The sequence below is a fragment of the Haloarcula laminariae genome, assembly GCF_025457605.1.
GTDB classification, from domain to species: domain Archaea; phylum Halobacteriota; class Halobacteria; order Halobacteriales; family Haloarculaceae; genus Haloarcula; species Haloarcula laminariae.
In genome coordinates, this window is the sequence record NZ_JAMZFY010000001.1 from 1,155,231 (window position 1) to 1,212,901 (window position 57,671).

The 57,671-nt window shown below is 56.2% G+C and carries 47 protein-coding genes and 1 pseudogene (2 of these 48 cut by a window edge); 28 read left to right on the top strand and 20 right to left on the bottom strand.

The annotated features are described in order from the left end of the window. Positions 1 to 154 carry the 5' end (the start) of a hypothetical protein gene (locus NJQ98_RS06095; RefSeq protein ID WP_262176993.1) on the bottom strand. It extends 1,295 nt beyond the left edge of the window, so 154 of the gene's 1,449 nt are visible here — the first part of the coding sequence; the start codon lies at positions 152 to 154; its stop codon lies off the left edge, out of view. A gap of 81 nt (positions 155 to 235) precedes the next feature. Between NJQ98_RS06095 and NJQ98_RS06100 the strand changes: the two genes are divergently transcribed. The 3 genes from NJQ98_RS06100 to NJQ98_RS06110 all read left to right on the top strand — a co-directional run bounded on the left by NJQ98_RS06100 (position 236) and on the right by NJQ98_RS06110 (position 3,778). Continuing rightward, positions 236 to 406 (top strand): hypothetical protein, encoded by a 171-nt coding sequence (locus tag NJQ98_RS06100; protein WP_262176995.1) that lies wholly within the window; start codon positions 236 to 238, stop codon positions 404 to 406. Positions 407 to 872: 466 nt separating this feature from the next. Beyond that, the gene (locus NJQ98_RS06105; RefSeq protein WP_262176997.1) at positions 873 to 1,853 is read left to right on the top strand and encodes a hypothetical protein; all 981 of its coding nucleotides are present in this window, start codon (positions 873 to 875) and stop codon (positions 1,851 to 1,853) included. After that, the gene (locus NJQ98_RS06110; protein ID WP_262176998.1) at positions 1,850 to 3,778 is read left to right on the top strand and encodes a hypothetical protein; all 1,929 of its coding nucleotides are present in this window, start codon (positions 1,850 to 1,852) and stop codon (positions 3,776 to 3,778) included. The genes NJQ98_RS06105 and NJQ98_RS06110 overlap by 4 nt, the downstream gene beginning before the upstream one ends. Positions 3,779 to 3,820: 42 nt before the next feature. Here the strand turns inward: NJQ98_RS06110 and NJQ98_RS06115 are convergent, their stop codons facing one another. From NJQ98_RS06115 to NJQ98_RS06130, 4 genes are all read right to left on the bottom strand, one after another. Continuing rightward, the gene (locus NJQ98_RS06115; RefSeq protein ID WP_262176999.1) at positions 3,821 to 4,600 is read right to left on the bottom strand and encodes a hypothetical protein; all 780 of its coding nucleotides are present in this window, start codon (positions 4,598 to 4,600) and stop codon (positions 3,821 to 3,823) included. Between the two features lie 26 nt (positions 4,601 to 4,626). After that, on the bottom strand, positions 4,627 to 8,010 hold the full coding sequence (locus NJQ98_RS06120) for a helicase-related protein (protein ID WP_262177002.1): 3,384 nt from the start codon (positions 8,008 to 8,010) through the stop codon (positions 4,627 to 4,629). Continuing rightward, complete coding sequence (locus tag NJQ98_RS06125; RefSeq protein ID WP_262177003.1) at positions 8,007 to 11,429, bottom strand: BREX-1 system adenine-specific DNA-methyltransferase PglX; 3,423 nt, start codon at positions 11,427 to 11,429, stop codon at positions 8,007 to 8,009. The genes NJQ98_RS06120 and NJQ98_RS06125 overlap by 4 nt, the downstream gene beginning before the upstream one ends. 528 nt (positions 11,430 to 11,957) lie before the next feature. Then, positions 11,958 to 12,188 carry a transcriptional regulator gene (locus NJQ98_RS06130; RefSeq protein WP_262177004.1) on the bottom strand — a complete coding sequence of 77 codons (231 nt, stop codon included), beginning with the start codon at positions 12,186 to 12,188 and terminating at the stop codon, positions 11,958 to 11,960. A gap of 196 nt (positions 12,189 to 12,384) precedes the next feature. Between NJQ98_RS06130 and NJQ98_RS06135 the strand changes: the two genes are divergently transcribed. The 7 genes from NJQ98_RS06135 (at position 12,385) to NJQ98_RS06165 (ending at position 19,528) form a co-directional block, all read left to right on the top strand. After that, positions 12,385 to 12,771, top strand: a complete 387-nt coding sequence (locus tag NJQ98_RS06135) for a DUF8112 family protein (protein WP_262177006.1) — start codon at positions 12,385 to 12,387, stop codon at positions 12,769 to 12,771. After that, positions 12,768 to 13,688, top strand: coding sequence for a hypothetical protein (locus NJQ98_RS06140; RefSeq protein ID WP_262177008.1), 921 nt, complete (start codon positions 12,768 to 12,770; stop codon positions 13,686 to 13,688). The genes NJQ98_RS06135 and NJQ98_RS06140 overlap by 4 nt, the downstream gene beginning before the upstream one ends. A gap of 82 nt (positions 13,689 to 13,770) precedes the next feature. Further along, positions 13,771 to 14,463, top strand: coding sequence for a DUF8168 family protein (locus NJQ98_RS06145; RefSeq protein ID WP_489146078.1), 693 nt, complete (start codon positions 13,771 to 13,773; stop codon positions 14,461 to 14,463). Between the two features lie 85 nt (positions 14,464 to 14,548). Continuing rightward, positions 14,549 to 15,472, top strand: coding sequence for a hypothetical protein (locus NJQ98_RS06150; protein ID WP_262177014.1), 924 nt, complete (start codon positions 14,549 to 14,551; stop codon positions 15,470 to 15,472). Then, positions 15,472 to 16,155, top strand: coding sequence for a 3'-5' exonuclease family protein (locus NJQ98_RS06155; RefSeq protein WP_262177018.1), 684 nt, complete (start codon positions 15,472 to 15,474; stop codon positions 16,153 to 16,155). Before NJQ98_RS06150 ends, NJQ98_RS06155 begins: the two co-directional genes overlap by 1 nt. A gap of 182 nt (positions 16,156 to 16,337) precedes the next feature. Beyond that, the gene (locus NJQ98_RS06160; protein WP_262177021.1) at positions 16,338 to 17,300 is read left to right on the top strand and encodes an HNH endonuclease; all 963 of its coding nucleotides are present in this window, start codon (positions 16,338 to 16,340) and stop codon (positions 17,298 to 17,300) included. A 491-nt stretch (positions 17,301 to 17,791) separates the two neighbouring features. Continuing rightward, positions 17,792 to 19,528 (top strand): hypothetical protein, encoded by a 1,737-nt coding sequence (locus tag NJQ98_RS06165; protein ID WP_262177024.1) that lies wholly within the window; start codon positions 17,792 to 17,794, stop codon positions 19,526 to 19,528. Positions 19,529 to 20,105: 577 nt separating this feature from the next. Here the strand turns inward: NJQ98_RS06165 and NJQ98_RS06170 are convergent. Next, a pseudogene (locus tag NJQ98_RS06170) lies at positions 20,106 to 20,739 on the bottom strand (transposase domain-containing protein). A gap of 101 nt (positions 20,740 to 20,840) precedes the next feature. On the opposite strand from NJQ98_RS06170, the gene rdfA reads away from it, so the two are divergent. The 3 genes from rdfA (at position 20,841) to NJQ98_RS06185 (ending at position 24,972) form a co-directional block, all read left to right on the top strand. Further along, positions 20,841 to 21,485, top strand: coding sequence for a rod-determining factor RdfA (rdfA, locus tag NJQ98_RS06175; protein ID WP_262177026.1), 645 nt, complete (start codon positions 20,841 to 20,843; stop codon positions 21,483 to 21,485). 105 nt (positions 21,486 to 21,590) lie between these two features. Beyond that, positions 21,591 to 23,438, top strand: a complete 1,848-nt coding sequence (locus tag NJQ98_RS06180; protein ID WP_262177030.1) for an archaea-specific SMC-related protein — start codon at positions 21,591 to 21,593, stop codon at positions 23,436 to 23,438. A 610-nt stretch (positions 23,439 to 24,048) separates the two neighbouring features. Continuing rightward, complete coding sequence (locus tag NJQ98_RS06185) at positions 24,049 to 24,972, top strand: D-2-hydroxyacid dehydrogenase (protein ID WP_262177034.1); 924 nt, start codon at positions 24,049 to 24,051, stop codon at positions 24,970 to 24,972. A 235-nt stretch (positions 24,973 to 25,207) separates the two neighbouring features. Here NJQ98_RS06185 and NJQ98_RS06190 read toward each other — a convergent pair whose 3' ends face one another. From NJQ98_RS06190 to NJQ98_RS06225, 8 genes are all read right to left on the bottom strand, one after another. Next, on the bottom strand, positions 25,208 to 26,770 hold the full coding sequence (locus tag NJQ98_RS06190; RefSeq protein ID WP_262177035.1) for an N-acyl-D-amino-acid deacylase family protein: 1,563 nt from the start codon (positions 26,768 to 26,770) through the stop codon (positions 25,208 to 25,210). A gap of 168 nt (positions 26,771 to 26,938) precedes the next feature. After that, the gene (locus tag NJQ98_RS06195) at positions 26,939 to 28,309 is read right to left on the bottom strand and encodes a dihydroorotase (RefSeq protein ID WP_262177036.1); all 1,371 of its coding nucleotides are present in this window, start codon (positions 28,307 to 28,309) and stop codon (positions 26,939 to 26,941) included. 56 nt (positions 28,310 to 28,365) lie between these two features. Continuing rightward, positions 28,366 to 29,595 (bottom strand): Zn-dependent hydrolase, encoded by a 1,230-nt coding sequence (locus NJQ98_RS06200; protein WP_262177038.1) that lies wholly within the window; start codon positions 29,593 to 29,595, stop codon positions 28,366 to 28,368. 358 nt (positions 29,596 to 29,953) lie between these two features. Then, positions 29,954 to 30,676, bottom strand: a complete 723-nt coding sequence (locus NJQ98_RS06205; protein ID WP_262177039.1) for an ABC transporter ATP-binding protein — start codon at positions 30,674 to 30,676, stop codon at positions 29,954 to 29,956. Between the two features lie 5 nt (positions 30,677 to 30,681). After that, positions 30,682 to 31,446 carry an ABC transporter ATP-binding protein gene (locus NJQ98_RS06210; protein WP_262177041.1) on the bottom strand — a complete coding sequence of 255 codons (765 nt, stop codon included), beginning with the start codon at positions 31,444 to 31,446 and terminating at the stop codon, positions 30,682 to 30,684. Continuing rightward, positions 31,439 to 32,491, bottom strand: a complete 1,053-nt coding sequence (locus NJQ98_RS06215) for a branched-chain amino acid ABC transporter permease (RefSeq protein ID WP_262177044.1) — start codon at positions 32,489 to 32,491, stop codon at positions 31,439 to 31,441. Before NJQ98_RS06215 ends, NJQ98_RS06210 begins: the two co-directional genes overlap by 8 nt. Continuing rightward, positions 32,488 to 33,363 (bottom strand): branched-chain amino acid ABC transporter permease, encoded by an 876-nt coding sequence (locus NJQ98_RS06220; RefSeq protein ID WP_262177048.1) that lies wholly within the window; start codon positions 33,361 to 33,363, stop codon positions 32,488 to 32,490. The genes NJQ98_RS06215 and NJQ98_RS06220 overlap by 4 nt, the downstream gene beginning before the upstream one ends. A 5-nt stretch (positions 33,364 to 33,368) precedes the next feature. Beyond that, positions 33,369 to 34,673, bottom strand: coding sequence for an ABC transporter substrate-binding protein (locus tag NJQ98_RS06225; RefSeq protein ID WP_262177051.1), 1,305 nt, complete (start codon positions 34,671 to 34,673; stop codon positions 33,369 to 33,371). A 277-nt stretch (positions 34,674 to 34,950) separates the two neighbouring features. On the opposite strand from NJQ98_RS06225, the gene NJQ98_RS06230 reads away from it, so the two are divergent. Continuing rightward, entirely contained in the window at positions 34,951 to 36,228 is a 1,278-nt protein-coding gene (locus NJQ98_RS06230; RefSeq protein ID WP_262177055.1) for an amidohydrolase family protein, read from the top strand. Between the two features lie 87 nt (positions 36,229 to 36,315). Next, complete coding sequence (locus NJQ98_RS06235; RefSeq protein ID WP_262177060.1) at positions 36,316 to 37,110, top strand: IclR family transcriptional regulator; 795 nt, start codon at positions 36,316 to 36,318, stop codon at positions 37,108 to 37,110. 281 nt (positions 37,111 to 37,391) lie between these two features. On the opposite strand, the gene NJQ98_RS06240 is transcribed toward NJQ98_RS06235, so the two are convergent. Both NJQ98_RS06240 and NJQ98_RS06245 read right to left on the bottom strand, forming a co-directional pair. Continuing rightward, positions 37,392 to 38,114: a fumarylacetoacetate hydrolase family protein gene (locus NJQ98_RS06240; RefSeq protein WP_262177062.1), complete on the bottom strand. Its 723-nt coding sequence runs from the start codon at positions 38,112 to 38,114 to the stop codon at positions 37,392 to 37,394. A gap of 159 nt (positions 38,115 to 38,273) precedes the next feature. Continuing rightward, positions 38,274 to 38,657 carry a RidA family protein gene (locus NJQ98_RS06245; RefSeq protein ID WP_262177065.1) on the bottom strand — a complete coding sequence of 128 codons (384 nt, stop codon included), beginning with the start codon at positions 38,655 to 38,657 and terminating at the stop codon, positions 38,274 to 38,276. 1,531 nt (positions 38,658 to 40,188) lie between these two features. On the opposite strand from NJQ98_RS06245, the gene NJQ98_RS06250 reads away from it, so the two are divergent. The 5 genes from NJQ98_RS06250 (at position 40,189) to NJQ98_RS06270 (ending at position 44,562) form a co-directional block, all read left to right on the top strand. Further along, a complete protein-coding gene (locus NJQ98_RS06250) occupies positions 40,189 to 41,337 on the top strand; it encodes an outer membrane protein assembly factor BamB family protein (protein ID WP_262177067.1) in 1,149 nt (382 codons plus the stop codon). A gap of 481 nt (positions 41,338 to 41,818) precedes the next feature. Further along, positions 41,819 to 42,400, top strand: coding sequence for a DUF7998 family protein (locus tag NJQ98_RS06255; protein WP_262177071.1), 582 nt, complete (start codon positions 41,819 to 41,821; stop codon positions 42,398 to 42,400). A gap of 179 nt (positions 42,401 to 42,579) precedes the next feature. Further along, positions 42,580 to 42,897: a DUF8134 family protein gene (locus NJQ98_RS19205; protein WP_489146073.1), complete on the top strand. Its 318-nt coding sequence runs from the start codon at positions 42,580 to 42,582 to the stop codon at positions 42,895 to 42,897. 283 nt (positions 42,898 to 43,180) lie between these two features. Then, positions 43,181 to 43,690, top strand: a complete 510-nt coding sequence (locus tag NJQ98_RS06265) for a hemerythrin domain-containing protein (RefSeq protein WP_262177076.1) — start codon at positions 43,181 to 43,183, stop codon at positions 43,688 to 43,690. Between the two features lie 95 nt (positions 43,691 to 43,785). Beyond that, on the top strand, positions 43,786 to 44,562 hold the full coding sequence (locus NJQ98_RS06270) for a sulfurtransferase (RefSeq protein ID WP_262177078.1): 777 nt from the start codon (positions 43,786 to 43,788) through the stop codon (positions 44,560 to 44,562). A gap of 193 nt (positions 44,563 to 44,755) precedes the next feature. On the opposite strand, the gene NJQ98_RS06275 is transcribed toward NJQ98_RS06270, so the two are convergent. Next, positions 44,756 to 45,502 carry a hypothetical protein gene (locus tag NJQ98_RS06275; RefSeq protein ID WP_262177081.1) on the bottom strand — a complete coding sequence of 249 codons (747 nt, stop codon included), beginning with the start codon at positions 45,500 to 45,502 and terminating at the stop codon, positions 44,756 to 44,758. 266 nt (positions 45,503 to 45,768) lie between these two features. Here NJQ98_RS06275 and NJQ98_RS06280 point away from each other — a divergent pair, with 266 nt between their 5' ends. Beyond that, entirely contained in the window at positions 45,769 to 46,236 is a 468-nt protein-coding gene (locus NJQ98_RS06280; protein ID WP_262177085.1) for a metal-dependent transcriptional regulator, read from the top strand. 319 nt (positions 46,237 to 46,555) lie between these two features. Here NJQ98_RS06280 and NJQ98_RS06285 read toward each other — a convergent pair whose 3' ends face one another. Further along, positions 46,556 to 48,772: a hypothetical protein gene (locus NJQ98_RS06285; RefSeq protein WP_262177087.1), complete on the bottom strand. Its 2,217-nt coding sequence runs from the start codon at positions 48,770 to 48,772 to the stop codon at positions 46,556 to 46,558. Positions 48,773 to 48,887: 115 nt separating this feature from the next. Here NJQ98_RS06285 and NJQ98_RS06290 point away from each other — a divergent pair, with 115 nt between their 5' ends. The 6 genes from NJQ98_RS06290 to NJQ98_RS06315 all read left to right on the top strand — a co-directional run bounded on the left by NJQ98_RS06290 (position 48,888) and on the right by NJQ98_RS06315 (position 55,441). After that, complete coding sequence (locus NJQ98_RS06290; RefSeq protein ID WP_262177090.1) at positions 48,888 to 49,265, top strand: response regulator transcription factor; 378 nt, start codon at positions 48,888 to 48,890, stop codon at positions 49,263 to 49,265. Positions 49,266 to 49,274: 9 nt separating this feature from the next. Further along, on the top strand, positions 49,275 to 50,405 hold the full coding sequence (locus NJQ98_RS06295; protein WP_262177092.1) for a HEAT repeat domain-containing protein: 1,131 nt from the start codon (positions 49,275 to 49,277) through the stop codon (positions 50,403 to 50,405). Positions 50,406 to 50,410: 5 nt separating this feature from the next. After that, positions 50,411 to 51,847, top strand: a complete 1,437-nt coding sequence (locus tag NJQ98_RS06300; protein ID WP_262177095.1) for a glycosyltransferase family 2 protein — start codon at positions 50,411 to 50,413, stop codon at positions 51,845 to 51,847. A gap of 22 nt (positions 51,848 to 51,869) precedes the next feature. Further along, a complete protein-coding gene (locus tag NJQ98_RS06305) occupies positions 51,870 to 53,012 on the top strand; it encodes a GAF domain-containing sensor histidine kinase (protein ID WP_262177098.1) in 1,143 nt (380 codons plus the stop codon). A 306-nt stretch (positions 53,013 to 53,318) separates the two neighbouring features. Further along, a complete protein-coding gene (locus tag NJQ98_RS06310; RefSeq protein WP_262177100.1) occupies positions 53,319 to 54,743 on the top strand; it encodes an APC family permease in 1,425 nt (474 codons plus the stop codon). Then, positions 54,743 to 55,441 carry a universal stress protein gene (locus NJQ98_RS06315; RefSeq protein ID WP_262177103.1) on the top strand — a complete coding sequence of 233 codons (699 nt, stop codon included), beginning with the start codon at positions 54,743 to 54,745 and terminating at the stop codon, positions 55,439 to 55,441. The genes NJQ98_RS06310 and NJQ98_RS06315 overlap by 1 nt, the downstream gene beginning before the upstream one ends. 102 nt (positions 55,442 to 55,543) lie before the next feature. Here NJQ98_RS06315 and NJQ98_RS06320 read toward each other — a convergent pair whose 3' ends face one another. Further along, positions 55,544 to 56,161 carry a DUF7998 family protein gene (locus NJQ98_RS06320; RefSeq protein ID WP_262177104.1) on the bottom strand — a complete coding sequence of 206 codons (618 nt, stop codon included), beginning with the start codon at positions 56,159 to 56,161 and terminating at the stop codon, positions 55,544 to 55,546. Positions 56,162 to 56,224: 63 nt separating this feature from the next. Beyond that, positions 56,225 to 57,280, bottom strand: a complete 1,056-nt coding sequence (locus NJQ98_RS06325) for a DUF2249 domain-containing protein (protein WP_262177105.1) — start codon at positions 57,278 to 57,280, stop codon at positions 56,225 to 56,227. 332 nt (positions 57,281 to 57,612) lie between these two features. Here NJQ98_RS06325 and NJQ98_RS06330 point away from each other — a divergent pair, with 332 nt between their 5' ends. Then, positions 57,613 to 57,671, top strand: the 5' end (the start) of a protein-coding gene (locus NJQ98_RS06330; RefSeq protein WP_262177106.1) for an inorganic phosphate transporter. It continues 1,159 nt past the right edge of the window; the window shows 59 of its 1,218 coding nt (coding positions 1-59); the start codon lies at positions 57,613 to 57,615; its stop codon lies off the right edge, out of view.

Consider the following 57,671-nt stretch of genomic DNA (forward strand, 5'->3'; position numbering starts at 1 on the left):
TTGCGTACTTGTTCCAGAACATCGGGTACATGATCATCCCGACATCCGGGAAGACGATTTCAGTGACTGCCTTCGGGCGAAAGTAGTTCGCTTGTGTCCCACCCTCGGGGCGGGCCGAGAGGAAGAACTCGTCTTCCATGGTGGATTGTGGCATAATTTGTTGAGTTGCGCCGGCTACAAGAGTATTGGTACGTAGTTGGTGGAGACTTAGGAAGCACCCTGACGAGGGCATGGTATGCAGAACGACTGCTTTCTGGTATCAATCACGACTCCTGTAAAAAGAACCAGAATGGTCTTCATTGGCGAGATAATCACGACCAAAGATATGTACTGTGTTATCCACGACTACAAGAAAGTGAAGAGACCTATGACTGCAGTGGTCCTGTATTTAACAGGTAAAAGATGAATAAAGGGGTTTGTCCATGGCCGTGGATTACATAGGGCCTGGTCAGATCGGTATTCTGCACCATGACCACGACTCGGAGAATCAGGCTACAGTTCCGTTGCAGCAGGCATATCGCCCCTCGCAGGATCTACCTATTGAAGAACAAGAATAATTTATGAATTAGATACAAACAAAAGAGAAGGAGAAGAACAACAGGTATTGTCGTCTGCACTTGATTATGGGAATGCGAGATGAGAAGATAGCTGAGCCCTGAGGAAGCACGGAAACCAGTGCTGCAGGATGGTGTTCTTCGCGGGCGACAGCCATATCAAACTCAGTAGGAGGATTGGTTGACGGCAAGTTTGAAATCGTGGAAGAAGAGGAATCAAGGCCCTGAGTCCGTCATTTTGAAACCCACTAAGTCCGGTTATTCCCGTTGAGAAAGACCACCGCAGGTTCTATGTTACAGAGCTTTCAACGGTGCTTTATGGTAGAGTGTAACGGAGTTGCAATCTATCGATGTATCAAGGAAGACGATGAGTTGGTGGAATTAGCTGTTCTTGACTCTACTGAGATTGGGGAAGAGGAGAATGAAACTGTCAAAGAGGTTTCGCAGAGTCTAATTAAGGATTTGATCGGAGACCATAGTATCGGAAGTCGAAGAAGCACCCCTGATTACGGCGATAGTAAATCGGCACGGATCCACGAATACACAGAGAGTGCTGAAGTGGAAAGAGAAAACGGCTACGTCACTAAAGAAGTGCTTGAGCAATTGCGTCACAGCACGAACTTGGGGGAAAACTCTCGTGCATTAGCTGAGTGGTATCTTGAGGAGACTCAGTCAAGGTCTGATCTCATTCTGGTTATTCCTTACACTTACGACGAGGAGAACTTCGTTGGAATAATCAAGACACCTTACCTTGATGACGCATACCAAACGAATCCGTCAGATATTTTAAAGGAAGCTCAGCAAGTTATCCGGGAAGACACTCACAAAGGGATCATCCATCCGCGATATGATCTCTCTGTCGGAGAAATTGATACTGGAGAAGCTAAAGTCTATCAGAGCGGAGGGGGGCCAAGGTACGCGGACTACTGGATAGGGTTCGTAAACTTAGCTGACACCAAGGTAGAGGATGAGGAACTGGTTGAATCAGTAGCAAATGGTAGTGGACCAGTCGCTGCCGTCCAATCGTCTTCAGAGTTTTCGAATCTGCCTGACCGCGTTGATGACGAGAGTGTTTTAGATGGGAGGTTAAACGTTGAGATATCAGGTATCTCATTAGATGTTGATGTCAGTGATTTAGCCGAGGAAAGAGTCCGCCTCGCAAAAAAAGATGGAACCTACTTCGTGATTTTCACTGGTGGAGACTTAGATGTTGAAGCTAGCGATGGTAGCACCAGTCAAGAGCTCACAGACCTAAATGAGTTTGAGGACTTGGAAGATGCCCTCGCCGACTATCTATGAATCTTGAGGAAGTTGATTACTTCCTCCACCACTTACAGCCTCTTCAGCAGAAAGGCTGTATCGAAGAGGGTCTCCGTAATATAACTGCAGTGTTTGATCTAGATAGGCTTACACGGGGTGAAACTGGCGCAGTCCTTTCGAATATCTTGAACTATACCTCCGTGATTCAGGACTGCAGCATTGACGTAAATGCGGATGGTTTCAGCGAACATCTCTTCCGCATCACAAGTACTGGAGTGAGCCTGCAGGGAGATGCTATTAAGTTTTTAGACGAAGAGACAGATGTCAATGCTTCCAGGTATCGTCGTGATATAAACTCGCACGCTAATAGCGGAAGAGAAGGTAACGTTGTATACGAGTTGGTTAATCTGCTTCAAGAAATATCGAATACATCCTACACGCTGGATTCCACGATTCTAATTAGTAAGTTCGAGATCCTGGATATCTGGATTTCGAGCACATCAAGTTGGTCCGTGGATCCTGAAAGATTGTATATCCAGTTCTGGTTCGAGATTGAGAACTTCGTCGATTGGGTGGACAGCAGAGACCTCGTTGAGTACGCTTCTGAGATGTTCTCAGCTGAGGAAATGCCGATTCTGGTTTACTACAGCAATAGCACTGAGATGGATTTGAATGGAAGTGAGTATTTCCCTGTGTTTGAGCTCTCTGACTCCCCGCAATATCTCTCAAGCCAATATGATTCCTACAGGAACAAGATGTCTTCAACCCGAGAGAACACATCCTACTTCCATCAGGCACCTGCTATCACGCCATCTCTTTTCGCAGAATCTCCTTCGCTACGGACTGTATTCAAACCAGCTTTTGTCTACTCTATCTTCGCAATCTTCTCCGATAGAGTTGCTGTATCAAATTCCTTTTTCTTATTCTCAGCTGAATATGGCCCTAACACAATCGGTAGAGACGAGGTCAATATTGAGAAGTTCTCTTCAAACCTTTCAGAAGAACATCTGGCAGATCTAGCTGATTTGTACCAGGATTTTGCCCGGAGAGAGGACCGGGCGAAGTTTGTGGAGTTCTGGCGACGAAGTATGCTACGGAACTGTGATGGAATCACTGATATAATAGACGAGATCGCAGATATACGGAAGAGCTACCAGTTCATCGAAAGCGAAGTGATTGAGAAGAATTTTGATGAACTGAGTGATGCGGTCCGTGATACTAATACATTCATGACAGAGATTACTTCACAGGTTTCGGATACTACGACCGCTCTTTCTGACGAAATCCAACGGTTAGTGTTTGCTCTTCTGGGAGCTATTATAGCGAATCTTTTCTTGATTCTTCGCTGGAGTAACTTTGACACTGTCATCCCTTTCTCGCTATTCGTTGTGAGTGCGATACTGCTGTTCTATTTCCCACTTATTGATCGAAGGATCGAGGAACTGGAGGAGATGAAATCCAAGGGTCAGGAAGACTATGAGACGTATAAAGACCTGATTTCGGATTTCACAGGCCAGGCCTTTGATTTCGATGATCTGGAGGCCCGGAAGGATGAGTATCTCTCGTACGCCGATCAGAGGCTGCAGTGGTCAAGGCGGAAAATCAGACAGATACACGCAGTTTTGCTGCTTACAGGGTTACTGTTTGTATTCTTCGCTAATCTCCAGTACGAGGTCTTCACGATTCAAGTTGCGTTCTCAGGGGTGTTTTTCGTCTCAAGCTCGTATATCACCTACCAAACTCATACGCAGACCGACGAGTACAGTTACCATCGACTTGATTTGAATCCCTTTGGACAGAGCTCTTCTGATTCCAGCGATAGCGATGGCGGAGACGTTGATGAAGTCGGTGAGGACGATGAGAATGATGATGAAGCTGATCCAACATCAACGAACTACCTACCATTAATTGTCTCAGCCCTGTCTTTAGCAGCTATTATTGTCCACATCGCGGTAGCTTATTGATTTGGACCACAGGGTAGAAGCGTGTTTCAATACCCCTTGTAGCTATATGTTTCGCCAGAGTCGGAGTAAAACTTGAGAAGCATGTTGGGCCTGCTCCCGGTAGTCCTGCATCTCACTTGCGGTAATGTTGGTCTCGATGGAGTGAGCTCCTGAGTTGGCGTCTTTCCGGAAGGCGTTCAGTTCGTCTATGAAGTCACTGTCAAGGCCTCCGGACAGGTGCTGAAAGTCGTCGAGATTGTCCTCGAAGTTGTTGATGAGTGTGCTGAAGTTCTTGAACCGGTGGTTACTGGGAAGGTAGTACAAGTCTATCTCTTGCTTCCCGTACTGTTCTCGGAGAATGTCGATCAACAGGTTCTCAAGAAGTTTTCGTGTCAATACGAGTGTGGCGTCGTTTACCCCGATACTATAACAGCGGTTGATATCTTCGACAAGGTCTGGGTAGAACGTGCCGGGCACGTTGTCGATGTCGAGAAACTGTTCTGAGCGGAACGTAGAATGTAGCACTCCTGTACCCGGGCCCTTGTTTTCCAAGATTTCTAGGGCCGGGTACTTTTCCAGTGTATCTGTGTCGGTGTCGGCCAAGGTGTAGATCCGCTTCATTACGCCGACTGCTTGCTCCTCGTCTTCCTCGGCTACCTCTGTGAGGAACTGGGTTGTATTAGCTTGCTGGTCGTTGTCGCTGTGGTCCCAACTGGCGTGGAATCGGTCTATGTTTCTCAGGGTGTCGTTGACGCCGAGCTCTGTGGCGGCCATTGCCCAGTCATTTGTTTCCAAGTCTTTCTGAACGGCAAAGCGAGAAAACTGGCCGATAAGAGTCTCCATAGGTTCCTGAGACATGGACGAATTGTTCAGATTTCAGATGTGTCGTCGTCTAATTGTCCAGCGAGTGCAATATCTGCTTCCGTAACGGTTTCTGGATCAACTAGCTCAATCTCCTCTGTGAGTTTATGATGCATCCTTCGAATCGTACCATTAGTCCCATATCTACGGCGTCTCCGATGTATCGTGCGCAACTGACCCTCTGCCCAGTCGCTCATCTCGTGATCGTCCAGGAGTTCTAGGATTTCTTCCGCTTCTCCGCTTACGTCCTCGTCGCTGTTCGCAATCTGGCGACATAACTGTTTGATGTCAGTAACCACATCACTATCGCCGCTCTGCCGGCTCAAAATATCGTTTTGCCATGTACTTGGCGTCCCTAACTCACCCACGAAGGATTTCAGCTCCTCAAAATCATCTTCGGGAATCGCGTGACGAGTGGTATCAGGGGAAGATACCGTCTCAAACACTCGAACTTCATCTGTCTCCAGACGTGGGAACTGAGTGAAGACCGTTTGTCCTCCGATTGTGGTGCTTTGTACTCGATCCGAATCGAAGATGGTGGTTCGCCATTCAGTGCGTCCACTACTGTGTTCTAAGTGTGCGAGTGAGACGTATCCTTCTTGGCCAGGGGAGACGAAATACTGCGGTTCAGACCTGTCTGCGACGGCATCGTAGGTTTCCTGAAGCTCCTCGATATCGACATCATTTTCCTCACAGAACGCTCGAACGATGTTTCTGAGATCGTCGTACTTCGACCCAATACCCTCTAACCGTTCATCACCAAACTCTGCACCGCCTTCTTCTAATCGCTCGTAGGTCATGAGCGTCTTGTGTACTTGCTCTTCAGCAGTATCCAAGATGGGGGCGGCATGACCGAAGGTGTTTGCGATGTCTTGGATTTTCTCTTGAATTCGTTCAACAAGCCCGAGCTGCTTCCGCAGATCGCCTGTCGGAGCAAAGTTGTAAATACACAGTTCATCATGCCGCGTTGTGATGCGGTCAATACGCCCAATTCTCTGCTCCATCTTCATCGGGTTCCAGTGGAGGTCGTAGTTCACGATGACTCGTGCATCCTGGAGATTCTGTCCGACCCCTAGCACGTCGGTTGCAAACAGGATATCGATTTCTTCACCGGGGGTAACATCGGCTTCTTGAGCTTCTGGAGCGAACCGCTCAACAATTCTCTCATCGAACCCGCTACCTCCGTGGACAAATCCGACGGTAGGATTGCTCGGATTTTGACCGAGCGTAGCAACGTTGGTGTGAGCTGGGTTCTCGCCGGTTAGTTGCTCGAAGAGATGAGTGATAGTGGGTACGTACTGACTGAATATGAGGACCTTCTCGTCCGATAGCTCTCGATCAATTAATCCACGAAGGCGTTCCGCCTTAGCGTCTTTAGTGCGCCCGTCTTCTTTGGTCTGAAGTGCATTCTGTGCTTGCCGTTTTATACGTTCAAGTTCTCGAAGGTCTTCGTCAATGTCTGCTACGATTTCATCCCTTTTCGATGGGCTAACTCTATTGAGGGCTTCTGCGACATCCTCAAAGTCAACATCCTTGGCGAAATCATCCTCGAATGTATCTCGTATCTGTTCGACGGCGTCACTCCGGTTTTGCGCATCATCCAGGTCACCAGTAGCGATGTGACGTGTGATGCGCTCTCGTTCCATAAGCCGTTCAACAGAACTCTCGAACGCAGCTAAGCTACTCTCAAGACGTTTGAGGAGATTAATGAGCATCAGAATGCTCGCGTTCTGGTACTCAATGATTAGCTCCTCCTCCTCATCTCCATCAGCGTCATACCGATCAGCGCTAACGTAGGGGATGTTCAGCCCAGAGTTCTCGGAGTCATCTGAACCGATGACGGTATCGACGATATCGCTATAGAGTTCGTCAAGGCGAGGGTCATCAGGAGTGATAAGACGCGGCTTTCGATCGGGAACGCTGATGGCCCGGTCTCCGATGGTGATGTCCCCGTAATTGTCGAGGATGTATTTGCGGTCCCTCGAAATAATGACCTCCCTCATAATTGACTCAATGAGTTCTTCAAGGTCTGAAAGCCGACTCTGAGTGCTCGCGGATTTGTCTTCCTCGCTGGAGAGGCGGTCGTACTGTTTAAAAATCTCGCTTGGTGACAGGCCCTTCAGTTCAATGTCGAAGTCGTCGTCGTCAGCAAACACCTTGATCAGATTGTCCACGTCTCGAACGGAGTTGTGGATCGGCGTTGCAGTGAGCATCACGAACTTCTTGCCCTTCCGACCGATTGACTGGAGTTTATCATAGCGCTGTGTTCCAGTATTTCGGAGGTTATGAGATTCGTCGACGAGAATCAAATCAACTCCACGTAGTCGTTGGATTTCTTTCTCAGACAGCCGAGAGAGTTTGTTGAAGCTCATGAACGTCTTCTCAGCAGTCGTCGGAAATTCACCAGTATCCGCATCAAGGAGGTCCTGCATCCACATCCGCTTCAGTCGCTTCGGAGCGATGACGAGAACGTCGTCTCGGGAACTCGTATACTCCTGTACAAGCGGAGCACCGATGTATGACTTACCGAGACCGACGCTGTCTGCTAAAACGACACCATTGTATTTTTCGAGTGGGCGACGGGCTGCTCTGAACGCGTCCTGCTGGAATGCTGTGAGTTGCTCTTCGTAATCGCCCGTGATGTCCTGAAGTAGGGTTCCCTCTCGAACATCTCGGGAAAATTGCTCCACAATAAACCGCTTCGTCGCTTCGTACGGTGAAATCGTTTCCACCTCGGCGACCGATGTTTCGCCTTCTCCTGTAGAGATGTCCGGTAGGTCATCTTCGAACTGCGACTTCTCTATCGCGGCAGTCATCAGGTCCTTGTCGAATTCGCTTGCCTCCTCCCAAATCTCCTCGAACCACTCGCCGAGATACCGGATGGTGTTGTTGTCCTTCTTTTCCACATTCAATTCGACGTTTCCGCGGAGGCCGCTAGCAGAGAGGTTTGAAGAGCCGATAATTGCCCGACCAAGGTCCGGGGAACCGGCAGGATGCTCGAAGAGATAGAGTTTTGGGTGGAATCGACTGTCGTCGTACACACGAACATCTACTTTGTCCTCCTGAATGAGCTCATACAGTCGATTGATACCCTCTTGTGCTTCAGATAGGTCGTACTCTTCAAGGTCGTTAGCGAATCCGCGTTCGAGTTCGTCGATAGTGCGCTGGTCGGTATCGGTCCCGATGAGGATCTCGACACGTTCAGCCCTTCGGAGATTTTCTTTCAGGAGGTCGAAACCACCAAGATAGAAATAACCGACGGCGATGCGGACAGTCTCGGCTTCAGGCGCAATCGTGTTCGCACGCTCGGCAACATTATATTCCCGATTGTCAAGGACATCGGAGTACTCGCTCCAGTCGGGGTCATTTTGACTTCGGTTGTTATTACTCATTGAACAGCCACGTAACTCGCTTTGATACCGTATATCTCCTGTACTTGTTCGTCTATTTTTTTCTGTATTTTGTCAAAGGGGGTTTCTTTCTCCCCTCTTTTGACCTGGATTGCTTCATCGACCAGTGAGACAAGTGCGTCTTGCTCGCTCTTTTCTGGTATCGGGATCGGGAGATTTCTCATATCACTTGCCTGTACATTAACGGTGTGATTGATGAAGTTGTCTAAGATGTACTTACAAAAGTTTGAATTTAAGATTCCTAAGAGATATTTTGGGCTTATTTTCTCGTCTATGGGGAGCATCAAGACTCCGCTCGTGTCGACAACAGAGTCATTCACATATCGTGCCTTTACTTTGTATTCCCCAGTACCACCACGTGAGGCGAATATTCCCTCACGGAAGTAATATTCAGGATCTCGGAGGCGTCCATTCCGGTTATTTTTAATTCGTTTAAGTGCTTCCTTTGTCCAACGAAGGTAGATAATGATGTCTTTATGATATATGTCTTTTTTGTCTGACCCCTTCTCGTATGGGACCCAGACCTTATTTCCGTACTCGTTAGAGTTGACTCCATTAAGTCGTTCTTCTTCGTTTAGTTTGTCAGGATCCAAAATATGATCTTGTTTGATAACTCGGCTCATCCATTTGTACTGTTCCTCATTCTTTTCCACATATTCAAATGAATCGCTGTTCCTCTCTTTCACTCGCTCTGCGGCATCACTCCCCTCAATATAGGCCAGGAACTCATCGTTATTTCCAGTTACAAGCCCGACTCCACCATAGGTGAGAAGGCCCATAATAGAGGTATCTCCTGGGTCAAGAGCAGTAATATGCTTTTTTCGAATGGTATCGAGACTGTCCTCTAAGGCATCTGTATCATATATTTCTTCTCTCCATTCTTCGACGAGAGCCGTGACCTCAGACATGAACCGTGAATGAATCTCCAGATTAGTTTCGTTCGGGAAGAAAAGGGATTTCTTGAGAGTGTTCTTATATATTTCACTCGTCACGGCATACCCCTGGATAGATGAGGACAAGTTGATTGGAATAACCTGCTTTTTCGAGACTTCCTCAGAATCAGACCGCAACAATGTACTTTTCACCAGACTCCGATACTGTTCAATCCCTGTCTCAGATGCGTCTATGTATTCAAACGTGGGGTCGTTTTCCGATGGCACTTTAGTACAGGTAAATATCGCAGGGTTCACTGCGGCGTCAAATGTATCGGGATTCGCCAGCACCAGGTTTTCTAAGTCATTAGACAATAGGAGATCTCGCGTAGGCTGCTTAGATCCGATTGTCCGGAACGTATCGCTAGTTATATACGATAGAACACCGCCTTCTCGCGTTAATTCCCACCCCCGAATAATGAATTTCTGATATAGGTCATAGCGCATCCCATCAATTCTATTGTAGAAGTCGTACTTTGAATCATAGAATTTCGCTAATTCAGTCAGGTATCCCTGTTGGGACTGTCCCTCATAGGGTGGGTTTCCAATCACGATATCAAATCCTCCGTTCAGGATGACCTCTGGGATGTTTGAAGTCCACGCAAATGTGGTATCTACCTCTGCGGCGACATCGGTCATCCAACCTCCCTTATCTTTTACCGCTAGTTGGGTTTCAAGATTATTGATCAGATCGTTGAGTTGGTCGGTGAGACGGTCCTTTTTATCCCCATGGGCGGTTTGATACACTGCTCGCGTGGTGTGGATTTCCTCCAACGTGGCTTCCAGGCCCCCAGCTAGCGTCTCTTGGTAAGTGCCAACGTCCACCCGCGTCGGATCATGTTCGCCGACCAAACTATTCCCGACGAAGAATTTGAATCCGAGATTTGGTAGCGCAAACTCTTCGTTTGAATCGAGGAACTCCTCGTGGTCCACATCAAGATCTTGCATCAAGTGGAGCCACACACGGAACTTACACAGTTCGATGCCGCCAGCGTCGATATCAACACCGTAGAGCGTGTCCGCAATGAACTCTTCTTTCAACTGGAACCGGCTTCGGGCGTCATCAGTATTCTCGTCGAGCGCTTCTGAGACGGCGACGAGTTCCTCCAACATGCCAATTATGAATGCGCCACTGCCCACTGCTGGGTCCAGTACTGTCGCAGATCGAAGAGCATTATTGACGGCCGTGATTTGGTCCTGTGAAAGAGACTTAGGTGCAGTGTGATCACTGACCAGTGAAACAGCTTCTTCATGGGAGATGTCGGTTTGGCCCAGCAGATGTTGCCTGAGCGCGTTCTTCGTCATATAGGCGGTGATAGGCTTCGGAGTGTAGAACGCGCCCACCTCTGAACGTTCGTCCTCCTGCATGAACATCTCGAAGATACGCCCAATGAACTCTGGGTCGACGACGAGTTCCTGTTCACTGGGGTTCGACTCACGTAATGAGATCTTGTACTTCCGGAGGAACCCTTCCGGTTCGCCATCGTCGCCATCCTCCGGACTGAGGAGCTTGTCGAAGAATGTCTCGTCAATTTCAACGTCCTTCTCTATGTCCTTGCACTCGAACAGACCGCCGTTGAGGAAGGGAATCTGACCAAGGCGGTCCGATTCCGTTGTCCCCTCCTCTGAGAGCGCTTCGAAGAACAGTGGCTCGAATAAGTCGTCGTAAACGTGGAGATTGTCCTCTTCGGCCACTTCCTCGTACCTGTTTTCGACGTAGTCGATATCCCCATCGAGCCAACCCTTTTCCTCAATAAACAGTAGGAACAGCACTCGGTTGACGACAGTTCTCGTGTAGGCGTTGAGGTTCTCTTCTGGATCTTCCAGACCGTGAATTGCGTCTTGAAGATCTTCACGGAATATTTCTCCGAAATCTTGGTAGAAGCTCCGCGTGACCTCCCGGATAGAGAAGACATCCTCGACATCGCCTTCGAGGCTCGTTCGGCCTTGTCCGGATTCCACCGTGAGGTCGTTAAGATAGTCGAGATAAGCTGGTTCGACGCCGAATCGCTTGACTGTGAAGTAGTTTAGATCGAATGTGACTTCCACATCTTCAGAGGAGAACTGCTCTTCGATGTAGAGAAAAGTGAGATCATCGTTCAGAGGGCTTGTCAGTGGGCCCTCGTCGGATTTCCTATATGCAATGACAGTGAAGAGTTCGTTAACCGGGCTTCCGTGTCGTTTCAGTTGTCGCTTCAGGTCGCTAAATGCGGGACTATCTCCAGATCCTTCGAGTTCGATGTATCGTATGACTCCGTCACCACTCTCATCAACTAAGTGCGCCTCGTACCAATCGTTCCTACCTTGGTTTCGCTTTATCCCGCTCGGCACTTCAACGAACGAACTGTAATTTAACCCCTCTGAATCGAGTAGATAATCAATCACGTCGCCGCCATTTTCGATTGATTCAAGATCTTCGATGGTAGTCCGGACAGACATATTTCGCTTGTCGGGCATTCTCTCTATCATCATATATACTCTTGGCAAACACTCGTGGGCTGTCGGTGAAGCATCTGAACGTAGCTCCCTTCGTTACCGTATATGAACCTGCGCTTCCTCTGGCCAACTGTGAGTCTACCGAACGACTGATCGGTTGAATAAACATGAATGAGTTCTGACTCCCCCGGGGTCAGACGTAGATTATTCACAATCCATAATCTATGCATATTCTGGGAGAGTAATCATCAGGACTATGTATACATTCTGTGCTATCGGCGGGATGAGCCGCACCAATGGGCTCGGACGAATCAACCAGTTATTACCAATCTTATCTTGAGTTAGCCGAGTAGGACAGCCTTCAGAACAATTGTATACATCAGTGTATCAAATCAGAATTGGGAATTGAGATTTCTTCCTGAAGCAATTGGCTGCGCGGCATATTATGAGAGACAGTGCTGCTCATGGAAGATTATATATTGCGCTGACTGTCGTTCTAACCGATTTCTATCACAATTGGCGTGCTAGACTTAGAGAGTGAGTTCAGTGCGACGGCTTCGTTTATTCCGATAGTTGCCAAAGCTTTGCATTGCCGACTTTCCGCGAAGTTACTTTTTGCTTTTTTTCAAGCTCGCTTAGTTTAGCATGAGCCGTTCGATATGCACAACCGACCTCACCGGCAATTTCGCTCGTCCCCGCCGAACCATCTAATGCTTCCAGTGCAGAAATGAAGTCCTCGGAAGGATAATTCTGAGTATATTTCCCAGTCTCCTCATCTCGGTCCCGTGGCATCAGTGCCCAATCGCACCTACCTGCAGAAGACTCTTAGTTTTATTCTTCCAATGCAGCCTTCTGCAATGGGAACATTTTTACCCAATGCATTATAATGCAATGGCACGGGAAGTTCAGCCATCTTGGCATCAGATAATAGGATGCCCGCGTGGTGGTGCACGCGGGCTGGGCTTCCCAATAGACTGGAGCAAGCCCAATGCAATACACAGAGCCTTATGCTAAAGAAGGCACGGATAGTGGACCTATTGAAGAGATAATCCAGGTACAGTCGAATGCGCACGAGGCGGGGCACGTAACCTGTCAAGCGTGCGCACAACCATTGCCGGACGGCACCGAGGTGACCGCGTATGCCGTCCGACCTGGCCGACACGCGCCATGGATGGTCGCCCAAACCCGTTGCGTGGACCATCCCCTCACCCTATCGAACCAGACCACCTTAGGCGTCGACGAACGCCTGCTCACGGGCCGCCTCGCCCGCATCGTCGACCAGGCCCACCAACGGTCGTGGCCGATCACCATTGCCGAAACCGTTGTCGCCACCTCCCCAGCAGAGACAACCGATACCCAGGAGGCCCAGGCGTGACGGACCTCGTCGACACGCTCCCGGTAGACCTCGAAGACACCCACTTGCCCGACCTGTACGTTGGCCTCGAGATTCCCCTACTGGCGCCGGGCGATGGCATCGTCACCGACCGCCATCATGCCTCGGCCGATCGCTACGAAGCCGATGACCCGATGAACCAGATCGAGGGCCAGATCTCGCCGTTCACGCTCTCTGGCTGGGCTCGCCATGGCTGTGAGAACGTCCTCCAGCAAGCTGGCCTGACGGCCTGTCACCCGGGCGAAGCCAACGGCGACTATATGCGCGCCGAAACCTACCAGCGAGACCTCGAGTCAGGCTACCACGAGAAAGGCACCTGCACGGATGCCCACGATGCGGGCTGTGTCATCTACGACCTCTTCGGCGGCTTCGGGTCCCAGCCGGGCAAACTCCTGCGTCGCCCGGTGTCCTTCTCGCCGATTCGCCGCCAGGTCGACGTACTCGAAGGCGAAGCCGAAGCCCACTACCGACAGGTGTCCTCACACGTCCGCTCGCGCAATGACGAGGACGGCGGCCAGCCACTCCGGCATGCCCAGCGTGACGTACTCGGCAACATCGAGGGGACGTGGAAACTCACCCTGCGCGAGCCCAAACCGGAATTCGTCGGGCTCCTCTGTGAGGCCATCGAGTTCCTCGATGACAACAGCGACGAGTTTGCGTTCCAGCTGGGCGGCGCTCGAAACTTCGGCGCCGGCATCGCCGACACGTGGCTGATCAACCCGCTGTACTCCGACCGGGAAATCCGGCGTATCTTCAATCGCGCCCAATCGACGACAGCGGCGATGGAGGAAAAAGACGACCTCTGGGCCACGGAGTGTCGGCCGGCCGTCCAGGCGGCGTTGCAGGAACGCATGGCCAGCCGTGACGACACCGCGGAGCTGGGAGGTGTCCAGACGTGAGCAACGCCCAGACGCCAGCAACCGACACTGACGCCGATCCACTGGTGGCGGCCTACCGCCATGACACACACACAAACTCTGCCTGCGCTCACACGCGGCGGCCCGCGAGGAGTTTGCGGGCGTCCCTGTCAACGAACAGGTGCCACTGGGTGCCGACCAGGACGCCGCATTGCTCAGTCGCCCCCGCGGCGAGCCCACCCAGACCGTCGAGAATCATCAGTCGCCGTACCGACTGTCGCTACTGACCGGCGAGGTGACAGTCCCGGCGGGCCAGACCGACGCCGACAGGACCGACGCCATCCGCGAACTCGTCCAAATTGACGACCCCGACGAGTTGCACCAGGCGTGGCTTGCAGCCGTGGTCCCCACCCAGTTCGCCGAATCGATGTACTACCCCTACACATCGCTGAAGTACCACACCCTGCTGACGGCGACCCTGTACGCAACGTACAGCGAGGGCGCGGATTTTGGGGACCTGTTCCTCGTCGTCGAACCCGATGACGAGCTCGTCCCACAGCGGACCATCATCGACACCGACGCGGTCACACTCTCGCTGACGACCACGCCCGGCGACCGGCCGGCCGCGTGGCTGGGCCCGGCGCCGGCTCGCTCGTGGGCGGATGTCTGGCAGCGCCTGCCCGCCCATTTACTCCCGGACACCAGACGCGCTCGCATGCTGGATGCCCAACTCCGGCGCATCCGCAGCTGGTCGACGGCCCTGCAGTATATCGAGGCGTTTCAGCAGTACGTCGGCGCGCTGGAGGGGAGCCGATGAGCACGCATAATGTGGGGTGGGCGCCAGTGACAGCTACTCGCAGTGCAAGCCACCCACAACCCCAGAACCACATGGAGGCATGCCGATGACGCCCATCCAGGAAATCCTCTGGGAGGTCGAGTGGGCCTACGCGGGCAACCCCTACTACGTCCCGGGCCATGCCATCTACACGGCCCTGGCCCGCCGGCTGCCCGACGACGTAGCCCAAGACCTGTATGTCAGTCCTGGGCTCTTTGTCCCCGGGGAGTACGGCAGCTTTCCACCCACACACTCCCGGTCCGGTGGCGTCCCGTACCTGGGCACTGGCTTGCGAACAGTCGCGGCCTACGATGACCTGTTCCTCTTTCGGGACAGCAGCCAGCGTTGGCTTGCGACCACGCGGCCCCGGGATGCCCACAACACCCACACTATCGATCAGTACGGTGACCGACTCAGCTACGCGGGGACGCGGGTCTTCGGCAAGCAGCCCGACAAACGCGCCTCGAAACGGACGATGTCGTGGTACATCTACGCCTACTGTGACTTCGACGGCCAGGGCCAGCTCCCACTGGCGGAAGACATGCTGGATGGCCTCCAGTTGGGTGGCGGGCGCAACTACGGCTTTGGCGAGGTGACCTGTGTCGAGACCCGCACCGTAGATCTCGACGACCTCTCGTATGCACGTCTGGAAGCAGCTGAGTCGTATCAGGTGGAACTGCACACCCCCTACGTCCTCGAGAGTGAGTATCCCGGCGCGCATGACAATCGCATCCCGTGGTGGTGGGGCGATACCGACCTCCGCGAACGCGAGGTGCTGTTGCACAAGGGCAGTGACACCTACCGGCTGCGGACGATCGACCACGGCCAGATTGTCGAATATACCGGCTCGGACCCGATCGGGACGGCCAAACGCGGCGTGCTCGGCGTCGGCACGCACAAGCAGTATGGCTTTGGCCAATTCAGGGTGCGCCCGGCCAGTGATGATCGGGTGCCAGAACGGCAGGCCGGACACACGGGAGGGTCGGCCTAATGCCCGACCTCGAACTGGTGGCGTTCGATATCGAGACGACGGGCTTCGACGTGGAGGATGAGGTAACGGTCATCGGCCTCGAGTTCGACTTGGGCAGTCGGGTGGCCTACCAGACCGGTGGCCGGCCCGTCGAGGAGATTCAGGCGGAGATCCGGGAGAAGTGTGACCATCAGGTCACGGTTGAGGGCCACGACAACGAGGAAGTCATGTTGCGCGGGATGAGTGCGTACATCCGCCATCGACTCATGAAGGAGGACGTGTTGCTCGTCGCCTACAACGGCGAGACCTGGCAGGGCGGGTTCGACGTGCCCTTCCTGCGGACCAGGTTTGCGATTCACGATATCCCATGGCCGTTTATCGACATTCCGTATGCGGACCTGTTGCCGATCGTCAAGAAGCTGTTCAACACCACGAGCGGCGGTGAGTCGAACAACGACCTCCCAACCGCACACGAGCTGTTGTGTACGAACGTCGTTCAGGCGGCGCCGGCCGATCCCTTCGAGGATAGTAGTGAGGCGGTGACGGCCTTCGAAGAGGGCCGGTACGAAGAGTTGGTCCAGCACAATGTGGCTGACATCGTTCGGACGAGACAGTTGGGCCGGGTCGCACAGTGGTACTGTAGCAAGTCGGATTTCAGCCTGAAATCGATGACGCCGGTCGACGCAGTGGATTCGCGGGAGTAGGCCGCGGCTCCTGGCCGGTTCGAATGCAGCTATTGAAGCGATATCCCAGACCGATACACTGCAATCAGGCGAGAGGCAGACAGACACCAGCAGCTACCTACACAAATGCAAACCAGAGCAACACAGCGACACGACGTACTGAGCGATCGATCAGCCACGGCACGAGGGGCGGTGACCGGGCGATGAGTGACCACCCAGACCACGAGGCCGTCCCGCCAGCCAAACGCGAGAAAAGACTCAAGCGCGACAATCATCGGTGTCAGTACTGCAACGCCAAGGGGACCGCGATCGGTGGCTTCGCCACGTTGGAGATCCACCACAAGACCCGCGAGCCCGAAGACATGGATGTCCATGACCTCGAGAATCTCCTCACTGCGTGTCGCTCATGCCACAGCTGGCACCACCTCCAGACGACCGACGAGGAGGTGCCCGTCGACCTAAGTGAGGCCGATCTGAGTGAGCTTCTGCCCCACGACTTGGAGATCATCAAGGTGCTAGCTGAGATGGGGCCCGCCTCAACTGGCGAGATCGTCGAGGCGATCACGGCCGATATCTCCGTGATGGCTGTGCGTGAGCGACTGTACGTCCTGATGGGGCTCGACAATGTCGTCGAGGACCGGGAGCAACAGCTCATTGACCAGGAGACCGACACCGGTCAGTGGGGCTTGCCAGACCAGATCGTTCACTCCGAGCGAGGTCGGATTCCTGAGGACACACAGACGTTGCTACAGCGGACTGAGGACGAACAGGTCCGCCAGGCACTGGCTCGGGGGTGTGATCGGGAGATGATTGCGGAGGTCTTCGGGATTGTCTCCCGGACGACGTGGCACAAGGAAAAGCGGGCGAATGCGTATGACTTCCCGCTGGAGGCGGTGAGTCGCGCCGGCGAGGCTGGAGACGAGGCTGGGAGTGGGTCGCCGCCGCCGCCGGCCGATGCGCCCCAAGAATCTGATCAGCAACAGTTGGAAACGGTAGCAGCGATGGATGATAGCGATCACGTAACCGATGCCACGTCATCGACAACAGACGGTGGAACACCTGAGGCTACTGCCCCGTCCGGTGGCGAGACAGCGCCCGTTCAAGAGCAGCTCGTGACCGCAATCGAAGCGCTCCAAGCGGTCAAGGAATCGCTGGCGAGAGCCTAATCAGGACGGCCTGGGGCTGCTCCTTCAGGCGTGACACTCCACTCTGGACTGACTAGCAGTGCATGTGGAGATTTCACACACCACTGTTTCCGCTGAAATATCCAGTGACGGTGCGAGGGAGCCAGTATATGATTTCCAGTTGCAGTACTGGTGTCCAAACGGGGGCAAGGATTGACCGACATATTGGGTCATAGCGCGGGTTGCAGACTCACGAATATTATTACAAGAACTGAAGTATTACTAAGATATGACTACGGCGTGTCCACGGGAGAAAAGGGACCAAGCACCTCATCAAACGCTTCCGAGACCACCCTGTCTGATGCGACCCTGACTGTTATTCTAGCCGAACTCTGACTGGAGAACTCGTAGTACGAACTACTGTTCTTGATTGATACATACTGATTTAGATTGACACTTAATTTAGTCGTTGGACATCAAAAATCCATAGATTATAGTTATTAGCTATTCACCCGATAGGCAAGGCCATAGACATGACAAATCAGGCTTATCTAAACCGTAGAACCGTTCTGAAACTCGCTAGTGGATCCGTTTTTGCAACCGCCGGGTTCGAACATACCGGAAGTGCAAGCGCCCAGACTGCTGCTTCAGTGACACTAAATGATCAGGAGTCAAGCGGTGACTCGATCGTCATCGAATCACTGCAGACTGATACAGCCGCGCGGCTATATATCTCGCCGGTTGATGGCGACACCGATACTCGCCTGTATAAAGAGTTGGAGTTGGATGCGGGTGCATCGTTTACCGACCGAACTATCGAACCAGACGTACCAATAGAGCAATCCGCAACCGTCTCTGCGGTAATACAAGCCGGCGAGAACTACGATGAGGTGGTTGCTGACGATACAGCGCTCATTGGAGTTGGGGAGAGTGGTGCAGCGGCACGTGCGAGCCAAGTCCGGGGTGGCGAATTAGAGATAGTGGACCCTGATCCTGACGCAGGCTTCCACCATCCATACGCTCTGTACAGACCAGACACACAGCAGGACACCGCACGACCATTATTTGTCGAACCGCACAATAGCAGGCCGGCCGCATCTCCTGGGGAGCTCACTGATCAACTCAGTCAAGAGGCTGAAGGGTCGTTACAGCCGGCAATAGAGCTGTCGCTGCCAGGGATCGTCGCGGGCTTCCCACGTACGCCCGACGACGGAGGCGACTACGTACAATCGCTGGCACTCGAGATGCTCGATACCGAGACGAAGCGTGAAGATATCGCTACTGATGCCTTCCCCGCGGACACGTTACACCGGGTTGATCGCCAACTCATGCGTATGGTTGAGGACGCAAAGGAGCGCCTCAGCGACGAATCATATGCTGTCACTGACGGAATCCATATGAACGGGTTCTCCGCATCGGGATCGTTCAGCTCCCGGTTTGCCTTCTTACACCCAAACCAGGTCCAATCGATATCGGTTGGCGGGGGCGGAGCCCGGCCGTTGCCGCTGAATTCGATGGATGGGACCACCCTCCCATATCCGCTTGGTACTGCAGACTACCAAGAGTGGACCGGCGGGTCGTTCGATCGTGACGCATGGACGGCGATCGACCAGTATATCCATGTCGGGCAGGAGGACCAGCCACTCCCCGAGACAGACCAGCGAAGCTACTATCCGATTTCACCACGCTATCAGGACCGTGCTGAAGAAATATATGGGCAAAACCGGGTCACAGAACGGTTCCCAGTGACCCAGTCTAGGTATGAAGAGGCTGGGGCAAACGCGACGTTCAACATCTACCAAGGAGTTGGCCATACCATTACGAGCGAGATCATCCGCGATATTACAGCGTTCCATCGACGAACATCAAACGCGCAGCACGCGTTGTTCGAAATGACGTTGCAGCGCTCTGCAGACCGGGCTACAGTTGGCAATCCGGTCACAGTTACCGTTGAAGTGCAAAATCGCGTCGCAACGACCGCAACGGTCACTCCGACCTTCGCCGTCGACGGAACAGAAATGGATACAGCTGAGCGCGATATCGCCCCGAACGGCACAGCTGAACTCACATTCGATCATACCTTCGACGAACCGGGTTCGTACACGCTTAGCATCAACGGTCGTACAGTCGGTGCTGGGCCAGTCACGGTAACTGAATCAACGCCCACTGAGAGGGCAACCAGCGAAAGCGGCCCTGGGTTCGGGGTTGGAACAGCACTCGCTGGTATTGCTGGACTGAGTTATTCGCTCATAAACCAACGAGAGAACTGAGTTGACCACTGGGGTTTCGAGTTGACCTGCTGTCACCGACGAGGGAGCACTGGGCGCAGACGGTAGTCCCGAAACCGACCAGACGCAACTTGAGGACGTTGCTGCACCGCTCGGTGGCGACTCATCGGCTGTTCAGGCCGAACTGATGACCACAATTGAGGCGCTGCAGGCGGCCAAGGAGCCACTGCCGACGACCTGACTGGGACAGCCTGATGCCCTGTCAAGTGTGACCGTCTGCTCGCCTGTACTGACTAGCAGTACATGTGGGGGTTTCACACACCACTGTTTCCGCTGAAAATCCACCTGACGGGACGAGGGGGCCAGTATATGGTTTCAAGCTCCATATCTCGACGACAGGCCGAGTCCGGTTTGTCGAGAATGAGGACGGAGAGATTGTGATTCGGCCAGTCAAACGACCATCCCAGCTTCGAGGTACACTCACATCGTGGAGAGCGGTAGATGAAACATTGGCCACAGAACTCCTCCGTAAAGAGCGAACCCGAGACAAAGCCAAGACCGATGAGAAGCATGAGCCGTCAGAGCTGGATAAATGACAGTTTTCTTCGACGGGTAGTGTTTAGTTTGGAGCATTGTGCCAGCGAGCGAAACTCCGGAACCACTTTTCAGCTGTACTCAGTTCGACGTGGCTAAAACAGTTTGAAAACAAAAAGGTTCGTCGTTTTACTTCCCGAAAGACACATTCGATAGCAATCCGATTTCCGTGGCGTTCTGTCTGAGAGCGGAGCCCTGCTCGGTGCAGTGCAGCTTGGAGGTGTTTCGTGCCATCAACGAGAAAGACGGCGGTTTCGACATCGTGATTTTGCCGCAGTTCTTTGAGAAAAGTTCCGGTAAGAACAGTTGTAATGGTCGAAAATACCCGCAGATAGGGGAAATCGTTTGTCTGTAGATTCGCGACAGCGTACAGCCAGAACTGCTAGTCATTGATTCGAATCACTGCTCCGTCAACCGCGACCTGATTCGGTGTTTTGTCACTGACTGGCTGTAAATCGGCCTTCTGTACCCAATCGTGGACGGCTTTTCGGGAGCGTTTGACACCCGACCTATCATAAATAGAGATAGTATTCAAAGATGATAGTCTAGCCATACACATCTGAATACCGAGCTTCATTGCTCGCTCGGGTGTCCGCTCACGGTCACAAAATCCAAATCAGTCTGTCACTCCTCCCGCTGAAGTGTGTTATTTCAGCCATTTATCGCAGAAGTTACATTTGTCTGTCCTTTCATCGATAACTAAACACTGCCGAGTCAAGATGACACATATCTTTATTCATTGGCCAATATTCCTTGGTATATGCAACACTGCTGCAAGGTCGGCCGGTTGACGGCAACGTATGACCTCCAGCATGCCGCCCGAGACGGGGACGTAGACGGGTATCTACGGGCTCGCTGGCTGGGTCAGGATGAGTACACGGAGACTGGACTCCGACCGCTCAAAGAGTGGTTCAACAAACAGCTGTTGAAGTCCGTCTACACCGACCATAACCGGAGTACACTGGCGACACGTGTTGATGCCGACTATGAAGCACTGTCAGGTGAGGAGCCGGATATTTCTCTTCTTGGTGAGCTTGAGGCCGACGGAATTGACGGTAACCAGCTCCGCTCTGACTTTCTCTCAACATCTACGCTGTACCGACATCTTACAGATTGCCTCAGTGAAAGTAAGTCGAACAACGCTGCCGAAGGAGACTCAGACTGGGAGGCCGACAAGGTTGACTACGCAAAAGAGGTGGTCGAGCGAAGCGTTAGGGAAAGCCTCCAGTCACTAGAGAATAAATCGATGATACCTGAAGCGACACGGTCAACGATCAAAACGGAGGTCATCCTTGGCTGTCCTGAGTGTGCAACGCAGGTACGCTTCGAGCGTGCTCTCGAACGGGGGTATATCTGCCAGGACCACATGGCATCCGAGATTACAGGACCATCCGACGGGGGTTAGTGGCAGTTCGGCCCCGAAGTAATTACAGTAGGCCTCGAAGTCTGTTCTTTCAGGCCCCAATTTACGACAGTGGTTTCATAATCCTGCTGGACCTGTATATGAACAATGTGGGATGTAAGAATCAGAAATATTGGTGGTATCCGGGCCGCTGAGGCCAGCCTCGATGAGGGACTCAACGTGGTTCAAGCATCGAATTTCATGGGGAAATCGAGCTTCGTGCGTGCGATTCAGACCGTGATGGGGACCACGGGCATGTACGGAGAATCACACCCACTCAGGGAAGGCACAAATGAGGGGTCAGTTCACCTCGATACGCCGGACGGCTCCTACGAGATCACACTTGAAAGCTCGGAACCGGGTACAGTCAGTCGACACGGCAAGACGTTTCTTGGAGATGAGACCGACCAGACCTGTGCACGCTTGTTCGCGTTTCTGGGGGAAAACAATCCGATTCGGGCCCGAGTTCGGGAACAGTCCGACCTCACTGAGCTGTTACAGGCCCCGCTTGGTCTTGAGGACATCGAGAATAAAGTAGCGGCCCGCAAACGGGAACGCGAGTCGAAGCGAAAAGAGCTCGAGCAGGCTGAACGTGCGGCGGAGAATCTCCCGTCGGTGCAGGAGGCGATAGGAACGTTAGAGGACGATATTGAGTCGCTGCGAGAGCGTCGGGACGAACTGTCGGAGAGTGTCGGGGATGCCACCGACGCAGACTCCCGAAGTGATGAATTGGCTGAAAAGCGAAGCAACCTCCAGTCGTTGGACCAGCGGATTAACGGACTGCAGGACAAAATCGAGCGCACCGAAACAAAACTGGATGAGAAACGCGGGACACTTGAGAGCCTGACTGTGCCCGACGAGCCCGAGCCTACTGCCGACATCGAGGCTAAGGAATCACGCATCGCGGAGTGTGAACAGCAGATTGACCTCCTAGAGGGGCTTCATCGCGCAAACAAACGCGTCATCGAGGAAGATGCGATCGACCTTGTCAGTTCGGTTGAGCGTAGCGTCGTGGGTGATGAGTTCGACTGCTGGGTGTGTGGAGAACCAACGACAAGCGATACTATCGAGTCCAGACTGGCAGCGATACAGGACAAAATAATCGACCTTCGTGAGGAGAAAGAGAACCTGACCGAAGAAATCGAGGAAATCGAGAAACGGCAGCGTCGCTACCGAGAGAAACAGCGGGAGAAAGAGTCACTCGAAGAAGAGATTGGGCGCCTCAAAGCAACGCTTGACGATCGGAGCGGCGACCTTGCACAGGCTGAGGAGCGGAGAGCCGGGTTAGCATCAGAGATCGAAGAATTGGAAGTATCTGTCGCTGCTGCCGAGGAAGAACTGAGCGAAGAGCTCACCGACATCAAAGCAACGCTTCAAACGAAAGAACGAGAGCTAGACGCTCAGCGGTCCCGGCTGCAGGAACTACAGGAGTTACATGCAGATGCAGCGACACTACGAGAGGATATTGAGGCACTCGATGACGAGATTGCACGGCTCCGAAACCGGAAGACAAAGAAACAGTGGGAACTGAAAGAAGAGTTCGATACGGCTATGGCGGCAGCTATCGACCGCTTTGCCCCTGGATTCGATGGTGCACGTCTCGATGTAAAGACAACCCCAGAAAACGAGATAGACTCGTTCGAACTGGTTATCGCTCGCGACGGTCGCGAGACGACTATCCAGAACCTGAGTGAGGGGGAGCGAGAACTAGTGGGCATCGTCGTCGCGGTGGCTGGATACCGGACGTTTGACGTGGCCGATCGCGTTCCGCTTATACTGCTCGATGGCATCAGTCAGCTGTCTGCGGCTAATCTCCGCTCGTTAATAGAGTATCTCAGCGACGCAAGCGAGCTCCTTGTGACGACAGCATATCCCGAGGCCGGGACGTTCGATGGCCACCACATCTCACCGAACCAGTGGGACACCGTTTCCGACGAGGAGACACCGACCGCCTGAGGGGGCACATCTGGACAGTTTCGACTTCCGCGAACGTTTTGGTGCTCGTACTCCGGACATAGGTGCCGACAAGAGATGCCGTCTCAAGGTGCTTGTTATCTTACCACGTCCTATGGAAAATTCAACCGCTCACCCGTCACCTTAGACTGCTGCCGCTCGCTTATGTTCGGCAGAGAACGACAGTAATCGTCCCACGCAACCACTCTTGTTGACCACGCCAGCGTTCACTGATAGTCACCTAGAAGCAAAACACGAGAAAATGACCGTAAAGCCTACAAAATTAGCTAGATGGGAAGAAACATAACACGTTCTGCGCGAGTCAGCATGCTTTTAATGATACATGCGTAAAATCCAAATGGCAACACGAGGGGACATCTATCGGGAGTGGTACGACTACCGTTGTACATCCCAGAGAGCCGTCTCACCGATGTCGCCCCGTGATCTTAGTTGCCCTCACCGGGAACTCCGGACCAACTAACTATGAACACAACGAGCCAAGTCACAAACCGTACCGTATCAGCCACCAATCAACCCTCACATACCTTCGGCCTCTCATCAACCCCTGACTGGGAGATGTCCTGTCTAAGCCGAGCCAACGCGGAGGATACCGATGACTGATGTCGTCGTGCTCCGGCACAAGATACACGGATTATCGGTCGAGGATTACGCGGAGACGCTGCAGGCGGCCCTTCCAGAACTGGAGGTCACGCTGGCAAAGACAGCTGCCGAAGAGACGGAACTGCTTGCCGAGGCAACGGTGGCGACGGGATACAATATCTCGGCCGAACAGGTCGAAGCCGCTGACGGACTCGAGCTGTTCGTCTGTACGTTCGCCGGCACCGGCCACCTCCCCACCGAGACACTCGAAGCGAACGATGTGGCACTTGAGAGCGCGTCCGGTGTTCACGGCCCCAACATTGCCGAACAGGTACTCGGCTATCTCCTCAGTTTCGTCTGTCGCTTGGACCGGGCGTGGGAACAAAAAGGGCGCAGCGAGTGGAACCACTTCCAGACCGGTGAACTCAGCGGATCGACGGCTACTGTCGTCGGCATGGGCCCCATCGGCCAGACTATTATTGACCGACTGAATGCTTTCGATGTCCACACTATCGGTGTCAGGTATACCCCATCGAAGGGGGGGCCTGCCGACGAGGTCATCGGCTTCGACGACGCCGATATGGATGACGCGTTCTCTCGATCCGACTCCCTCATTCTCGCCTGTCCGCTGACGGACCTCACCGAAGGACTCGTCGACGAGGACACGCTGCTCTCGCTTCCGATAGATGCGATTGTCGTCAACATCGCTCGCGGGCAAGTCATCGAAACCGATGCCCTAGTCGCAGCATTGCAGACTAACATGATCCGCGGTGCGGCACTAGACGTTACAGACCCCGAGCCACTCCCGCAGGACAGCCCGCTCTGGGAATTACAGAACTGTTACATCACCCCACACAACGCCGGTCATACGCCCCAGTATTGGGACCGCTGTGCCAATATCCTCTCCGAGGCCCTGCAGGAACATAACATCAGTTGAAATCGGGCTGGGCGACGACGCCTGTCGCCGCTTCTGCTGTGTCCGCGATACGTAATGTTGCCCACTATGTTTGGACCGACGAGTGCAAGCCTAAACTGGTGGCGGAGACAGAAACCTGTGTCACCTCACTGCTCGTTCCAGGCCCTATAATTTACCAGCATATCTCGTCGAGCGCTGACTACGTCGCTGACCTTCTGGGCAGCACAGTCGGGGATAGAGGGGCAGAAATCTGACCCTATTTTTTAATGGCCGTACCGGGTGTCGCACCAGTCGACTCGCCGTCGCGGACGATGAACTCGCCGTTGACCAAGACGTGGGGCATGCCATCGGGGAACTGCCGTGGGTTGTCGTAAGTGCCGGGATCGTAGACGTGATGTGGGTCGAAAGCGACGAGGTCAGCGTCCATCCCCGGACTGATGATGCCTTTGTCGTGAAGGCCCGCGATACGGGCCGGGAGCGAAGTCATCATGCGGACGGCTTCCTCGACCGAGAACAGGTTCTCGTCACGAGCGTAGTGGCCCAGCACACGTGGATAGGTTCCGTACGTCCGTGGATGGGGTTCACCGCCGAGCAGTGCATCCGTGGCGACCGCCGTCCGTTCGTGTTGGAGGATTTCCTGTACGTCTTCCTCGGCCACGAAGTGGTAGATGCGTTCCACTTCGAGTTCCTCCTCTAAGAGGAGGTTCATCACCGCCACGGCAGGGTCCTCGATAAGTTCTTCAGCGATATCTTCCATGTTCATCCCGATGAGCCGCTGGTTGGCCTCACTGGCGACGCTCGTGATGACGATGTTCTCCCAGTCCGAGATCTCGCGTTCGAGGTGTTCCCGTATCGCCTCCCGGTTGTTCTTGAGATGATCGAGAGTCGCCTCAGGGCCTTCGGACCGGGCCCACGATGGCAAGTCAGCCGCAAGCATCGTGCTGCCGGCCGTGTAAGGATATTGGTCGGCCGTGATATCGACCCCGCGGTCGCGGGCACTTTCGAGGAATCCGATGGCGCGGTCTGCTTGCCCGTGCTGGGGCCGGTGCATCAGCTTGAAATGTGAGAGGTGCAGCGGGATGTCTTCCTCCTTCCCGATGTCGATGAACTCGTCAAGGGCGTTCCAGATGTCGTTGCTCTGATTCCGGATATGGGCGACGAAGGGGCGTCCGTAGTCGCTCAAGCGACCGGCGAGTGTCTGGAGTTCGTGGGTGTCACAGACGACCTGTGGCATGTAGTCCAGTCCCGTCGAAAAGCCGACCGCGCCGTCTTCAAGGGCCTCGGTAACAAGATCTGCCATCTCTTCGAGTTCGGCCTCGCTCGGGGCCCGGTCATCCATCCCCATGACGTTGTATCGGACCGTCCCGTGCCCGACGAGCGTTGCCACATTGGGCGCGACACCGCTTTTCTCGATGGCATCGAAATAGTCGGCGATGCTCCCCCATGTCCATTCACGCTCGGGCCGTCCGTCGAGGCCGCTCAGGTGGTCCTCCCACTCCTCGGGGCCTCCCTGACGGTACATCGGCGCCATTGAGAACCCGTCCTGGCCGAGGAGTTCGGTCGTGACGCCCTGCCTTGTTTTTGGCGGAAGGTTGGAGTCGGCAAAGAGGCGCAGGTCCGAGTGCGAGTGGAGGTCGATAAATCCCGGTGCGAGGATCAATCCCTCCATATCGACCGTCTCCCTCGCGTCGGGTGCAACATCTGCCTCACGATGGACGGCCTCGATCTGGTCGTCCTCAATCGCGACCGCCCCGTTGAACCACGGGGCGCCTGTCCCATCAACTATTCTACAGTTCTTCAGCAGCAGGTCTAGTGACATATACTGTAATCGTCTCGCTGGTCGATTTTCTGTGACACTATACTCCAATTTGGGTTATTATCTTTTATATTTGGTCGTTCAAGCCAAATATTCGAGTGTATCGGTGGAGTTTGGCTATATTAGTGAACGGTAGCCTCTCAGGCAACGCCACACGCCGCGCCCGGCTGGTTACGACCAGTCGGGTACCTCCCGGCTGAGCACGTTCCCGTATCCGGAGTCAGCAATTATCTCTCCGCCATCCGCGACGAGTTCCCCTCTGACAAACGTTTTCTCGACGCGTCCGGTCACCGTGCGGTCCTGGTAAATCGAGAAATCCGCTTTCGAGAGGTTGTCCTCGGCCGTTATCGTGTACGTCTCGTCAGTGTCAAAGAGGACAATGTCGGCGTCGGCACCGGGTTGTATCCGCCCCTTGTTCGGCATGCCGAAGGTGCGGGCCGGCCGTCGACATTTCAGCTGAACGAGCTCAGGATACGAGAGTCCCCGTTTATTGACGGCCTCGTCATGGAACACTGGCAGACCGGTCTGGAGACTGTTGACTCCCTTATGACAGTCCCACCACGCATCGCCCCGTTTCCGGGCTTCGGTAGTGGCAACGTGATCGGAGGAGACAACCGACAGGGTTCCGTCCCGGATGCCATCATACATGGCGTCAACATCGCCAGCCGCTCGAAGCGGCGGTGACATTATTGCTGTGTTACCGAGCTGGTCGTACACAGACCGGTCGAACACCGTGTAGTGGGTGCAGGTCTCAGCGCGGACGTTCGATCCATCCGTCCGATGTGTCTCGATAGCGTCGACAGCAGCTTCTGATGTCGTGTGCACTCCGTAGTACTTCGCATCGGCCTCGACGGCCAGCCGCACGAGGGTATCAGCTGCCATCGCTTCCGCGTAATCGGGCCGGGAGTCCGGATACACGGTCGGGTCGGGCGAATCACGCAGCTGTTCGGTCTTGCTCGTACAGACGGCGTGGTCCTCGGTATGTGCCATCCCGACGGCCCCATGTTCCGAAAGGTGCTCGAACAGTTCGCCGATGAACCCGTGAGATAGCCGGATGCTGTCGGTCGTGAATATCTTGAACGACGTGATGCCAGCCGCAACGAGTTCGGGTAGTTCCTCGAACACGCTCGGGTCCTCGCGTGTAACAACCGGATGGAAGCCAACGTCGATAAGCGCCTCGTCGGCGCGATCCCGATGGCGCTCAACAGCATCGGTCAGCGTGCCGCCCGCCTCGAACTCGCCAGCCTCCGGACGCCATCCCTGCCAGGCGAAGTTCACGAGGGTGGTCACGCCACCAGCTGCGGCGGCAGCAGTGCCGGACTCGTAGGTGTCGAGGGTGTTGTAGCCGGCCAGGTGGACGTGTGGGTCCACGATGCCGGGCATCACTAGCAGGCCACTCGCATCGATCCGGTGGTCGGCCGCTGGGAGCGCTTTTTCCTCCCCGACACCGACGATGGTCCCGTCGTCGATGGCGACGGCTGCCTCGAACATTGCATCGCCCGTCACAACTGTTCCACCCGCGATAAGTGTCTCAACCGCCATCCGCTACGCCTCCGTCAGTGACTGCCACAGTCCACCGAGAGGAGTTCATACCGAGGTCACTCCGCCAGATTGAGTACAGCGTTTGCCAGCGTGTTCGCCGCGCTGTAACAGTCGTCCCAAGAGGTGTACTCCTCCTCGGTGTGGCTCTTGCCGTCCTCGCTGACCGAAAACACCATCGCGGTGTCACAGACGGTCCCAACCTTCGCGGCGTCGTGGACGGCCCCGCTAAACACGTCCAACGAGTCGTATCCGAGCGCTTGGGCGGCATCTCCGATAGCTGTGACTGGCCTCTCGGGAAACCGGATACTTGAGGAGCGCGCCCGGTCCTCCCACTCGTAGTTGACACCCTCCCGGTCAGCAATCGCGGCTGCCTCTTCAAGGACGCGTTCGCGTCCCTCTTCGACGACATCATCACTGGGGTCGCGAATCCCCCACGTCACGGTGACTTCCTCGGGGACGATATTGATTGAGTTGGGCGAGACATCGGCACGGCCGACGCTTGCGACCGTTTCCTTCCCCAAGGTCCCGCCGAGCCGTCGAACCGCCGTGATAAAATCGGCGGCCGCGACGAGCGCGTCCTGCCGATCATGCATCGGCGTTGTGCCGGTGTGTTCAGCCGCACCGTAGAACGTGACCGCTCCCCACGTCAGCCCGACCACGCCGGTGACAACACCGAGATCTTTCTCGTTGTTCTCCAGTTTTGGCCCTTGTTCGATATGCAGTTCGAGCGAGGAATCGTACTCAGTGGTCGGTTCGGCAGGTACGTCACCCTTGTACCCGATGCGTTCGAGTTCATCCTCAAATCGGACGCCCTCGGCGTCGGTCTTGTTGTACTCCGTCTCCAAGTCGAGTTCACCCGTCCAGACACCGCTTCCCTGCATCGCCGGTTGGAATCGGGACCCTTCCTCGTTTGTCCAGTTGACGATTTCGATAGGATGGCTCGTTTCGATGCCCTCGTCGTTGAACGTCCGGATGCATTCGAGGGCTGCGACGACGCCGAGTGCGCCGTCGTAGATGCCACCAAAGGGCTGGGAATCTAGATGCGAGCCCAGCAAGACTGGGTCAGCACTTGAATCCGTCCCCGACCGCCTACCGAACATATTACCCATCCGGTCGACGCGCGTCTCCAGTCCTGCATCTTCCATCGCTTCAAGGAACCAGTCCCGGACCGCTTTATCCGCATCCGACAGCGCCAACCGGTGGAGGCCACCGTCCTCGGTGCCACCGATGTCGGCTTGTGTCTCCATCGTCTCGATAAGTCTCTCTCTGTCAATCTGGATGCTCACAGCTAACGATTTCACGTCTTGGTAAAAATAGTTCCTAATCACGCAGTTCTTAACGCTTTCATCGGTTGGAAATTTTGAAATAGTATGCCTAACAGCGGAATAGGTATACATCCCGGGAGCGCTGTGGCTGTCGGTGATTGCTGTCGATGCAAGCTCCAAACCGACAAGTAACTTCTAACCCTAGATGAGAGGAACCCAATCTGTCGGGAGCCCCGCCGTCTGTTGGTGGCAAGCGGTGTCGGCCAACGGGCCGACAGTTCTTACTCCCGTGATCTATCTGTTCGCCAGTAACCCCGCCGGTGGAACCGTCTGAACCGAGGCAGAGTGAGACGACTGCGAATCCGTCGGTACCTGACTATTATTCTTCCCTATCGACTTTGAGGTACGCCTCGCGTATCTCCGGTCGGTCAAGTATGTTCGCTGCGTTGTCGTCGAACCGCGTCTGTCCATTTTCGAGAACAAACACGTGGTCGGAGTGGTTGACGCCGGTTTTGACGTTCTGTTCTATCATCAAGACCGTGACACCGCGGTCGTTTATCTCCTCGACCTTCTCAAAGATCATGTCGACGGCCTTCGGCGCGAGACCGGCCGTCGGTTCGTCGAGCATGAGAAGGTCAGGGTCAAGCATCAACCCCCTGCCGAGTTCAATCATCTGTTGTTGGCCGCCGCTGAGGTTCCCCGCTGGAGTGTCCGCGTACTCTCGGAGTGCCGGGAAGATATCGAACACCTCATCGATAGCGGCTTCAGTATCGTGGTTGCGGTCAGCGACGTGCGCGCCCAGTTCGAGGTTATCCCTGACACTCATCTCCGGGAACGCGGCATTGCGTTGAAGGACATAGGAGATTCCGGAACGAAGCAAGTCCTTTTGACCTTGATCGGTTATCTCCTCACCGTCGTAGCTAATGGCGCCTTGATTCGGAGACACTAGCCCGTAGATGGTTTTGAACAACGTCGACTTGCCCGCTCCATTGGGGCCGATGACACAGACGATTTCTCCTTCATCGACGGTGAGCGATGCGCCCTTGAGGACAAGGAAGTCCTCGTACCCCGCGTGTACGTCTTCGACTGATAGTAGGGTCATTGGTTTTACTCTCCGAAGTACGCCTCCAAGACATCTGGATCATCAAGTGCGACCGACGGCGGTCCCTGAGTAAGGTTTGTTCCGTTGTTGAGCACGTAGACGTAGTCGCTCAGCGCGTGAACGACATCCATATCGTGTTCGATGATACAGAAAGTCGCCCCTGCCTCATTTAGTTCGAGGATAGTGTTGATGATGTCGTCGACCAGGTTCGGGTTGACACCAGCGGTCGGTTCATCAAGCATGACTATCTCCGGATCCTGCATGAGCGCCGCTGCGATGGTGAGCAGTTTCTTCTGTCCGGTCGAGAGTTCGCCGGCTTTCCGGTCTCGGAGCTCCCAGAGTCCGACCTGGTTTATGAGGTCGTTCATCCGCTCGGTTGTCTCGGCACTGCTGAACAGCGTTCCCAGCAGGTTCTCGTCCTCGTGGTCCCGGTTTGCGACCATATTCTCACGGACCGACAGCTCGGGGAACACCCGGGCCCGCTGGAACGCGCGGGAAACGCCCTTGCGAACGATCCGGGACGTAAACTCGCCGGTGATATCCGTATCGCCAAGGGTCACCTGTCCGTCCGTCGGTTCATGGACGCCCATTATGCAATTAAACAGCGTTGACTTCCCCGCGCCGTTCGGTCCGATAATTCCCACGATCTCGCTGTCCCGCACTTCGAGTGAAACCCCGTCGACGGCAACGACTCCGGGGAATTCCTTCCGGAGTCCGTTGATTTTCAGTACGGGTTCGGCCGTGGTCCGTCGGGTTTCGGTTTCAGTCATCATCTGCCTCACTCCCTGCGGATACCGTCGAAGTTTCCTTGTGTTCGTTGCTATCTTTGATAACCGGTCGTCGCCGTATGAGACCACTCGGTCTGTACATGGATATCAAGATCAGTACCGTCCCGAAGATGACCCAACTGAGACCGGTTTGGGTGCCGCCCAAGAGCGTGCGGGTGTATTCTCGCGTGAAGATGTAGATCGCCGCTCCCACAATGGGTCCGAGTACGGTCCCGAGACCACCAATCACTGGAATCAACACGAACTCGACGTTCCGGATTAACTCCAACAGTATTCGTGGCTCGACGTACAGTACATACTGAGCGAACAGTCCGCCGCCGATACCTGCGATGAACGAACTGAGCCCCATCGCATACATCTTGTACCAGAACGCACTGATTCCGGCGTTTTCGGCGAGTTCCTGATCGATATCTATCGCCTTCAAATAGATACCGAGCTTCGAGGTGTGGAGCCGATAGACCAGTACGGTCGTCCCCAAGGCGAACGCCCACATCACGTAGAAATACATCTGCCGACTATCGAACATGAGCGAAAGCGAGTCGCCGATCTGGGCAATCGGGTACTCTAGCCCGACGGCGCCACCGATCCAGTCCCACTGAAGAGCGATGACATATATTCCAAGCGTCGCAGCGAGCGTAGCGATCGAGAAGTAATGATACCGAAGCCGGAACGTGAGTGCGCCGAGCGAAAGGCCAACGGCAGCGGCGAGGAGGCCAGCGACAATCAGTCCGAGGTACGGCGTTATGCCGTAATAGATGAACAGGATAGCCGTCGTGTACGCGCCGGTTGCGAACATCACGGCGTGACCGAGCGAGATTTGTCCGGCGTACCCGCCGATGATATTCCAGGACTGCCCCAGGCCGACGAACAGCAACGCGTATATCAAGGTATTAATAAAAAAGTAGCTGGTGCCGAGATATGGCAACGCAAGAGCCCCAATAAAAATCGCCGGAATCAGATACGCGAGGGGAATCGACTGCAGGTCGACGCCCTCCCTGAGCTCCTCGGCGGTTTTGGAGAGACTCATCGGTCGGTCACCCAGTTGAGGATGTCCTCACGCTGGTACAGCAACGCACCGATGAGGACGATATAGACGTACAGTTGCTGATACGATGGGTCGAGGAAGGTCGCACCGACATTCTGCACGAGACCGATAACGATGCCACCAATCACCGCACCGAAGATACTGCCCAACCCGCCAAGCGCGACGGCTGCGAACGACGCAATCGTCCATACCCCCGGCGTCGAACTGGGCTGAATGGGGAAGTAGGTTGCAATCATCGTTCCAGCGATGCCCGTGGCTGCAAGGCCGATACCCCACGAGACCGCATAGATACGATCGGTTTTGATGCCGAGTACCTGTGCAGCCTGCTTGTCCTGGGCCGTCGCACGAATCGCTTTGCCTATCGATGTCCGCTCCAACAGGAAATAGAGCAGAACGATAGTTACAATACTCACAACTGCCGTGAGCACTGCCGGATACGATATCGAGATTCCGTACGCGGTAGTACTGCCATCGAAGGCGAAGTCACTTACCGTTCTCGTCGACGGACCGACGAGATAGATGATGCCGTATCGGATTGCTAATAGGAGCCCGAACGTACAGAGAACCTGGCCAAGAACCGGGCCGTCCATCGTCCGTTTGATTATGAAGACGTAGGTTGCGTATCCTACGACGAACATGAGGACAGCGTTGACCGGCAGGAGGAGCAGGGGGCTGACGCTCAGCTCCGCGGTCACCAACAGCGTGACATACATTGCGATGAGCATGTGTTCACCATGCGCAAAGTTGACGATATCCATGACTCCCCAGATCAGTCCGAGGCCTGCTGCGACGAGTCCGTACGCAAGGCCGATCATCAATCCGTCAGCCACAGCCCCTAGTACGAGTGGTATCATGTAGTTCAGCGCTCCGACCAATCGGGAACAGGGTAGGTCATTGCGTCGTCTTGTGCCTGGTCGAACGGCCAGACGGTTTCGATCTCGCCATCATCGGCTTGGACGACGAAACTGAACGCCTCCGTGTTGTAGCCCTTGTCGTTGAATTCAACGGGATACGGAAGTCCGGAGACGTACGGGTCGAGACTCAGCGAATTCAGGCTACTCTGGAGGTCTCCCGGGTCGAGGCTGTCGGCTCGGCTGGCCGCCGCAATGGCGGTGAAAAATTCACCCCATGCGTAGATGTTGCTCCCGTCAAAGGGCGTTCCGGAATTCTCCTCGGCGTAGCTGTTGTAATCGCCCATGGGCGGATGGATATCATACATGTCATTGGAGAAGTCAGAGCCCGAGAAGACGTGCTCTGAGACGCTCTCTTCGAGCACCGACGGGTCAAGATAGGCCGATCCCGGCGTCAGCATCATCTCGGGATAGTATTCCTCCGTCTTCATATCTTCCAGCATAATCAATGCGTCTCGCACGTTAGCCGCGTGGACGATGATATCGGCATCGGCGTCCCGTATCGTTTGTATCTGTGGTGAGAGCGAAGTCACTGACGACGCGTTGTACGAAATCGTCTCGGGGGCCTGTTCGAACTCGTCGCTGTTCTCGATGACGCCTACCATCGAATTGGCAACTTCCGTACCGAAAGTACCGTCTTGATGGATAATCGCAACCCGTTCCAAGTCGGCATCGTATTCGGAGTTCATGTCGCTGGCAAAGTTGAACATAGACTCGCCTTTGACACCAGTGTGGGGCGGCACCTGCCAGAACCAGTCTAACCCACGCTCGGTAAGTCCTTCTCCAATGGCAGTCCCACAAATGTGTGGGACGCCTTCTCGTTCAGCGACTTGGCTGACAGCTTTCGTCGAACCGCTGTAGTAACACCCAGTGAGTATGTCGGCACCTTCGTCAAGTACCAGACTCTCAGCTTCGCTACGGGCCACGTCTGAGTCGCCCTGATGATCTCGCCAGAGCACTTCGACCGTTGCACCATCCTGTCCCTGTATCCCTTCGCCTTCGGCACCAGCCAGCGGGGAGAGGTCCGAACCTTCGTTTACCGCCTGTACGCCTGCACCAACGACATCCTGGAATCGAGTCCCCATCTCGGCTGCATCGCCCGAGAGTGGGTGGAGCGCGCCGATGGTAAGGGTATCCCCGCCACTGGCACCTCCACCCTGACATCCAGCCAAACTGAATGCAGCCGCCGCACCAGTGATTTTCAAGACGTTTCTTCGCGAAGCTACTCGCCCATCTGCTGACTTTTCGGTCATACGGATACTTCTTCAACCAGATTGCTATTTAGGTTTTTTCATCGAATCGGGTGATATTCTATATCTTCTTGGTATCTGTGAGGTATTCCTTATACAGAGTGGTGGTTTCTGTGGCAAAAAGAAAATAATCCGGATAACCCATTGTGTGCTGCCTCAGGAGTTGCAACACCACAATATAGATAGGAGAGAAGCAGAAGTTTGTCCAATTTTGACCAGTATCCCGAAAATATCACTAGCTATCCCAATAGATTTCTATCAAGAGCACCCATACAAGGTCGTGACAGACTACCTGGTGCGGAACGCCACTGACAGGTCAGGGAGCCATATCGATGTAGCGATAACTGACGGCAAAATCAGCAACATCTGTTCCGCCGGCGAAGAGGAACCGACCCGATTCGCACCGGATTCACAGTTCGACGCTGAGGGTTCGCTGGTCACGCCGACGTTCTCCGAGCCACACACGCACCTCGACACGGCGATGACGGTCGAGAAGGCTCGGATCAACGACTCCGGGACAGTCGAGGAAGGCTGGGATGTCTGGGCCTCGGTCCGTGAGGATTTGACAAAATCGGGTGTCAAGCGGCGAGCGAGAACAAACCTCGAATGGTTTCTCAGCAACGGCGTCACCCGAGTCAGAACACACGCGGATGTCACGGCGTCTGACTGGACGGCAATCGAAGCGCTGCTTGAACTCCGTGAGGAATTCGATCCCATCAACGTCGATATCGTCGCGTTCCCCATCGACTCCGTAGTAGACGATTCGGAGACTCTAGACCAAGTCCAGCAGGCGTTAGACATGGGTGTCGATATTGTCGGTGGACTTCCACATAAAGAACGGACGCGCGAACGCGGTGTCGAACACGTTCGAAAGCTCGTCTCCCTAGCCGACAAAAACAGCACGCGGATGGATTTTCATATCGACGAAACCGACGATCCACAGTGTCGGTTCACGGAGGTCCTGGTGGACGAAACCCGCCGGCGCGGCATCAGTTCCCAGGCAACCGCGAGCCACGCGACAGCCCTTCACTCGTATCCAAACACCTACGCCAGTAAACTCATCTACGAAATCGGCCAGAGTGACCTCTCGGTCGTCACGAACCCCTTGGCGAACGCTACCCTCCAGGGTCGATACGATGACTACCCGAAACGCCGCGGCATCACGCGGGTGGAAGAACTTCGTGAGGCTGGAGTAACCGTCGGTATCGGTCAGGATAGCTTGCTGGATTCAACCTACCAGTACGGCGATGGCGACCCGCTGACGGCCGCGCATATGCTTGTTCACTTCGCTCATATGAATCTCAGGCGGGATATCGATGACATCTGGGATATGCTCACCTACGGGAACGCAGACGTGTTCGGTGCAGAAAATTACGGACTAACTGAAGGTGACGAAGGATCACTCATCGTCTTCGGCAGTTCTGATCCTTTCACCGCGCTTCGCACTCGGCGGCCCCGGAAACTCGTACTCAGCGACGGAAAGCCGGTAGCGAAAGGGCGCCGCTCCGTGAGCGTCCGGTCGGACAGTTCATGGGACGAGCTGACGTTAGACCTGTAGTCGGGAGGCGATTGAGAGAGGGGGACTCAAATGGTGTGATCTGCCCAACGCCACAAACTATATATTATTCATGCAGTATTTTCACGTATGGAGAAAGCAGACGATTCCTCTTGGCGAACCTTGCAAACGGTTGAGCGAGCGAGTGAGATCATCCAGACACTCGCAGAGTTGGACGGTGCTGGCGTCTCAGCAGTCGCCGAGCGTCTCGACATTTCGGTCAGTTCGGCACACTCGCATCTCGCCACGCTCCATGAAACCGGTTTTTTACTCCAGCAAGACGGACAGTACCACCTCTCCTACCGGTTTCTCCATCTCGGTGAGTACGTCCGGAACAGTAGCGACCTCTACCGGTGCGGTCGTTCGGAGGCCGACAAATTGGCCGACAAAACTGGTCACTACGTCCACCTCTTCACCGAAGAGAACGGCATGGGCATCAACCTCTATGAGGCACGAGGGGAACACGCAGAGGAGTACGACTACCAGTCACTGAAGTTGCAACGGGGTGAACCACTCCACATCAGTGCTTCAGGCAAAGCGGTTCTGGCAACGCTCCCGGAGGAGGAAGTTCGGGCCCACATCCGTCAGCACGGGTTGGAGTCGTACACTGCCAACACCATCACGGAAGAAACGGCGCTCTTCGAAGAACTGAACCGGACTCGAGAGCGGGGCTACGCTGTCAACGATGAGGAAGAGATTGTGGGATACTGCGCAGTTGCGGCTCCCATCCAAACCGAGGGTGACGCGGCTATCGGTTCAATAAGTGTAGCCGGTCCCACACGGTTTTTCGATAGTGACGCAGACATCGAGGAGATTGCAGACAAGGTCATGACCGCAGCGAACATGACTCAGGTTAACATCAATATGTCCACTCAGGTGGACTAATGAGCCAATACTGATTTCTCGATATGTGAAAAACAGCTATCGGAGCATAAATGAAACACCCTTACTGTGTTTCAAAATATCGGTCATAGCCCCTGGAGACCCAGCTTCAAGAGATAAAAGTTCACCAAGCCGAGCAAATCATGAAATCTCTATTCTCGAAATGAGAATTAGCAATGGTGACTACTCCCGCTGAGGGAACATCTCGAAGTATATTGTGTTGCGAATTGATTACGTACCTGAGAACACGTCCGGAAACAGTGAACGCTGAATAAGCGAAATCGTCAGTTTTGCGGCGCAACGACATCGTTGGACAGTGTCCCGACGCCGTCGTATGTGATTTCTATCGTGTCGCCAGGAGATACCGTGCCGGGATTTGCGGGACTCCCGAACGCGATGGCATCGCCCGGCCTAAGTGTGAATCGTTTTGAGAGATATGAGATGATCTCGTGGGGGCTGAAAAGCATCTGTGCCGTCCTCGCGGATTGTCTTGTTTCACCATTGATGACAGTCTCCATCTCAATATCATGTGGATTGAGGTCTGTCTCAATCCACGGGCCCAATGGCGCGGAGGTATCGAAGGCCTTGCGTGCCGTCCGACCCTGTTGGTCCAGCGCGTCAATATCGTTCATCACCGTGTATCCGCGAACAATATCTGGTACCTTGTCAGGGGCCACGCTATGACATCGCTGGTCAATCACCGCGACGAGCTCCCCTGCATAGGTGAGCTCATCGGACCACTCTGGATACACCACGGGTTGTCCGGGACCGACCAGTGCAGCTGGTGGCTTGAGAAAGAAGTCCGGTTCCTCCGGTCGTTCGTAGTCCATCTGATCAAGAGTCTCAGCGAAGTTCCGACCCACACAGTACAACGCTGACGGGGAACATGGATACGTCAGTGAGCCATCTCGGCCTATGATATATTCCCCGCTATCAGTAGTCAGAATACCATCCTTGTACTGCCCACTGACGACACCCTGGGGGGTTTGCATTCGTGCTAGTTTCATACAGGTCTTCCAGCAGGGAGGCAAAAAGGTCTAGCGGATTGGAAATAAAATGGGGCGTTATTAGTTCCGTATAGCCAAGCAGTGATGTGGTTGACACCTGCTCTGGCTTATTCTCGAGAGCGCGCTGTTCGTTTCCTTTACTGAGATGAACCTAACCGATTACTCGGTTTCTACTTCAGCGATTACCTCAATTTCGACATCGAATGGCCCAGGCAGTTCGCCGACTTCAACCGCACTTCGAGCAGGGTATGGGCTACTCATATATTGGCCGTATACTTCGTTGACAGCATCGTAATTATCCATATCGGTCACGAAAACGGTGGCTTTGACTACATCGTCAAGCGAGGCGCCACCGGCTTCAAGAATGGCTGCAACGTTCTCAAGCGTGCGCTCAGTCTGTTCGCCAATATCCGCCGAGACAACCTTGCCCGTGTCCGGGTCAAGCGGCCCCTGTCCAGACACATAAATCCGATCGCCATCGCGGATACCTTGGGAGTACGGACCGATACTTTCCGGTGCATCGCTCGTGGACAATTCGTCCATACACTGAACACTGGCTAGTTGTATGAAAGTCTATCGGATTATTTTCTGTTCCAAGTGGAAATATACCGAAAAGGAACATTGATTGCAACAAAATCCGATAACTAATCAGCATTTGCCAATATCCACACAGCTGCATTTCAACAGACACATTGGAAGGAATCACACAGCTGGCCGGTGAAAAGAGGAATAGAACACACCATCTCGCTATCGTTGCTGCCCAAAACGAACATAGGGCAATCAGGCTCCACTCTGTTCCCCTTCGATTGAAGGATTTTCGTTTGTCAGTCTGCTGCCGGCGCTGGTGAATCCGACATAGACGATACCCACAAGCGCCATGTACAGCATATTCAGACATATGTGAGAAACTATTACTTTCAAATACAATCTATATTTTTGATAACCTGGGCGTCCAACGCTCTCAAAAAGCAGTCCATAATTGGGTGCAGAAAGCTCATTTACAGCCAGTCAACGGCAAATCTCCGAATCAAATTGCCGTAGACGAAACCATGATTCAAATCAATGACCAGCACTTCTGTCGGTATGCTACCGCTAATCCGAAAATGAGTAAATCCTCGATATACGCCTTTTCGACCGCTAGAACCGCAATCTCTGAAATGTCTTTCAAAGAACTGTGGCAAAAACACGATGTCGAAACCGCCGCTTTTCTCGTCGATAGCGCGAAACATCTCCAAGCTGCACTGCAACGATCAGAGCTCCGATTTCAGATAGAACACCACGGAAATCAAAACAGCATTCAACATGTCTTCTGAAAAGTAAAACGATAAACCTTCTATTTTCTAAACTGTTCTTGTCACGTTGAACCAACCACAGCTAAAAATCAACTCCGGGGTTTCGTTCACTGGCACAATGCTCTAAACTAAACACCATCCACCGAGAAGAGAACACGCGCACTATAGAATGATCCCTACTATTGATGCCGTTGAATCTCATCGCGAACGACAGTCCGGATCTCCTGCCCGGAGAGAATTGTATCAGCGGGGATATCCGGTTCCAGTTGGCCTTGTTCGGCTGGAGGAAAAACCGACTCAATACACAGATACGCCGCATCCTGTCACGACCTCCTAGCCGGTCACCCGCCACAGACAGCCTCAATTCTCATAAACCCCCCGTCCGACCGTGGTTCAAACTCGATTTTCCGCTTGAGACCACGCACCGGCTCGTACACGAACCAACGAGCGTCAACGACGCTGCATGCCCCGACAACTGGCGGCGACCGTCGGCGAGTTCGCCGACACGTAGACCGGACCAGCCACGCTACATGGTTAACCAACAGAATCGGGTGAGAATGGCCGAAGGTTGGTTAAGAAGCTAGGTGAGGCTCCTAATCGGTCAGTACCGGCTGTGAAACTATCATCTGCTGAGGGGTTCAACAGAGCCTATCAGCTAATGTCTATTTTACCGATATGTGAAATTACATAGGCAAGCTACGAAAGTGAATCCACATATGGACCGGAGGACATTCGTATCGACAGCGGCAATCGCTATGAGTATATTCTCAGGTTGCCTCTCGATGTTCTCATCATCAGACTCGGACACATCTATTCCAAACATTCCAACAGGAGCGTGGACACAATACGGAGCCGACGGAGCGAATACATTCACCCCGAACGCCTCCGCTCCATCGAGTGGGAATCTCGCCTGGACATCAGATGCGTTCACGCGCTGGCAGCCCGTGGTATCTGACGGGACTGTGTATATGACGAACTTCGATCCGAGCAACGATGGGAGCGTGATCGGACTTGACGCACAGGATGGCAGTGAAGAGTGGCGAACTACCCTCAATGCCAGTGGAGATAACGGGACTGTCATCGTCGACAATCGAGTTATCGTGGCATACGATTCGGAACTTGTTGCACTTGACTCCCAGTCAGGCGAGCAGATATGGACGGAACCGATAAATCGATTCGACTTTTCGGAGCTGCTTGTCGTAGATGAAGCTACTAGGACTGTACTCGTGGCTTCTCGCGCCGGTATTGAAGCATTTAACGCAGCGAACGGGGAGAAACTGTGGGAGATCAACACGGTACGCCAAATTGCTCGTGCGCCCGCAATATACGACGGAGAGGGTTTCGTTGTTGGGTACATAGATGGTACGCCGTTCCTCGTTGCTTTCTCGCTAGAGGATGGTTCGGAACTCTGGCGAAGCGAACTCACATCTATATCTGAATCTACCCCGCCAGTTGTGACCCAAGAAAGAGTGTTTGTCTCCGAGAGTCGAGTGCTTGTTGCTTACAATAGGGAAACCGGTGACCGGTACCGTGAACTTCATTCGTTCTCGTACGACGAGGGTAAGTATGAGATCAATGGTATTGCTGCTACTGATAGTGTCGTATTCGCTACTAGCCACGATGGCGTCGTCGCAATCGATAGCGAATCTGGAACCGAACGATGGCACCGTGACGCGGTAGCTGGACACTCGGGGATTTGTGTTGGAACTGAAACGGTTGTACTCCCACTCAGAGATCCCGAATTCGCACCTAATGAGGAGACAATCAGCGCACTTGATCGTGAATCGGGAGAGATGTATTGGTACTACACATTCGATTCAAGCCCTAACGTGATGGTACCACCAGTACTGGTTGATGGAGCTGTGTTCTTCACAGCCAGCAATATGGATGGTCTCGGAGCTCTTGGTGACGTGTCCGCACAGGATAGTTGAATGATAGGGACAATGCTCCCAACTTCATACCTACAAGATCTACCGGTTAAGTAATCGTAACCGGGTCGGTCCGGTCACTGTGCATACCTACTTACCGGCTGTTTCACTGCAGATGGTAGTAATCAAGCGGTTTCTACAGAGTCGGAAAGGCTCTGGATTCCGAAGCGGCCAGATCCACCTTCGAGTGTGTCGAGCGAACTCAGGAAGAACAGTGTACAGCGTGAGCACGTCGATCAGCGAACGGTTCAGTGAACACAGTACGATGAGTTCGAATCCAGTAGTCGTCGGGCTCGACGTACGCCGACGAGAGGGGTATGTCGTTCACAGAGTCTTTTGCGTGAATGACCCCGAGATAGTTGAGTGCGAGTTGTGATGTCGGTCACAGCGCTTAGCTCCTCACGCCCACTTGTCACCCTCGCCACCCATCCAGCGGAACATGTCCGGGAACAGGATTACCAGTAGCGGTTGGGATGGATGCTACATGTTTGGACTCCGAAAACTGCTCGGTCTCGAAGGAGGCGGGGACAACTTCGACGGCTACGACGAGTACGTCCCGTCCACGTTACCCGGGCCGGGGTGGTTCCTCTCGGGCCACGACGTGTTGGTCGGCGACGAACATGTGCAGTTTCACCGGACGACGCGGGACATATTCGAGGAGCGGGAGTTGTACGACGTGTCCTTCGATTACAATATGGCGCGGCTGAATCTGGATACGCGTCACCCGAACGCCGGGTTTCGATACGCCGTGGAAGCCGGGTCCCCGTCCGTGCTGCGGGCTGAGTTGACGCCCAAGACGGAGTTTTGCCCACAGACCCTCACTATAACGAAAGGCGCGTTTCGAGCGTGGAACGGGGTTTCGGAGTCCCACGAGTACGACCTCGTCCGAATCCGCGTAGACCGGATGCACTACAAGGCTGATGCAATCAACGACATCCTTCGCCAGCAGGAGGAGTCGTATCTCCAATTCACGGGCGGACCGGACAGCCCCAGCGGAGAGCCGTCGGCTGAAACGGAGGGTACCAGCGGGGCGGCGGAACCGACCCGTTCAGAACCGCCGTTTTGAGGTCTCACGGGTCACTGTGTCGCCCCGTCCCGGCTGCTGGTGCGTCCCCGTAGGTTTGGAACCATTTCACCCGCCGCCCCCGGCTGGGAACGGGCTTTGTTACTCTCTGAGAGCAATCGGACCCGGAAAGTATTGTGAGCGGCGACGGCTATAGGCGGCCACTTACCCCATCACAACCCGTGACAACGTCAGTTCGACACGTCGACAGGGGCGCTTGGCTCAGTGTCGACGGGACCCGAGAGCTCGGTGTCAGTGAGCTCCGCCAATTGGCGGCCCCTGGGTTCTGTAGGTGTGACGTGACCGACTTCGTCACGGAGGGGTTCGTCGAAATCGGGGTCGACGGTCGAGCCGTCGAAGCGCGGCTCGAGGGCAGCTGTATTCGGTGCGGGACGGAGGGGACGACCGGCTGGGTAACGCTGGGGCGCATAGTCGACGGCAATGGGATGCAGTTCTACTCCGTTGACCGCGACGCCGTACAGTTCGTTCCCCGCCGGTGACGGGTTCGGCCGGGGGGTTCTCGGGCGGGCAGCGGTATGCGGAGCGGACCGCAGCACATGTCTTCATATCGGACGGAGAGGCGGGTTTGTTCGAACGTTCCGCCGTATTTGCGGAATCTTTTGCTTGAACGAGGGAGCGACCGGGGCATAAGCGCGGAGACAGACGTGTTCGGTCCGTATATGGATAGAGACGGCAGTCGCGGGTCACCGAAGCGTCATAGACAAGGTGAAAATAGTCCGTCAGCGGAACGCTAACCCCCGGACATCGCGAATAGACTCCTGCATGACTGCCACCAGAGAGCGAGTCATCGAGACGTTCCAGGAAGAGCACCGCCAGACCAGAGACAAATGTCTCGAACTCTCGGATGCGATAGAGGCGGGGGACCTGGACCGGGCCGAGGAGTTGGTTCGCGAGATCGATGCGGCCGCCGGGCCACACTTCCAGTACGAGGAAGACGCACTGTACCCCGCACTGATACCCTTCTTCGGCGAGGAGAAGGTCAAGGAACTGGTCGCCGAACACGACGAGGCTATCGAGGCGGCCGAGACGCTGGCCGAGCTAACCGGTCAGGACTCGCTGAGCGAGGGCGAGAAACAGGAGGCGCTGCGGGCGCTCCCAAACATTATGGTCCACGTCAGCGACTGTGACGGCCTGACCGTCTACTTGGAGAAGGCCGACGACGCGGTCTTCGAGGGCATCGCCCAGAGCATGGACGAGGCCAGCGAGCAGGGGCTGACGCTCACCGAGTACGACCGGACGGTTCGGCCGAGCCCCGAAGAGATAGTCGCCTGAACAGCCCCTCAGCTCTCACTTGCGGGGTTAGAGGCGTTGCAGATAGGAGCGGAAACGGCGAGCGACCACCACCCGATTCAGACCGATAACTCAGCATGACCGAGATATTTGTTTCACCCCAGCGTGTCTCGGCGCGGGACGATTTGACCGTGGTTGACGTCCGTCGAGAGTGGGACTACGCGAACGACCACATCCCCGGTGCGGTCCACGTCCCGTTCGAGCGGTTCCGCGATTCCGGCGACGCGATGGAGGGGACGCTCCCGACGCCGACAGCGTTCGGGTCGCTACTGGGCGGGGCGGGCATCGAACCCCGCGACCGAATCGTGGCCTACGACGGCGGTCGCGGCGTCTACGCGTCGCGCCTGCTCGTCACGGCGGAAGTTCTCGGACACGACCCCGACAGGCTACATCTCATGGACGGTGACATCCGAGCGTGGCGCCGGAATCACGAGACGACCGACGCCGTTCCGGACACGGAAACGGCGGAATACGTCTGTGAGCCGCGGGCCGACGGAGCGCTCATAGGCGCGGATGAACTCGAAGACGCACTGGACAGTGACGCCGTCGTCGTGGACACGCGGGACCCGGTCGAGTACGATACGGTCCACCTCCCGGGGGCCGTGAACCTCCAGTGGCGGACACTCGTCGACGACGAGACACGGCGGCTCAGGCCCCGCGACGAGCTCGAATCGATCCTGCAGGCCCACGGATTGCACCCCGACAGGCCGGTCAGACTCTACTGCAACACGGGTCGCCGGCTGAGTTTCGTCTATACGGTGTTGCTGGAACTGGGCTACGAGGACATCGGTTTTTACGAGGGCGGTATCGAGGCGTGGGCGGAGCACGGCGGTCCGGTCGAGACGACATCGTAGAGCATCTCGACGTATCGGCGGCGCTCACTCGCCCGCGGTGTGAGGATACCCACTGGACGCTGTCCTCGGCCACCTACGGGGAGACTGCGATGGTGACGGACGGCGGGATGCCGCCTGCGGCGACGGTCGGGCCGCGGTCTGCCCGCAGGCGGGCATCGGTTCCGGGTCGTTCGCCCGTATCCGACTCGTTCCGTCACTGGGGGCCGGAATCACCCGCTCCAGCCCGCCTGTAATTGACCGCGACGAGTCCGGACAACACCGTCAATACGAGGAGCTTGAACGCGATGAGATGACCGACCCGGGAGCCGAGCAGTGCCGACGGGGCGAGCCCGACGAGACGGTCGGTCTGATACGCGCCGCTGGCCACCAAGAGGACGATGATAGCGGGGAGGTGACGACGGAACCTCCGGGCCTGCGACTTGACCGGGCCCGCGGCAGCAGGGCGGGCTCGTACCGCGGGGAGGACGACGAGGTTGTGCCAGACGGCCCCGCCGACCCACAGCGAGAACGCCCCGACGTGAGCGACCCGCACTATCCAGTCGAGGGGCGATGTTCCCGTTTCGAGCCACGCAAAGCCGCCGAGCGAGACGGAAGCGAGGACCAGCAGCCCGGTCCTGAGCGCGGTCTGCCGGCGGGGAGACGCGTCGGTCGGCCACCGGATGGCGACCCAGAGAGCCACGGCACAGACGAGCCCGGAAGCGAGTGTCACGCCGCCGATGCCGAACGAGCCGTCGCGCACGTCGAGGGCGAGATACGCAATTCCGGAGAGGAACACGCCCCAGACCGCCGTCGCTTCGATTCGTTCCCAGCGGTCCCCGACGTATCGACAGTATTCGGAGTGTTCGAACTCGCCTCGGTCAAAGAGCGCGACCCGCCAGTAGAGCCCCCCGACGAGCAGCCCGACTGAAACGACGAGTAGCCACGTAACGGCCCGGTTCACTGGAGAGTCGGTAACGTGAGTGATCCAGGTACCGGTGAAAGAGCCGCCCAACAGCAGCCCGAGAACGGCTCGCGGTTGTATCCCTTTCGCGGGGAGGCCCCTCCTCAACTGCGAGAGCCGACCGTTTTCATCCATATCTGTGGGCGGATGTTTAGGCCCCCCTAAACTAAATGATGCAGGCGGACATCTTCGGCTGGCGAGTAGCCGACGACGGGGCGAAGGAGTTCGGGCATACGTTTTCAAAGGTAGGTGACAAATAGAGCGATATGTCCTCAGAACCGGACCCGAGACCCTCGGCGTCGCGTCCGCAGTCGCTGGCGGACACCGAGCGGGGCATAGCGCGCTACCTCTTTGCGATTTCCGTCCTTTCCGGGCCCGACTCGGACAGGGTCACGACCGGCGAGCTACAGGAGTATCTGAACGTGGCCCCGGCTAGCGCCACCGAGATGGTAGCGAAGCTCGACGAGCGAGGGTTAGTCGAGTACGAGAAGTACCAAGGGGTGCAGCTCACAGACCGAGGGGGAGCACTCGCGTCAGCGGCCGGCTGGCGGTTTTGCGTCGTTTCGACCTTTTTCGAATCGGTGCTGGATATGACGGTGGCCGACCAGACGGCGTTCGATATCGGATACGCGCTACCGAAAGACGGCGTGTCCCGCCTCCGGGCCCTCGTCGATTCGGCCTGTCTCGAACTCTGTCCGACGGCAGACGACGGCTCGGAACCGTGTGTAGCCTGAGTTGGGCGATTTCCTAGTCGGGACACCGTTATCCACCGACCGAACGACTATCCTGCCGACCAGTCTGTCGAGACGTGCGACTCGACTGCTGACCGCTCTACAGTCTTTCCGGAACTCCCAAGAACAACGGGGTTACCTGGAACAGAACCACACGATGGCGGCTGAATCGGTAAAAGAGACGGGCCGTAGCTTCGCAGTTTCCGGAAAGCACCCAGCCACCAGCAATATACCGTTCTTGACACCCAATCGACTGAGCACTCCATGATGGTTGAGCACTGGGGCGAAATGTACGGCCGGAGTTTCTGCGACCCAATCTGTTTCAGCCCCACTCGCGTTCCAGTGTATGATACGATTCTTTGAGCCGCTCCGTATACGCAGATTCGGACCACGTCTCCCAGCTATATTCGGAGGTATTCAGCTCACCACTCGTTAGCCCCGGGATTGCGTGGGTGATGTTTGTCTCCCCAGAAACGCCCTGTGCCTGTCCGTCTCCATCCGGACGGTACGTAGCAGCGCCGACAGTAACCGATTCGAACGACACCGTGGCAAGCCCATCCTCCCAGTCCGAGGCAATGCGCTGTTTCGTTGATGGATCAGCGACGTTCAGCAGCACCCACGGGAGTCTGACCTCAATTGTTCGCGCTGAGTGGTCCACATGGACATCCGTTAGCGAATCGTATACCGCTGCAGAAGGATCCCCGTTTCCGTAGGTGAGCTGTCCGGTTTCGACTGACTCGAACGGGACTTCTTCGCCGGTTGGCGGAACTGTGTAGCCGAGATTAATCGGTTCCCGAACGGGAACGAAACCAGCGTTTCCGTTTTGATAGTCCGCAATCGGAAGGCCGGCGGGGGTACCGAATTCACGGGCGAAGGCGTCGTACGAGGACTCTACTAACATTCTGGAGTTAGATTCGCCGGCCAAGTGGACCACGAAATCGGCGACTGCCGTCGCAGCCGTATGTAACGGCAGTGGAGTCGATTCGCCGCGGAGCCCGACCGTAAGCAGGAGATTCACTTGGTCCCACGCAACCGGTTCGGACATCTCTTGGAGCATGAGCCGTAGTTCCAGCCCTTCTGCGCTGTGAGAAACACGCAGCTCTTCGAGCTGTCTGACAGGGTCAACACCCGCGGTTGTCGCCGGCTCACTGACTGCTGCATCGCTCCACTCCGACGCGTTGCCGGACAGCGAAATGGCGTTATCGGGGTCGAACGCGAGCAGTCCGAACCGCTGTTCGGGCGTTTGGATATTCGACCAGTAGGGCCGCCGGCCCGGAACCGACCGGGCGTCGAGATTCCACGTGCGTTTGAACCACTCGTTTTGCCACGTGAACGCGATACCACCGGCGGTATCTGCTTCGATGATGTCCTCATACATCGCCGAAACGATCTCGCCTTGGGCCTGTTCTGTGTGCTGGCCCTGGTCGCGGCCGTGTACATCGCGGTGGGCGATACCACGGGAACTGGGCACGCCGAACTCGGCGATCAGGAGCGGCAGATCGGTCGCGCTGGCGAGGTCGTTCAGGTAGCCAGCGTAGCTATTCGCCTCGCCGCGGTGGTCGACGTAGTTGACGTACTCCGGTGTCTCGTTGAGCAAGTCCGGATAATACGGGTAGACGTGGTAAGCTGCGAACGTGCCGGGCGTAAACGCGTCGGTCGTCGACACCGTATCCGGGTCGATACTGACGGCGTCTTCGGAGACGAACGGCTCGTAGGGGTGCTCCAGCGGGTCAGTCGTAACCCAGTTGACGAAGCCGACCGGCGACTGTGTGCCGTACGTTTCGGTTTCATGGGCGACGATGCTTTCTAACCGCTCGGTGAGCCACCGCTCGAACGCGCTCCCCTCGCTTTCGAGATAGGACCCGGCAAAGCTGCCAGCACCGATTGCTTCGTTCGTCGTACTGACAATGTCCGGCGGCCATTCGATACCGAACAGGTACCCGAGGAGTGCATCGTGAACGTCCGCGTCGTACGTTCCACTCGCGTGTCCACGCCGGTCCGGCAACGTCGCGTCGCCATGGACGACATCAACAGTCCGCTCGATTTCCTGATCGACCATCCCGGAGATAGCGGTCGCATCGCTCGCCTGAACCAACGGGTCGTGTGGCACCCACGTCCCTTGCAACAGATACAGTGGGTCAGTTGTCCCAGCGTTGTAGTCCGCCAGCGCGCGGTAGAACGCGGGCGGATGAATTGTATACGTCCGTATCACGTTAGCAATCGCCCCGATATGGGCGATCCATCGGTCGTACTCGTCGCGGGTTATCGCGGCGGAGCCCGGAAAGTACCCAGGCTTTGCCATTCCAATATTCAAGCCGCGGGCGGTCAGGGACTCGTATCCGTCGTCGGTACGGCGTTCGAACCCATCATCACGAACACGAAACACCGGCTGTTCGGTGTCGCCGGTCGAGCGACGTGACGACCGGTCACTGCCACTTGTCGTGCGAGCGGGTGTCCCGTCGCTATTGTCGCTCTGACAACCGGCACCCCCTACGGCTCCGGATACGCCCAGTGTTGCGAGAAATCGGCGCCGATGCATACTGGTTTTCTGGGTTCTGTAGTGATTACTTTGTTGCCAATCAATATCTGGCTTGATAGATGGCAACTACTCATCAGATGCATTTTTACGCTGTGCCACTCTTTATTTACTAAAGATGGGCGGGGAGATACTCGTTGTCGATGACGACGAAGTAATTCGACAGTTACTCTCCCACCGGTTGCGCAGCGCCGGATACGATGTTCGGGTCTGTGAGGACGGTCGTGCCGCCGCAGATCTATTCGATGACGGATACGAGCCCTCGCTGGCGATATTCGACGTTATGATGCCGCGTCTCGACGGAACCCGGTTGTTGCGGATGGTACGGTCGGGCGAGTTGGCCGTGCGCTCGGACCTGCCGGTGGTGATGCTCACCTCCCGTGGCCAGGAAGAGCATGTATTAGAAGGATTTGATTCCGGCGCAGACGATTACGTAACGAAGCCGTTTCGAGCACAGGAACTGCTTGCACGTGTCCGGAGACACGCGGATGGGTGACCCTGGGTGATGATGATGCAGGGCAACGTGGCCCTATTTGGCCAGACGGTTCCAGTGACGGTTATCTTGACTGTCTTGGGGTTGCTCGTGGGAATCGGGTTAGTCGTCTCGTTCGCGCTCACCATGGGCCTGTCCAGTTATCTCGCCTTCGTTGCCGACCGACGTGAAGACGTGCGGTCTGATCTCCAGTCAGAGCTGCTCAACCGCGCATTTGGGGAAGATCCAGACTGGGACGGCTGGGTCGACAGCCTCTCCGACCGGGAGCGCCACGTCGTGACAGAGCTACTGGGAGAGTATCTTCGGGAGTTAAACGGTAGCGAGGCCGAGCCCCTCAGAGATCTCGGGACCGTCCTCGGTCTCCCCAAACAGGCACAGCGGGATCTTGAACGCGGACACATGTATGAGCGACTCCAAGCGCTCACCTGGCTGATACGGCTGAAACAGCCGGAACCGTACTTTGCTGCGTCGTACGAACCGTCGACACCTGCCGAACAAGCCGCTGTCGCACGCCTGCTATACGAGACCGACGCACTTGCTAGCCCGGCAGAGGGCTTGGAGATACTGCTGGCTGAGGCAAGCCAGGAATTCAGTGTCTTCGGGCAGGATACGCTATTTCGGCTCGCCAGCGAGGCGCCGGACGAGATGTTTGCCCTCGCTATCGAACGGTATCAGACGTGGTCGCCGGCACTGTTAGCACAGGTACTGCTCGTCTGTGGCCAGCTTGGGACCAGCATTCGGGCCGGAGATATTGCGTGGGTGACGGCCAGCCTGGACCACGAGGACGAAGGCGTGAGAGCCGCGGCGGCGCGCGCACTGGGCAGCTTCGGCTGGAAGCCACAGCTTAGGGACTCGATGTTTCTTGCTCGGTCGACTGCTGACCCGTCGTCACGTGTTCGTGGGGCGGTATACGAGATGTTGGGCGAGTGGGGGGATGAAGAAGCACTGACAGTCCTCCTCTATGCCCTCGTCTCGGAGGACGATCCCCGCGCACTGGTTCGGGGGACAAACGCACTCGTCCGCCGACGGGACCGAATCGATACCGGTGCGCCGGCAATCCTCGGTCCCGCATGGGCCTGGAGTAGCGAGCAAGCATCGTACGATACCGTCGCACGGGGCCGGACAGGGACTGTGGAGGGATAATCGAAATGCACTCGCCCGCCCATATCGTGGTTCAACTGCTCGGCGCCACGGGTGTGTTCGTCCTCGGATACTACGCACTCGTCAACGCCTATTACCTCTGTATCCACATTTTAGCGCTCTTCGAACTACGCGATAACGTCCGTGAAGCGAGCTGGGAGCAGCCGTTCAGACGGTTTTCGAGCCCGTTCTACCCCGGCATCGCACTCGTCGTTCCGGCCTACAACGAGGAAGCGACGATTCGGGAGAGCGTCCAATCGATGCTGTCACTGAACTACCCGGAGCTGGAGGTCGTCGTCGTCAACGACGGTTCGACCGATGCAACGCTCGATCGACTAATCGAGCGGTTCGACTTAGAACCACTCGACGCCGAGGTTCCGTTCGACGTGCCGGCCGAGGAGATACACGAGACGTACCGGTCGACACGCTACGAGGAACTCTTCGTCGTGGACAAGGCAAATGGCGGGAAAAGCGACGCGCTCAATGCCGGAATCTGGCTCACCGAGATGCCGTTGTTCTGTGCCGTCGATTCGGACACCCTCATCGACCGGGACGCACTTCTCCAAATTGTCAAACCGTTTGTCAAGCGGCCGGGGACAACGGTAGCGACTGGGGGGGTAATCCGGGTTGCAAATAACTGTATCGTCGAAGATGGCCTCGTGAAGGAAGTAAACCTCCCCAAGACGGGACTGCCGGGACTACAGGTCATGGAATATCTCCGAGCGTTCTATTCGGGCCGGCTAGGTCTCAACCGAATCAATGGGCTTATCCTCATCTCCGGCGCGTTTGGCCTGTTCCGGACCGATGTCGTCCGTGAAATCGGCGGATATCGGCACGATACGATCACGGAGGATTTCGATATCATCGTTAGACTCCACCGATATCTCACTGACGAGGACCGAGAGTACACGGTCGATTTCGTACCCGAACCCGTCGCTTGGACCGAAGTCCCGGCTAGCCGGCAGATGCTGGGTCGACAGCGTCGCCGCTGGTTCCGCGGCATGGTCGAAACCGTAGTGACGAACCGAAAGATGCTGTTCAGACGAAAGTACGGGCGGGTCGGGACAATCATCTTTCCGTTCTTCGTCGCCGCCGAGATGTTCGGCCCGCTCATCGAAGGACTAGGATACATTATTCTCCCGATTGCGGTGTACTTTGACGTACTGCAGATCGAGTTTTTCATTATGTTTTTCCTCTTGACGACTGGGTTCGGTATCTTCCTCTCGTGGTTCGGTGTGTTCAGCGAGGTGTGGAGCTTTAACCGCTACAAGGAGCCCAGACAGGTCCTTCGGTTGCTCTGGTACGGTGTATTGGAGAACTTCGGGTACCGGCAGTGGAAGACCGTCGTCGCATGGCAGGGACTGTTCGAGTACCTTCGCGGCGTCGACAGCTGGGGAGTCATGGAGCGTGGTGGGTTCAGTTCTGAAAGCGAGGAAGATATTTGAGACACGAGGTGTTTTCGTAATTATGGCACAGAACTCCAGCGGGTATTTTCAGGACCTATATGAGGTAGGGGCTGACCGGTCCCTGTCGCTCGAGGAGAAGATCGAACGAGCGATAACGATCGGACGGGACCGGCTGGACCTGGCTTACGGAGTGCTTTCGTACACCGCTGCAGGCGAGTACGAAGTGGTCGACTCGACGATTGAGAGCGGCGAGTACGCTGCTGGGACAGTGTACGAGCTGGAAGAGACGTGGTGTCGACACGTCGTAGAGAACCGTGAGATCCTCGTGGTTTCGGATGCGGATGCGTCCCGATATGCCGAAGATATCGCCCGAAAGTCTACGGGATTGCAGTGCTACATCGGGGCGCCAATCCTCGTTGATGGCGAAACATACGGTACGCTCTGTTACTCGGACGAGACACCGCGTAACCGGGACTTCGACGAAAACGAACAGCAGTTTGTCCAGCTTCTCACCCAGTGGATCGGCTACGAAATCGAACGCGAGAAACACTACCAGACAGTCGAGTCGCAAAACGAGCGACTCGACGAATTCGCCGGCGTACTTGCCCACGACATTCGGAATCCGCTCACTGCCGCCATTGGCTATACCGAGTATGCTATGGAAACAGCGCCCGACCGAATCGAGACGCACTTAGAGACAGTGTTACAGTCGCTTGACCGAATCGAGACCCTCATCACCAACACCCTTTCGCTGGCTCGCGAGGGGGCCGATGTCGGTGAACGCGAGCCAGTTAAACTCGAAACCGTTGCGCAGGAAGCCTGGGACATGGTCTCACCAGCGAACGCCACGCTGTCAGTGGTCGATACGTACACACTCATGGCGGACGAGTCACGGCTGAGACAGTTATTCGAGAACCTGTTTCGAAACGTTGCGGAACACTGTGGCGACGACGTGACGGTCACTGTACGCGGAACGGACACCGGGTTCGAAGTTAGCAACGACGGCCCCGAGATGCCCGAATCGGTCACAGAGTCGCTTTTCGGTGGCTCGTTTGGAGCGGACCGCATCGGACTCGGCCTGCTCATTGTAGAGCGAGTTGTCTCCGGTCACGGGTGGGGCGGGACGATAGAATCGACACCCGAAGAGACACGATTTATTTTTTCGGGCGTGGGTGAAGCGACGAGCGCGGGGGAAGTTGTTTAGTAGCTTTCCGGCGGCCGTTCGAGAATCTCAAATATTTCCTTTGTACGATACTCTCGATTCCGATTCCAACCGGTCACTTCCCCGAAGACACCATCGTCTGGCCTGATTCAACCGCTCGATATGCGGTCGATTGTTCGACATCGAACTGCTCGGCGACCGTCCGGGCAATCACAGATGGCTGGTCGAAGAGCCAGTAGGCGAGTCTATCTGTCCCGTCGCCGGTTCCAACACACATCCGTCGTCATTGCTGCAAGCGCTCGCAAAAGTGGAGATACATTAACGGATAAGCAGCGGGAACGTACTCGTATGAGTACCGGACCGAGTGGGACCAACCTCGAGGGGGAGGCTCCCGTCGCCGAATCTGTCGTCGAAACCGACGAGGCGACGATCACCGACGACGCCGAACTCGAACGGACACTCGGAATCGTCGGCGGTCTCGCGATCGGCATCGGGACGATGATAGGAGCCGGTATCTTCGTGTTTCCCGGCCTCGCGGGCGCGGAGGGCGGGACGGCCGCGACGGCCTCGTTTGCGGTCAGCGGCGTCGTGGCGTTGCTCGTCGCGTTACCCACCTCCGAGCTGGCGACGGCGATGCCCAAAAGCGGCGGCGGCTACTATTTCATCTCCCGCGGGCTCGGTACGCTCGCCGGGACTGTCGTCGGGCTTTCGCTCTGGCTCGGTCTTGTGTTCGCCACGGCCTTCTACCTGGTCGGCCTGGGGTTTTACGCACTCGATGCCCTGGCTCTGGTCGGGATAGGCGTCGGGGCAAATCCCGGTGGCATCGTCTCCGCACTCGCTGTGGTGGCCGGTATCGGGTTCACCGTGTTGAACGTCACCGGGACGGAGAACGCGGCGAAGCTCCAGAACGGGATAGTCGCGCTGCTGTTGTCGATGCTCGTGGCCTTCCTCGCCCTCGGGCTGTTCGACGTACTCGGTGTCACCGGCGCCGCGCCGTCCGGCGGAACCGAGGCCGACCGATGGGCGGCGCTACCGATTCTGTCCACGGCCGCGCTCGTGTTCACCTCGTACCTGGGGTTCGCGCAGGTCGCGACTGTCGCCGGGGAAATCAAACGCCCCGGTCGGAACCTCCCGCTGGCGATGATCGGGTCCGTCCTGATTGTCACGGTCATGTACGTGGTGACTATCTTCGTCGCGACGAGTGTCTTCGACCGGACCCAGCTCGGAACGTTCGGCGAGACGGCAATGGTCGAAATCGGCCGCGAGTTGCTCGGTCTGCCCGGGGCGTTCGTCATCGTCGTCGGCGGACTGCTGGCGACGATGTCCTCGGCTAACGCCTCGATTCTGAGTACGTCCCGGGCGATCTACGGCGTCTCGAAGGACGCGCTCCTGCCACGGTGGGCGAGCCGGATCAACCTCCGGTACGGAACGCCACACGTGGCGCTGGGGATGGCCGGCGGGCCGGTTATCGTCCTGGCGGCGACCCGCGAGGTCCAGTTGCTCGCGGAAGTCGCCTCGTTTCTGCACCTTATCATGTACGGGTTGATCTGTGTCGCCCTGGTAGCGATTCGCCGGGACGAACCCGAGTGGTACGAGCCGGAGTTCCGTGTGCCCGGCGGACCGGTCATCCCCGTCGTGGGCGCCGTTGCGAGCTTCGGCCTCATCGCGTTCATGGACCCCGCCTCCATCGTCGTCGGCGGGTTCGTCATCCTGGCGACCGCCGGGTGGTATCTCTATTACGCTCGGGACGTGACGTTGAGGGGGGCACTGTAATGACTCGCGTACTCGTTCCCGTCGCCGTGCTCGAAGGGGAGTCGGTCTCCCCCGGGTTGGTAGACCTGCTCGGGACCGTTGACGTGACCGTGCTCGGGTATCACGTACTGCCCGAGCAGACGCCGCCCGACCAGGCCCGGCTCCAGTACGAGGACCGCGCGACGGACGCGCTGGAAGATTTGAGCGACGCGTTTCGGACGGCCGGCGGTGCAGCCGATCACCGGCTCGTGTTCACGCACGACCGGCAACAGAGCATCGACCGAATCGCGGACGAGGTCGACGCAAAGGCCCTGGCGGTCCCGGGGATAACCGGCGACGTGGAGCGGGTTCTGGTGTCGCTATCCGGCGACGTCGCCGTTGACCGTATCCTGTCGTTCCTGACGGAGCTCGTCGGGGACCGTGATATCGGCGTGACGTTGCTTTTCGCCGCCGACACCGAGGACGCGGCCGCCGAACGACTCGATACGGCGGCAGAGCAGCTCCGAAGTAGCGGAATCGACGTGACGACGACCAGTGTCGTCGGAACCGGGCCGTCTGCGGCCCTCATCGAGGAGGCATCTAGCCACGACGCGATCGTGATGAGCGAACGGGCGCCGTCGTTCAGCTCACTCATATTCGGGGAGGAGTCAGACCGCATCGCGGCAGCGTCGGTCGGGCCCGTTCTCGTCGTTCGATACGAGGAAGGGCTCGACACGTAGGTATCGGCGTTCGACGACGGCGATTCGACAACCCCGTCCGCGTCGAGGGAGACCGGCGAGCCGGACGGGGACCGCTAGAGACGGTTGCCGGGCAGTGGCGGTTCAGAACGGAGTGTCCGGGGACCCGCGGCTCGCCGTCTCGTTTTGCATCGTCCGCTCCATCGGGTTCGACCCTACGTCGGCGCTCTCTTCGGGGTCTACGGTGACATCGTCGGTCTCTAGGTACTTCCGTTCGAGCTCCGCGAGCTGCTCGCTGATGGCCTCGCACTGCTGGTGCATCGGCGCGGGACGGACCCGAACGAGGTCGTACTCGTGGCGGTCGGAGAGCCCGTTCCAGGCCCGAAACGAGCCGATGGTTAACGTGTGGGTCTGCGGGCAAAACGGCGTGGTCGGCGTGAACTCCGCCCGGAGGACGCGGTCCACGTCCGCATCGTCGATAGCGTCCGCCCCGCTCTGCTCGACCGCGTAGCGAAAGCCCGCGTTCTTGTGTCGAGTGTCGAGGTTCAGCCGTGCGAGGTTGTAGTCGAACGTCATATCGTACACCGTCCGTTCTTCGAACAGCTCCCGGGTCAGGCGATGGAAGGCGACGTGGTCACTCCCCGCCAGTACGTCGTGCCCTTCCAGGAACCTGCCCGGCACCGGGTTGTGATTCGGGACGAACTCGTCGTAGCTATCGAACAGCGAGTCGTCGTTCCCGAACGGCGACGGAAAACTGGGCATATCGGTTCCTTCGCCGTCGACCACCATACATCAACGGCCGAATATATTCAGCAGTCGGGAGCGTCAGAACGGGGCTTCGGGTTGCTCGCCGCCGTCGCTATCAGTGGGGTCCTCCGCCTTCCCGATGAGGACTCTGAACTCGTCCGGTTCGCGCTGGCGGTACGCCCACCGGAACTCCGGGCCAGCCTCGGCATCGAACTGATGATACAACGGCTTCGGGTCGTGGTCGTTCACCAGCACGAACCCCGTGCCAGTGTCTAACTCGCTGTAGGCCTCGAAGATGCGCTCGTGGCGCTGTGCCGGCGGGAGCTCCCTGACGTCGTGTTCCGCGACGATTTCGATGCGCTCCTCGTCCGACGGCGACGCCGCCACGTCGTCGGTGTCGGTTTGCTCTGCGGCTTCCTCGACGTTTTCGTCGTTCGTGATGTGGACGCGGCAGCGCCCCGGTTCCGATTCGACGACTTCCCAGGTGAACGAGTCGCCGTACCGCTGGCGGAACTCCTGATGGAGCGGCTTCGGTTCGTGGGGAGCGACGAGCTCTAACGTCACGCCCTCGGGGAGCATTCCGTACCGGTGGTGGATTGTGGGGTGACGTTCCGGCTTCGGAATGTCGCGGACGTCGTACCGCGTGACGATGTCATCGTCGGTGTCCGCAGAATCGCCGGTCTTGACGACCTCTACCCGCCACTCCCCGGACCCGCGACTCGCGTACTCCCACTCGACGACGTCGCCGTGCATCGAACGCAGTTCGTGGTAGAGGGGCTTCGGGTCGTGGTCGTTCACCAGTACGAACCCTTCACTTACGTCCAAGTTGTCGAAGATTCCGAGGAGGGCCTCGTGTCGGCGCTGTGGCTTCAGGTCGCGGACATCGATAGTCGCGAGCGACCCGTCGAGGGACCCCTCGACAGTCACCTGTACCTCTCTCGGTTCCGCGTCGGGGTCCGCGTACTCCCAGTCGACGGCTCGGTCCCGTTCGAGCTGGTAGCGGACGAGGTGTGTGTCGATGTCCTTGTCGGCCACGACGGCGAACCCGCGGCCCGATTCAGTTTCGTCCAGCGCGTCGAAGAGTGGAGTCCGAAGTGTCTCCGACCGGTCACGCAGATCGAGTGTATCGGTCATCGAGTAGAGCGTGTCGTAGCTGACGGATGGGCCCTGTGCCGAAGATATTCGGACTGGTACTGCCGTGCAGACGGGAGCGTCGCCCGCCCCGGAGCGGCAGCCGGCTCGTCGCCGGCGATTCTCGCGACGCGATAGGCGCGTTGTCGTCATCCCGAACCACACCGGTATGAGCTGCATTACTTATCCAGAATATTGGCCCATAACGGGCCGATATACCTGAATTCGGCAGATACATCCCTCTCGTGACGAGGCTTCAGACCGATGGGAACGGGCTCTCGTAGCCGACGGGTATCGCTAGCTCAGCAGCGGCGGCTGTGGAGGGGGGTGACCGCGTGGCGTCAATTGCTGTCGTCCTCTCGATAGCACTCCTTGCGGCCCTGTTTATGTCCTT

Coding starts and splice junctions, on each gene's coding strand:
- NJQ98_RS06180 (WP_262177030.1), top strand. CDS start 21,591: ATGTGGGATGTAAGAATCAGAAATATTGGTGGTATCCGGGCCGCTGAG.
- NJQ98_RS06165 (WP_262177024.1), top strand. CDS start 17,792: ATGACAAATCAGGCTTATCTAAACCGTAGAACCGTTCTGAAACTCGCT.
- NJQ98_RS06130 (WP_262177004.1), bottom strand. CDS start 12,188: ATGCCACGGGACCGAGATGAGGAGACTGGGAAATATACTCAGAATTAT.
- NJQ98_RS06245 (WP_262177065.1), bottom strand. CDS start 38,657: ATGGACGAATTGTCCACGAGCGATGCACCGGAAAGTATCGGTCCGTAC.
- NJQ98_RS06320 (WP_262177104.1), bottom strand. CDS start 56,161: ATGCCCAGTTTTCCGTCGCCGTTCGGGAACGACGACTCGCTGTTCGAT.
- NJQ98_RS06110 (WP_262176998.1), top strand. CDS start 1,850: ATGAATCTTGAGGAAGTTGATTACTTCCTCCACCACTTACAGCCTCTT.
- NJQ98_RS06250 (WP_262177067.1), top strand. CDS start 40,189: ATGTTCTCATCATCAGACTCGGACACATCTATTCCAAACATTCCAACA.
- NJQ98_RS06240 (WP_262177062.1), bottom strand. CDS start 38,114: ATGAAACTAGCACGAATGCAAACCCCCCAGGGTGTCGTCAGTGGGCAG.
- NJQ98_RS06265 (WP_262177076.1), top strand. CDS start 43,181: ATGACTGCCACCAGAGAGCGAGTCATCGAGACGTTCCAGGAAGAGCAC.
- NJQ98_RS06270 (WP_262177078.1), top strand. CDS start 43,786: ATGACCGAGATATTTGTTTCACCCCAGCGTGTCTCGGCGCGGGACGAT.
- NJQ98_RS06285 (WP_262177087.1), bottom strand. CDS start 48,772: ATGCATCGGCGCCGATTTCTCGCAACACTGGGCGTATCCGGAGCCGTA.
- NJQ98_RS06220 (WP_262177048.1), bottom strand. CDS start 33,363: ATGATACCACTCGTACTAGGGGCTGTGGCTGACGGATTGATGATCGGC.
- NJQ98_RS06325 (WP_262177105.1), bottom strand. CDS start 57,280: ATGACCGATACACTCGATCTGCGTGACCGGTCGGAGACACTTCGGACT.
- NJQ98_RS06160 (WP_262177021.1), top strand. CDS start 16,338: ATGAGTGACCACCCAGACCACGAGGCCGTCCCGCCAGCCAAACGCGAG.
- NJQ98_RS06225 (WP_262177051.1), bottom strand. CDS start 34,673: ATGACCGAAAAGTCAGCAGATGGGCGAGTAGCTTCGCGAAGAAACGTC.
- NJQ98_RS06150 (WP_262177014.1), top strand. CDS start 14,549: ATGACGCCCATCCAGGAAATCCTCTGGGAGGTCGAGTGGGCCTACGCG.
- NJQ98_RS06135 (WP_262177006.1), top strand. CDS start 12,385: ATGCAATACACAGAGCCTTATGCTAAAGAAGGCACGGATAGTGGACCT.
- rdfA (WP_262177026.1), top strand. CDS start 20,841: ATGCAACACTGCTGCAAGGTCGGCCGGTTGACGGCAACGTATGACCTC.
- NJQ98_RS06105 (WP_262176997.1), top strand. CDS start 873: ATGGTAGAGTGTAACGGAGTTGCAATCTATCGATGTATCAAGGAAGAC.
- NJQ98_RS06185 (WP_262177034.1), top strand. CDS start 24,049: ATGACTGATGTCGTCGTGCTCCGGCACAAGATACACGGATTATCGGTC.
- NJQ98_RS06315 (WP_262177103.1), top strand. CDS start 54,743: ATGACTCGCGTACTCGTTCCCGTCGCCGTGCTCGAAGGGGAGTCGGTC.
- NJQ98_RS06255 (WP_262177071.1), top strand. CDS start 41,819: ATGTTTGGACTCCGAAAACTGCTCGGTCTCGAAGGAGGCGGGGACAAC.
- NJQ98_RS06100 (WP_262176995.1), top strand. CDS start 236: ATGCAGAACGACTGCTTTCTGGTATCAATCACGACTCCTGTAAAAAGA.
- NJQ98_RS06215 (WP_262177044.1), bottom strand. CDS start 32,491: ATGAGTCTCTCCAAAACCGCCGAGGAGCTCAGGGAGGGCGTCGACCTG.
- NJQ98_RS06125 (WP_262177003.1), bottom strand. CDS start 11,429: ATGATAGAGAGAATGCCCGACAAGCGAAATATGTCTGTCCGGACTACC.
- NJQ98_RS06280 (WP_262177085.1), top strand. CDS start 45,769: ATGTCCTCAGAACCGGACCCGAGACCCTCGGCGTCGCGTCCGCAGTCG.
- NJQ98_RS06295 (WP_262177092.1), top strand. CDS start 49,275: ATGATGATGCAGGGCAACGTGGCCCTATTTGGCCAGACGGTTCCAGTG.
- NJQ98_RS06210 (WP_262177041.1), bottom strand. CDS start 31,446: ATGACTGAAACCGAAACCCGACGGACCACGGCCGAACCCGTACTGAAA.
- NJQ98_RS06290 (WP_262177090.1), top strand. CDS start 48,888: ATGGGCGGGGAGATACTCGTTGTCGATGACGACGAAGTAATTCGACAG.
- NJQ98_RS06310 (WP_262177100.1), top strand. CDS start 53,319: ATGAGTACCGGACCGAGTGGGACCAACCTCGAGGGGGAGGCTCCCGTC.
- NJQ98_RS06195 (WP_262177036.1), bottom strand. CDS start 28,309: ATGGCGGTTGAGACACTTATCGCGGGTGGAACAGTTGTGACGGGCGAT.
- NJQ98_RS06120 (WP_262177002.1), bottom strand. CDS start 8,010: ATGAGTAATAACAACCGAAGTCAAAATGACCCCGACTGGAGCGAGTAC.
- NJQ98_RS06190 (WP_262177035.1), bottom strand. CDS start 26,770: ATGTCACTAGACCTGCTGCTGAAGAACTGTAGAATAGTTGATGGGACA.
- NJQ98_RS06205 (WP_262177039.1), bottom strand. CDS start 30,676: ATGACCCTACTATCAGTCGAAGACGTACACGCGGGGTACGAGGACTTC.
- NJQ98_RS06155 (WP_262177018.1), top strand. CDS start 15,472: ATGCCCGACCTCGAACTGGTGGCGTTCGATATCGAGACGACGGGCTTC.
- NJQ98_RS06235 (WP_262177060.1), top strand. CDS start 36,316: ATGGAGAAAGCAGACGATTCCTCTTGGCGAACCTTGCAAACGGTTGAG.
- NJQ98_RS06305 (WP_262177098.1), top strand. CDS start 51,870: ATGGCACAGAACTCCAGCGGGTATTTTCAGGACCTATATGAGGTAGGG.
- NJQ98_RS06115 (WP_262176999.1), bottom strand. CDS start 4,600: ATGGAGACTCTTATCGGCCAGTTTTCTCGCTTTGCCGTTCAGAAAGAC.
- NJQ98_RS06300 (WP_262177095.1), top strand. CDS start 50,411: ATGCACTCGCCCGCCCATATCGTGGTTCAACTGCTCGGCGCCACGGGT.